Annotated in this window: 51 protein-coding genes (2 of these 51 running past the window's edge); 35 read left to right on the top strand and 16 right to left on the bottom strand. The window is 70.2% G+C overall.

Annotated elements, in window-relative coordinates:
- From hflX to galE, 4 genes are all read left to right on the top strand, one after another.
- Positions 1-1,129 carry the 3' portion of a GTPase HflX gene (gene hflX, locus ASD10_RS10155; RefSeq protein WP_056607884.1) on the top strand. Its footprint begins 284 nt before the window's first position, so only the last 1,129 of its 1,413 coding nucleotides appear in the window; its start codon lies off the left edge, out of view; the stop codon is at positions 1,127-1,129.
- Positions 1,130-1,228: 99 nt separating this feature from the next.
- Positions 1,229-1,978 (top strand): hypothetical protein, encoded by a 750-nt coding sequence (locus ASD10_RS10160; protein WP_056607886.1) that lies wholly within the window; start codon positions 1,229-1,231, stop codon positions 1,976-1,978.
- Positions 1,979-2,118: 140 nt separating this feature from the next.
- Positions 2,119-3,975, top strand: coding sequence for an ATP-dependent DNA helicase (locus ASD10_RS10165; RefSeq protein ID WP_082556294.1), 1,857 nt, complete (start codon positions 2,119-2,121; stop codon positions 3,973-3,975).
- Between the two features lie 21 nt (positions 3,976-3,996).
- The gene (gene galE, locus ASD10_RS10170; RefSeq protein ID WP_056607890.1) at positions 3,997-4,968 is read left to right on the top strand and encodes a UDP-glucose 4-epimerase GalE; all 972 of its coding nucleotides are present in this window, start codon (positions 3,997-3,999) and stop codon (positions 4,966-4,968) included.
- Between the two features lie 77 nt (positions 4,969-5,045).
- On the opposite strand, the gene lexA is transcribed toward galE, so the two are convergent.
- Positions 5,046-5,771, bottom strand: coding sequence for a transcriptional repressor LexA (gene lexA, locus ASD10_RS10175; RefSeq protein WP_056607892.1), 726 nt, complete (start codon positions 5,769-5,771; stop codon positions 5,046-5,048).
- Positions 5,772-5,854: 83 nt separating this feature from the next.
- Between lexA and ASD10_RS10180 the strand changes: the two genes are divergently transcribed.
- The gene (locus ASD10_RS10180) at positions 5,855-6,691 is read left to right on the top strand and encodes an SDR family oxidoreductase (RefSeq protein ID WP_056610114.1); all 837 of its coding nucleotides are present in this window, start codon (positions 5,855-5,857) and stop codon (positions 6,689-6,691) included.
- A gap of 9 nt (positions 6,692-6,700) precedes the next feature.
- Here the strand turns inward: ASD10_RS10180 and ASD10_RS19055 are convergent, their stop codons facing one another.
- Entirely contained in the window at positions 6,701-7,708 is a 1,008-nt protein-coding gene (locus ASD10_RS19055; protein ID WP_056607894.1) for a YihY/virulence factor BrkB family protein, read from the bottom strand.
- Positions 7,709-7,988: 280 nt separating this feature from the next.
- On the opposite strand from ASD10_RS19055, the gene ASD10_RS19060 reads away from it, so the two are divergent.
- The 6 genes from ASD10_RS19060 (at position 7,989) to ASD10_RS10215 (ending at position 14,218) form a co-directional block, all read left to right on the top strand.
- Positions 7,989-8,369, top strand: coding sequence for a LysM domain-containing protein (locus tag ASD10_RS19060; RefSeq protein ID WP_056607896.1), 381 nt, complete (start codon positions 7,989-7,991; stop codon positions 8,367-8,369).
- Positions 8,370-8,552: 183 nt separating this feature from the next.
- The gene (locus ASD10_RS10195; protein WP_200938215.1) at positions 8,553-10,451 is read left to right on the top strand and encodes a penicillin-binding transpeptidase domain-containing protein; all 1,899 of its coding nucleotides are present in this window, start codon (positions 8,553-8,555) and stop codon (positions 10,449-10,451) included.
- A gap of 65 nt (positions 10,452-10,516) precedes the next feature.
- Positions 10,517-11,518 (top strand): hypothetical protein, encoded by a 1,002-nt coding sequence (locus ASD10_RS10200; protein WP_157432541.1) that lies wholly within the window; start codon positions 10,517-10,519, stop codon positions 11,516-11,518.
- 68 nt (positions 11,519-11,586) lie between these two features.
- Positions 11,587-12,282: a type 1 glutamine amidotransferase gene (locus ASD10_RS10205; protein ID WP_082556137.1), complete on the top strand. Its 696-nt coding sequence runs from the start codon at positions 11,587-11,589 to the stop codon at positions 12,280-12,282.
- A gap of 36 nt (positions 12,283-12,318) precedes the next feature.
- Entirely contained in the window at positions 12,319-13,956 is a 1,638-nt protein-coding gene (locus tag ASD10_RS10210) for a hypothetical protein (RefSeq protein ID WP_056610121.1), read from the top strand.
- A gap of 34 nt (positions 13,957-13,990) precedes the next feature.
- Complete coding sequence (locus tag ASD10_RS10215) at positions 13,991-14,218, top strand: hypothetical protein (protein WP_056607901.1); 228 nt, start codon at positions 13,991-13,993, stop codon at positions 14,216-14,218.
- 76 nt (positions 14,219-14,294) lie between these two features.
- On the opposite strand, the gene ASD10_RS10220 is transcribed toward ASD10_RS10215, so the two are convergent.
- Positions 14,295-14,864 carry a Dps family protein gene (locus ASD10_RS10220; protein ID WP_056607903.1) on the bottom strand — a complete coding sequence of 190 codons (570 nt, stop codon included), beginning with the start codon at positions 14,862-14,864 and terminating at the stop codon, positions 14,295-14,297.
- Between the two features lie 142 nt (positions 14,865-15,006).
- Between ASD10_RS10220 and ASD10_RS10225 the strand changes: the two genes are divergently transcribed.
- Together ASD10_RS10225 and ASD10_RS10230 are read left to right on the top strand one after the other, a co-directional pair.
- Entirely contained in the window at positions 15,007-15,264 is a 258-nt protein-coding gene (locus ASD10_RS10225) for a GlsB/YeaQ/YmgE family stress response membrane protein (RefSeq protein ID WP_056607905.1), read from the top strand.
- An 89-nt stretch (positions 15,265-15,353) separates the two neighbouring features.
- The gene (locus tag ASD10_RS10230; protein ID WP_056607907.1) at positions 15,354-16,205 is read left to right on the top strand and encodes a hypothetical protein; all 852 of its coding nucleotides are present in this window, start codon (positions 15,354-15,356) and stop codon (positions 16,203-16,205) included.
- A 10-nt stretch (positions 16,206-16,215) separates the two neighbouring features.
- On the opposite strand, the gene ASD10_RS10235 is transcribed toward ASD10_RS10230, so the two are convergent.
- Positions 16,216-19,371, bottom strand: coding sequence for an EAL domain-containing protein (locus tag ASD10_RS10235; protein WP_082556139.1), 3,156 nt, complete (start codon positions 19,369-19,371; stop codon positions 16,216-16,218).
- A 474-nt stretch (positions 19,372-19,845) separates the two neighbouring features.
- Between ASD10_RS10235 and nrdR the strand changes: the two genes are divergently transcribed.
- Together nrdR and ASD10_RS10245 are read left to right on the top strand one after the other, a co-directional pair.
- The gene (gene nrdR / locus ASD10_RS10240; protein WP_056607911.1) at positions 19,846-20,346 is read left to right on the top strand and encodes a transcriptional regulator NrdR; all 501 of its coding nucleotides are present in this window, start codon (positions 19,846-19,848) and stop codon (positions 20,344-20,346) included.
- A gap of 94 nt (positions 20,347-20,440) precedes the next feature.
- Entirely contained in the window at positions 20,441-23,386 is a 2,946-nt protein-coding gene (locus ASD10_RS10245; RefSeq protein WP_056607913.1) for a vitamin B12-dependent ribonucleotide reductase, read from the top strand.
- 153 nt (positions 23,387-23,539) lie between these two features.
- On the opposite strand, the gene ASD10_RS10250 is transcribed toward ASD10_RS10245, so the two are convergent.
- Complete coding sequence (locus ASD10_RS10250) at positions 23,540-26,623, bottom strand: DUF3427 domain-containing protein (RefSeq protein ID WP_056607915.1); 3,084 nt, start codon at positions 26,621-26,623, stop codon at positions 23,540-23,542.
- A 395-nt stretch (positions 26,624-27,018) separates the two neighbouring features.
- Entirely contained in the window at positions 27,019-29,112 is a 2,094-nt protein-coding gene (locus ASD10_RS10255; protein WP_056607917.1) for a nuclease-related domain-containing DEAD/DEAH box helicase, read from the bottom strand.
- A 399-nt stretch (positions 29,113-29,511) separates the two neighbouring features.
- Here ASD10_RS10255 and ASD10_RS10260 point away from each other — a divergent pair, with 399 nt between their 5' ends.
- Positions 29,512-30,492 carry an LLM class flavin-dependent oxidoreductase gene (locus ASD10_RS10260; protein ID WP_056607918.1) on the top strand — a complete coding sequence of 327 codons (981 nt, stop codon included), beginning with the start codon at positions 29,512-29,514 and terminating at the stop codon, positions 30,490-30,492.
- On the opposite strand, the gene ASD10_RS10265 is transcribed toward ASD10_RS10260, so the two are convergent.
- The gene (locus tag ASD10_RS10265) at positions 30,480-30,686 is read right to left on the bottom strand and encodes a hypothetical protein (protein WP_157432542.1); all 207 of its coding nucleotides are present in this window, start codon (positions 30,684-30,686) and stop codon (positions 30,480-30,482) included. The two genes, ASD10_RS10260 and ASD10_RS10265, sit on opposite strands and share 13 nt — an antisense overlap.
- Before the next feature lie 100 nt (positions 30,687-30,786).
- On the opposite strand from ASD10_RS10265, the gene ASD10_RS10270 reads away from it, so the two are divergent.
- Both ASD10_RS10270 and ASD10_RS10275 read left to right on the top strand, forming a co-directional pair.
- Positions 30,787-32,106, top strand: a complete 1,320-nt coding sequence (locus tag ASD10_RS10270) for a M20/M25/M40 family metallo-hydrolase (protein WP_056607923.1) — start codon at positions 30,787-30,789, stop codon at positions 32,104-32,106.
- A complete protein-coding gene (locus ASD10_RS10275; RefSeq protein ID WP_056607924.1) occupies positions 32,103-33,563 on the top strand; it encodes an MFS transporter in 1,461 nt (486 codons plus the stop codon). Before ASD10_RS10270 ends, ASD10_RS10275 begins: the two co-directional genes overlap by 4 nt.
- Positions 33,564-33,581: 18 nt before the next feature.
- On the opposite strand, the gene ASD10_RS10280 is transcribed toward ASD10_RS10275, so the two are convergent.
- Positions 33,582-34,145, bottom strand: a complete 564-nt coding sequence (locus ASD10_RS10280) for a hypothetical protein (protein ID WP_056607926.1) — start codon at positions 34,143-34,145, stop codon at positions 33,582-33,584.
- A gap of 98 nt (positions 34,146-34,243) precedes the next feature.
- On the opposite strand from ASD10_RS10280, the gene ASD10_RS10285 reads away from it, so the two are divergent.
- Both ASD10_RS10285 and ASD10_RS10290 read left to right on the top strand, forming a co-directional pair.
- Positions 34,244-34,558, top strand: a complete 315-nt coding sequence (locus tag ASD10_RS10285; RefSeq protein WP_056607928.1) for a helix-turn-helix transcriptional regulator — start codon at positions 34,244-34,246, stop codon at positions 34,556-34,558.
- The gene (locus tag ASD10_RS10290; RefSeq protein WP_056607930.1) at positions 34,545-34,868 is read left to right on the top strand and encodes a hypothetical protein; all 324 of its coding nucleotides are present in this window, start codon (positions 34,545-34,547) and stop codon (positions 34,866-34,868) included. Before ASD10_RS10285 ends, ASD10_RS10290 begins: the two co-directional genes overlap by 14 nt.
- Before the next feature lie 60 nt (positions 34,869-34,928).
- On the opposite strand, the gene ASD10_RS10295 is transcribed toward ASD10_RS10290, so the two are convergent.
- Positions 34,929-35,678 (bottom strand): ZIP family metal transporter, encoded by a 750-nt coding sequence (locus ASD10_RS10295; RefSeq protein WP_056607933.1) that lies wholly within the window; start codon positions 35,676-35,678, stop codon positions 34,929-34,931.
- Between the two features lie 137 nt (positions 35,679-35,815).
- On the opposite strand from ASD10_RS10295, the gene ASD10_RS10300 reads away from it, so the two are divergent.
- The 4 genes from ASD10_RS10300 (at position 35,816) to ASD10_RS10315 (ending at position 38,183) form a co-directional block, all read left to right on the top strand.
- Positions 35,816-36,067, top strand: a complete 252-nt coding sequence (locus ASD10_RS10300) for a hypothetical protein (protein ID WP_197983492.1) — start codon at positions 35,816-35,818, stop codon at positions 36,065-36,067.
- Positions 36,064-36,483 carry a type II toxin-antitoxin system VapC family toxin gene (locus tag ASD10_RS10305; RefSeq protein ID WP_056607935.1) on the top strand — a complete coding sequence of 140 codons (420 nt, stop codon included), beginning with the start codon at positions 36,064-36,066 and terminating at the stop codon, positions 36,481-36,483. Before ASD10_RS10300 ends, ASD10_RS10305 begins: the two co-directional genes overlap by 4 nt.
- Before the next feature lie 62 nt (positions 36,484-36,545).
- Complete coding sequence (locus ASD10_RS10310; protein ID WP_056607937.1) at positions 36,546-37,856, top strand: alpha-hydroxy-acid oxidizing protein; 1,311 nt, start codon at positions 36,546-36,548, stop codon at positions 37,854-37,856.
- Between the two features lie 87 nt (positions 37,857-37,943).
- Positions 37,944-38,183: a hypothetical protein gene (locus ASD10_RS10315; protein WP_056607939.1), complete on the top strand. Its 240-nt coding sequence runs from the start codon at positions 37,944-37,946 to the stop codon at positions 38,181-38,183.
- A gap of 6 nt (positions 38,184-38,189) precedes the next feature.
- On the opposite strand, the gene ASD10_RS10320 is transcribed toward ASD10_RS10315, so the two are convergent.
- Together ASD10_RS10320 and ASD10_RS10325 are read right to left on the bottom strand one after the other, a co-directional pair.
- Positions 38,190-38,450, bottom strand: a complete 261-nt coding sequence (locus ASD10_RS10320; RefSeq protein WP_056607940.1) for a hypothetical protein — start codon at positions 38,448-38,450, stop codon at positions 38,190-38,192.
- A gap of 113 nt (positions 38,451-38,563) precedes the next feature.
- Positions 38,564-39,430: a helix-turn-helix domain-containing protein gene (locus ASD10_RS10325; RefSeq protein WP_056607942.1), complete on the bottom strand. Its 867-nt coding sequence runs from the start codon at positions 39,428-39,430 to the stop codon at positions 38,564-38,566.
- Positions 39,431-39,531: 101 nt separating this feature from the next.
- Here ASD10_RS10325 and ASD10_RS10330 point away from each other — a divergent pair, with 101 nt between their 5' ends.
- Entirely contained in the window at positions 39,532-40,230 is a 699-nt protein-coding gene (locus ASD10_RS10330) for an SDR family NAD(P)-dependent oxidoreductase (protein WP_056607944.1), read from the top strand.
- A 91-nt stretch (positions 40,231-40,321) separates the two neighbouring features.
- On the opposite strand, the gene ASD10_RS19505 is transcribed toward ASD10_RS10330, so the two are convergent.
- Positions 40,322-40,453, bottom strand: a complete 132-nt coding sequence (locus tag ASD10_RS19505; protein WP_255355131.1) for a hypothetical protein — start codon at positions 40,451-40,453, stop codon at positions 40,322-40,324.
- A 226-nt stretch (positions 40,454-40,679) separates the two neighbouring features.
- On the opposite strand from ASD10_RS19505, the gene ASD10_RS10335 reads away from it, so the two are divergent.
- The 6 genes from ASD10_RS10335 (at position 40,680) to ASD10_RS10360 (ending at position 49,543) form a co-directional block, all read left to right on the top strand.
- A complete protein-coding gene (locus tag ASD10_RS10335) occupies positions 40,680-43,982 on the top strand; it encodes a DEAD/DEAH box helicase (protein ID WP_162248844.1) in 3,303 nt (1,100 codons plus the stop codon).
- Between the two features lie 121 nt (positions 43,983-44,103).
- On the top strand, positions 44,104-45,822 hold the full coding sequence (locus ASD10_RS10340; protein WP_082556140.1) for an alkaline phosphatase: 1,719 nt from the start codon (positions 44,104-44,106) through the stop codon (positions 45,820-45,822).
- A gap of 97 nt (positions 45,823-45,919) precedes the next feature.
- Positions 45,920-46,582, top strand: a complete 663-nt coding sequence (locus ASD10_RS10345; RefSeq protein ID WP_056607949.1) for a YtxH domain-containing protein — start codon at positions 45,920-45,922, stop codon at positions 46,580-46,582.
- Between the two features lies 1 nt (position 46,583).
- Positions 46,584-47,507, top strand: a complete 924-nt coding sequence (locus ASD10_RS10350; protein WP_056607951.1) for an NADP-dependent oxidoreductase — start codon at positions 46,584-46,586, stop codon at positions 47,505-47,507.
- A gap of 102 nt (positions 47,508-47,609) precedes the next feature.
- Positions 47,610-48,824 (top strand): lipase family protein, encoded by a 1,215-nt coding sequence (locus ASD10_RS10355; protein ID WP_056607952.1) that lies wholly within the window; start codon positions 47,610-47,612, stop codon positions 48,822-48,824.
- A gap of 20 nt (positions 48,825-48,844) precedes the next feature.
- Positions 48,845-49,543 (top strand): hypothetical protein, encoded by a 699-nt coding sequence (locus ASD10_RS10360; protein ID WP_056607953.1) that lies wholly within the window; start codon positions 48,845-48,847, stop codon positions 49,541-49,543.
- On the opposite strand, the gene ASD10_RS10365 is transcribed toward ASD10_RS10360, so the two are convergent.
- The gene (locus ASD10_RS10365) at positions 49,534-50,100 is read right to left on the bottom strand and encodes a hypothetical protein (RefSeq protein WP_056607955.1); all 567 of its coding nucleotides are present in this window, start codon (positions 50,098-50,100) and stop codon (positions 49,534-49,536) included. The genes ASD10_RS10360 and ASD10_RS10365 overlap by 10 nt on opposite strands.
- A gap of 12 nt (positions 50,101-50,112) precedes the next feature.
- Positions 50,113-50,847: a hypothetical protein gene (locus tag ASD10_RS10370; protein ID WP_157432543.1), complete on the bottom strand. Its 735-nt coding sequence runs from the start codon at positions 50,845-50,847 to the stop codon at positions 50,113-50,115.
- Between the two features lie 77 nt (positions 50,848-50,924).
- Between ASD10_RS10370 and ASD10_RS10375 the strand changes: the two genes are divergently transcribed.
- The 3 genes from ASD10_RS10375 to ASD10_RS10385 all read left to right on the top strand — a co-directional run bounded on the left by ASD10_RS10375 (position 50,925) and on the right by ASD10_RS10385 (position 53,962).
- Positions 50,925-51,917: an FhaA domain-containing protein gene (locus ASD10_RS10375; RefSeq protein WP_056607957.1), complete on the top strand. Its 993-nt coding sequence runs from the start codon at positions 50,925-50,927 to the stop codon at positions 51,915-51,917.
- 67 nt (positions 51,918-51,984) lie between these two features.
- Positions 51,985-53,550 (top strand): serine/threonine-protein kinase, encoded by a 1,566-nt coding sequence (locus tag ASD10_RS10380; protein WP_056607959.1) that lies wholly within the window; start codon positions 51,985-51,987, stop codon positions 53,548-53,550.
- Between the two features lie 70 nt (positions 53,551-53,620).
- Positions 53,621-53,962: a hypothetical protein gene (locus ASD10_RS10385; protein ID WP_157432544.1), complete on the top strand. Its 342-nt coding sequence runs from the start codon at positions 53,621-53,623 to the stop codon at positions 53,960-53,962.
- 16 nt (positions 53,963-53,978) lie between these two features.
- Here ASD10_RS10385 and ASD10_RS10390 read toward each other — a convergent pair whose 3' ends face one another.
- Positions 53,979-54,545, bottom strand: coding sequence for a hypothetical protein (locus tag ASD10_RS10390; protein ID WP_056607964.1), 567 nt, complete (start codon positions 54,543-54,545; stop codon positions 53,979-53,981).
- Positions 54,546-54,547: 2 nt separating this feature from the next.
- Entirely contained in the window at positions 54,548-55,504 is a 957-nt protein-coding gene (locus ASD10_RS10395; protein ID WP_056607966.1) for a glycoside hydrolase family 6 protein, read from the bottom strand.
- 140 nt (positions 55,505-55,644) lie between these two features.
- On the opposite strand from ASD10_RS10395, the gene ASD10_RS10400 reads away from it, so the two are divergent.
- Positions 55,645-56,818: the 5' portion of a histidine-type phosphatase gene (locus tag ASD10_RS10400; RefSeq protein ID WP_056607969.1), read on the top strand. Its footprint extends 83 nt past the window's final position; only the first 1,174 of its 1,257 coding nucleotides appear in the window; the start codon lies at positions 55,645-55,647; the stop codon falls past the right edge of the window.

Raw genomic sequence — 56,818 nt, forward strand, 5'->3', positions numbered from 1 at the left:
GAAGCCCGATCCGTCGACGTACATCGGCTCGGGCAAGGTCGAGGACCTCCGCGCCACGGTCGAGGCCACGGGCGCCGACACGATCATCTGCGACGGCGCGCTGGCGCCCAGCCAGCTGCGCAACCTCGAGGACAAGTGCAAGGTGAAGGTCGTCGACCGCACGGCCCTGATCCTCGACATCTTCGCGCAGCACGCCAAGAGCAAGGAGGGCAAGGCGCAGGTCGAGCTCGCCCAGCTGCAGTACCAGACCCAGCGCCTGCGCGGCTGGGGTGGCAACCTCTCGCGCCAGGCCGGTGGACAGGCCGCGGGCGGCGAGGGCATCGGCGGACGCGGACCGGGTGAGACCAAGCTCGAGACCGACCGCCGTCGCATCCAGATGAAGATGACGAAGCTGCGTCGCGAGCTCAAGGAGCTCGGCAAGGCCCGCGAGACCAAGAAGGGCAACCGGCAGCGCCACGAGATCCCGTCGGTGTCGATCGCGGGCTACACCAACGCCGGCAAGTCGAGCCTGCTGAACCGGCTCACCGACGCCGGGGTGCTGGTCGAGAACGCGCTGTTCGCGACGCTCGACCCGACGACGCGCCGCACGCAGACGTCCGACGGTCGCGTGTACACGCTGTCCGACACCGTCGGCCTGGTGCGCAACCTGCCGCACCAGCTCGTCGAGGCGTTCCGGTCGACGCTCGAGGAGATCGCCGAGTCCGACCTGATCCTGCACGTCGTCGACGGCTCCGACCCCGACCCGGAGGGCCAGATCGCCGCGGTGCGCCAGGTCATCCTCGAGGCCGGTGCGGCCGAGGTGCCCGAGATCATCGTCATCAACAAGGCCGATGCGGCCGACCCGCTGGTCGTCAAGCAGCTGCTCGTGCGCGAGCCGCACGCCGTCGTCGTCAGCGCCCGCACGGGCGAGGGCGTCGACGAGCTGCTCAGCGCGATCGAGGCCGACCTGCCGCAGCCCGCGAGCCACGTCGACGTCCTGCTGCCCTACGCGCGCGGCGACCTGCTCAACCAGATCCACGTGCAGGGCGAGATCGAGTCGCTCGACCACGAGGCCGACGGCACGCACGTCGTCGCCCGGGTCAACGGCGCGCTGGCCAACGAGCTGGAGCCCTTCGCGGTCGAGGCCTGAGGGCTCGCAGATCTTCTGTCGACACCGACCCATCCACGGACGGGTCGGTGTCGAACCGTGGACAATCAGTGTTACCCACCTCACAGAAGGTCCACTCCCATGCGTCCTGGCATCAAGGTCACCCCCGCGTTCGTCGTCGCCTCCCTGGCCCTCGTGGTCGTCGCCTCTGGCGGCACGGCCTACGCGGCCACCAAGATCGGCTCCGCCGAGATCCGTGACAACTCCATCCGCGGCGTCGACATCCGCAGCAACGAGGTGCGCAGCTCCGACGTCAAGGACGGTGCGCTGCAGCCGCGCGACTTCGCGCCGGGCACCCTGACGTCGGGCTCCAAGGGCGACAAGGGCGACAAGGGCGACACGGGCGATGCCGGCGTCGGCCGCTGGCTGCTGGTCGACGCGAGCGGCGCGATCGTCGCCCAGTCGGGCGGCTTCAGCATCGCCTCGGCGTACGACCAGCCCGGCGCGCCGGCCGGTGCGGTCGGCAACGTGTACATCGACGCCAACGAGGACCTCAGCGACAACGGCATCGCCGTGACGGTCGCGCTGCAGAACGCGACCGACCAGAACGCCGACACCATCACGAACGGTCGGAGCCTCAACCCCGACGCCAACCCCGAGTTCTCCGGCGAGATCACGTCGACGATGTGCGGCATCGCGGGCGTCGTCACCTGCGCACCCACCGGCACCAACGACCGGACGCACCTGGTCGTCAGCCCGCGTCTGAGCGACGGTCAGGTGACGACGTCCACGAACCGCAAGCGGTTCTACGTGACGATCTCGGGCGACTCGACCGACCTGACGTCCGACATCCCCGCGGTCGCGCTGCCGGCGAACGCCCCGCAGGGCTGACGCCCCCGCCCGTCCCCTGTGGACGGGCCGCTCCCGTCGCGGGCACCCCCGGATAGCCTTCGGGGGTGCCTTCGATCCGTGACGTCCTCCACGCCGCGGTCGAGGCGGTCGGCGGCGACGACCGCCCCGGCCAGATCGAGATGGCCGAGGCCGTCGAGCACGCGCTCGACTCCGGCGAGCACCTGCTGGTGCAGGCCGGCACCGGCACCGGCAAGTCGCTCGGCTACCTCGTGCCGAGCCTGCTGCACGGCAAGCGCGTCGTCGTCGCGACGGCCACGCTCAACCTGCAGCACCAGCTCGTCGAGCGCGACATCCCCGCGCTGAAGGACGCCGCCCGCAAGACCCTCGAGAAGGTCCCGCACCACGCGGTCGTCAAGGGTCGCGGCAACTACGCGTGCCTGCACCGTGTCCGCGAGGGCGCCCCCGACGACCAGGGCACCCTCGTCGAGATCCCCGACGGCTCGCTGGGCGCCGAGGTGCTCGAGCTGCGCGAGTGGGCCGAGGAGCAGGCGAAGGGGGGTCACACCGGCGACCGCGACTCCGCGCCGTCCCACAACGACCGCGCCTGGCGCCAGGTCAGCGTCAACCACCGCGAGTGCCTGGGTGCGTCCCGCTGCGCGCACGCGCTCGAGTGCTTCGCCGAGCTGGCGCGCGAGGACGCCCAGACGGCACAGGTCGTCGTCACGAACCACGCTCTGCTGGCGATCGACGCCATCGACGGCGTGCCGATGCTGCCCGAGTACGACGCCGTCGTGGTCGACGAGGCGCACGAGCTTGCGGCGCGCGTGACGCAGGCGTCGACCGACGAGCTCGACCCCGTCATCGTCGAGCGGGCCGCCCGTCGTGCCCGGGCGCGCATCAGCTCGGGCGAGGGCGACGACCTCACCGACGCCTCCGACGCGCTCGCCGACATCCTGGCCCGCACCGAGGCCGGCCGCATCGACGAGCTGCCCCAGCCGCTGCACGCCGTCCTGTCGCTGGTCCGCGACAGTGCCCGGTCGTGCCTGTCGGCCTTCCCCAAGGAAGACAAGAGCGAGCCCGACGCGGCGTTGCAGCAGGCCCGCGGCATGGTCGACGACGTCCGCAAGATCGCCGAGCGCATGGCCGCCAAGATCGAGACCGACGTGCTCTGGACGAGCGACAACCGCGGCAACAAGCAGCTGCACATCGCGCCGATCGACGTGTCGGGCGCGCTGCGCGACAAGCTTTTCGCCGACAAGACCGTCGTCCTGACCAGCGCGACCCTCAAGCTTGGTGGCGGCTTCGAGCCCGTCGCCCGCTCGCTGGGCCTGTGGGGCGACGACCCGCCGTGGACGTCCCTCGACGTCGGCTCGCCGTTCGACTACGGCAAGCAGGGCATGCTCTACGTCGCCAAGCACCTCCCCGCGCCAGGCCGCGACGGTCTCGAGGAGGCGCAGCTCGCCGAGATCACCGATCTCATCGAGGCGGCCGGCGGACGCACGCTGGGCCTGTTCTCGTCGCGCCGTGGTGCCGAGAAGGCCGCCGAGGAGGTGCGCGAGCGTCTGCCCGACCTCGACATCTGGTGCCAGGGAGACGCGCAGCTGCCCGAGCTGGCCCGCCGGTTCGCCGAGTCGCCCAGCAGCTGCCTGTTCGGCACGCTGAGCCTGTGGCAGGGCGTCGACCTGCCGGGCGACACGTGCCAGCTCGTCATCATCGACCGCATCCCGTTCCCGCGGCCCGACGACCCCCTCATGAGTGCCCGACAGCGTCTCGTCGAGAAGCGGGGCGGCAACGGGTTCATGACGGTCGCCGCCCAGCACGCCGCGCTGCTGCTGGCGCAGGGCACGGGACGGCTGATCCGGCGCACGACCGACCGCGGCGTCGTCGCGATCCTCGACCCTCGCGTCGTGACGGCACGCTACGGCTCGTTCCTGACCGCGTCGATGCCCGACATGTGGCGCACGACCGATCGCGCGACGGCGCTGTCGGCGCTGCGCCGGCTCGACGAGTCCGCCCGCGGGCGCAGCGGCTCGTGACGGTCTGACAGGCTGGGACGCATGAGTGTCCTCGTCACCGGCGGAGCCGGCTACATCGGTTCGCACGTCGTCCGCGCCTTCGTCCAGGCGGGGCTCGAGTGCGTCGTGGTCGACGACCTGTCGAGCGGGCACCGGGCGTTCGTCCCGTCCGACGTGACGTTCGTCGACGCGACGATCCTCGACGCCGATGTCGTCGCCAAGGCGATGGTCGAGCACGAGGTCGAGGCCGTCGTGCACCTCGCCGGCTTCAAGTACGCCGGCGTCTCGGTGCAGCGTCCGCTCCACACGTACGAGCAGAACGTGCAGGGCACCGTCGCGCTGCTGCAGGCCATGGGCGAGGCAAGCGTCGACAAGATCGTCTTCTCGTCGAGCGCCGCGGTCTACGGCACGCCCGACGTCGACCTCGTGACCGAGCAGACCCCCACGTCGCCGGAGTCGCCGTACGGCGAGACCAAGCTGATCGGCGAGTGGCTGCTGCGCGACGCCGCGCGGGCGTTCGGCGTGCGTCACACGTCGCTGCGCTACTTCAATGTCGTCGGGTCGGCCGTCCCCGAGCTGTACGACACGAGCCCGCACAACCTGTTCCCGCTGGTCATCGAGGCGCTGCTCGAGGGACGCACGCCTCGCGTCAACGGTGCCGACTACCCGACGGCCGACGGCACGTGCGAGCGCGACTACATCCACGTCGCCGACCTCGCCGACGCCCACGTCGTCGCGGCGCGCACGCTGCTCGACGGTGGCACGCTCGAGCCGGTCTACAACCTCGGCAGCGGAGACGGCGTCTCGGTGCGCCAGATCATGACCGCCGTGGCCGAGGCGACCGGCATTGCCTTCGAGCCCGAGGTCGGCGAGCGGCGCGCGGGTGACCCGGCCCGCATCGTCGCCTCGGGCGATCTCGCCGCCCGCGACCTCGGCTGGACCATGCTCCACTCGATCGACGACATGGTCCGCAGCGCCTGGCAGGCGCGCAGGTCGAACGAGCGCAGCGAGTGACGTCGTAGCGCTCGAGGACGACCGGTACGCCCCACCGTCCGTCGGCTAGGGACGGACGGTGGGGCGGTCCGACGGGGTCAGACGCGGCGGATGACCGCCGTGACCTTGCCCAGGATCGTGGCGTGGGTGCCGTCGATGGGGGAGTAGTCGCCATTGTGCGGCAGCAGCCACACCTGACCGTTCTTGCGCTGGAACGTCTTGACCGTGGCCTCGCCGTCGAGCATCGCGGCGACGATCTCGCCGTTCTCGGCGTCGGGCTGCTGGCGGATGACGACGTAGTCGCCGCTGCAGATCGCGGCGTCGATCATCGAGTCGCCGGAGACCTCGAGCATGAACAACGTGCCGTCGCCGACCAGCGACTTGGGCATCGGGAAGATCTCCTCGACGCGCTGCTCGGCCAGGATCGGCCCGCCCGCGGCGATGCGGCCGACCATCGGGATGTTGACCGCCGACGGCGCCGCGTCGTTGATGCCGGTCTCGTCGAAGCCCTCGGCCTCGGGCGCCGCGCTCATCGACCGCCGGGCCGCCATGACGTCGGGCAGGAAGATCTCGAGCGCGCGGGGACGGTTGGGATCGCGTTTGACGTAGCCCAGCGCCTCGAGCGCACGCAGCTGGTGCGCGACCGACGACGTGCTCGTCAGACCGACCGCCGCGCCGATCTCGCGCATGCTGGGCGGGTAGCCGCGCTTCTCGATCTCGTCGCGCAGGAACTCCAGCACCTTGCGCTGCCGGGAGGTCAGCCCGGAGGAGTCGGCGGGTCCGTCGGGGAGCTCGGTGACGTCGGCGGTTCGCTCATCGGTCATGGGCTGACAGTAGCCCGGACGAGGGGGTCAGTTCAAACATATGTTCGATGGCGTGTCGCGGGCGTGTCGCCTACCGTGACGCGGTGCCCCAGACGCTCGTGAGCCCCGACCAGCCCCGTTCCGCCGTCGTGACGGGAGCCGCCCGCGGCATCGGCCGCGCGATCGCCGCCGAGCTCGTGGGCCGCGGCTACCTCGTCGTGGTGACCGACCTCGACGCGTCCGCCGCTGCGGCGACCGCCGACGAGATCGGCGCCCACTCGGGTGCGGCCCTTGACGTGACCGATCCGGCGGCGAACCGCGCCCTCGCCGCCCGGGCGCGCGAGATCGCACCCCTGGGCGCGTGGGTGTGCAACGCCGGCGTCGCCTTCGACGGCGACCTGGGCGACCTCACGGACGGTCAGGTGCGCCTCAGCGTCGAGGTCAACGTGCTCGGGGTGGCGTGGGGCGCCCGGGCGGCCGCCGACGCCTTCCGCGAGCAGGCGGCGATCGGCGTGACGGGTGGCGAGATCGGCATCGTGGCGTCGTTGAGCGCCCACGCGCCCGTGCCGAACCTGAGCGTCTACGCCGCGACGAAGGCCGCCGTGCTGTCGCTGGCCACCTCGATCGCGTCCGAGCTGCGGCGCGACGGCATCCGCGTGCACGCGGTGTGCCCCGACGGCGTGTCGACCGCGATGCTCGAGGGCTTCGACGCGAACGGCAGCACCCGCGAGATCCTGGCCGCGGGTGTGCTGCTGACACCCGACACGGTCGCGCGCGAGCTCGTCGCGATGTTCGGGACCGCCCGCGTCTACCGGACGCTCCCGGTGTGGCGCGGCGTGGTCGCCCGCTCGGCGTCGCTTGCCCCGACGCTCGCGATGCGGGTCGACCCGCTCATGCGTCGCCTCGGTGCCCGGCGGCTGCGTCGGGCCGGGCTGCGCTGACGCGCTCGGTCAGCGCCGGGCGGTCTTCTTCGCGAACGGGTTGCGCAGGCGCTTGAAGACGGGTGTCGGGCGGTCGTCGCGCGCCTGCTCCTCGAGGTCCTCGTCGTCCTCGGCGGCGTCGACGACCTCGACGTGCACCTCGTCCCCGTCGGCCTCGGTGCCGCGCAGGTCGGCGATCTCGGCGTCCTCGGCGACGGTGTCGGCCGTGACGATCTGCTCGCGGACCGCCTCGACCGTCGCGCCGAACAGGATCGCGTACATGCCGATCCAGAGCCACAGCAGCAGCACCACGACGCCCGCGAGCGCGCCGTACGTCTTGCCGTAGCTGCCGAAGTTGTCGACGTAGGTCGAGAACCCGACCGAGACCACGAGCCACAGCCCGCTCGCGACCAGCACACCCTTGGTCAGCAGGTGAGGGGCCTCCGAGCGGTCTGGCGCGACGCGGAACAGCACGCCCATTGCCACGACCAGGGCACCCAGCAGGACGACCCAGCGGCCGAGCTCGAGCAGGATGCGGGTGCCGGGCACGATGTCGATCGCGTCGAACACGGCGGGTGCGGCCGCGACCAGGCCGACCACGACGATCAGGAACACGAGCGCACCGGCGGTCAGCGCCAGGGCCACGAGCTTCTTCTGGAGGAAGTTGCGCTGGTCGCGGATGCCGTACATCGCGTTGATCGCCGTGACCAGGTTGCCGACGCCGCCGGACGCGCTGTAGACAGCGAGCGTCACCGCCAACAGCAGGCCGACGCCGAGCGAGCCGTTGTCGGTCGACACCAGCGAGTCGAGCTGGCCCGTCACCAGCGAGGCGGCATCGGCCGGCAGCGCGTCGGCGAGCTCGGCCGACTGGCGCTGCACGGTCTCGGGCGAGGCGACGAGTCCGTAGGTGAGCACGCCGGCGATCAGGGCGGGGAACAGCGACAGAAACGTGTAGAACGCGACGCCCGCTGCCAGGAGGGGCGCCTGCTGGGCCGACGCCTGCTTCCAGGCCGTGACGATCGTGCGTGGGGCGGGCATGGCACGACGGTAGTGCGCGCGTGCGACGGGTGCCTCCTCGGTGGCAGCGCCGCCGTGACGTGGAACAAGTGTTCGATTTCTTCTGTCCGGAATTGCAGTCATTTCGGAGCACTGCTCGAAATTCTGTTCGAGTGATGCTTCCTTTTGTCCGACCCGGCCCCTATCGTCGTACATGTGTTCGATCGAACGCCTGTTCGCACCATCGAATGACATCGAGAACGGCGATCGGTCGGCACACCACACGTCACGCACCAGTCTCACTTCCCCCTTGGAGGCACTCATGAGCACCATCACCTTCGGCCAGGCCCCGCAGCTCGTCCGCGCATCGCGCACCCCCAGCGCCGCCGGCGCCCCGAGCGCCGCCGTGCGGCTGACCCGCCGCGGCAAGATCGCGGTGCTGACGCTCGCGATCGTCGCGATCGGCATCCTGGCCGTCATGCTCGGCCCCTCGTCCACCGCGACCGACCAGGTGGGCACGCCCGAGCAGACCACGACGGTCGCGGTCATGCCGGGGCACACGCTGTGGCAGATCGCCGCGGCGGCCAACCCCGACGGCGACATCCGGGCGACGGTCGACGACATCATCGAGCTCAACTCGCTCCCCAGCGCCTCCGCCCTGCAGATGGGGTCGGAGATCGCGGTGCCGGTCTACGACAAGTAGCCGCTCCGCCGCATCGAGAGATGCACACGACGCGACCCGGTGAGGCCACAAGGGAAGGTGGCCCCGCCGGGTCTCGTCGCGTCCGGCGAGGCTCGTTGACCGCAGTCGGTGCACCTGTTTGACTGCACGCGCGCCCGGCCGACCATCTGGGGCGAGAACCTGACACCAACGGGGAGGTACCAGGTGAGGCTCATCGAGGTTCGAGGTCGCCGCGCCGCAGCCGGCGTCGCCGCCGTGGCCTGCGTCGCGGGTCTGCTGGCAGCGTGCACGTCAGGAGGACCCGATCCTCGCGACACCGCCGAGGCGCTGGCCAAGGGGCTCAGCCGTTCCGACGTCTCGAAGGTCCCGTCGACGGCGGGTGGTCCGACCTCGCAGGCCGACCTCGAGCGCATCGTCGCGAGCATGGACGGAGCGCAGGCCCAGGTCACGGTCGACGACGTCTCCGAGGACGACGACACCGCCACCGCGACGCTGAAGACGACGTGGGACCTGCAGGGCCGACCGTGGAGCTACACCACGACGGCGACGCTGTCGCTGGTCGACGAGGCGTGGAAGGTCGAGTGGAAGCCGTCGATCGTCGCCCCCGACCTGACGGTCGACGACCGCCTGCGCGTCCGCACGACCGCCGCCGACCGCGGCGACATCCTCGGCGCCGGCGACCAGCCGCTCGTCACCGAACGCGCGGTCCTGCGCATCGGTCTCGACAAGACCAAGGTCGACGCGGCGCAGGTCGACGCCTCCGCCCGCGCGCTGGCGGCAGTCGTCGACATCGACGCCGGCGAGTACGCGACGCGCGCGGCCGCGGCCGGGGCGCAGGCATTCGTCCCCGCCCTGGTGGTGCGTGCCGACGCGACCGACGCGCCGCGCCAGCAGGACGTCGACGCGATCGCCGGTGCCGTCGCGATCGACGACACCCTGCCGCTCGCACCGACCCGCAGCTTCGGGCAGCCGATGCTCGGCGCCGTCGGCGAGGCGACCGCCGAGATCGTCGAGAAGTCCAAGGGCGCGGTGCAGGCCGGCGACACCGTCGGGCTGTCCGGGCTGGCCCTGCGCTACGACCGTCAGCTGCGGGGCACCCCGGGCGTACGGGTCGAGTCGGTCTCGTCGGTCGAGGGCACCCAGCCCGTCGAGCTCTTCTCGGGCGAGGCCGTGGCCGGCAAACCCCTGCGCACGACGATCGACATCGGCCTGCAGGGCGAGGCCGACGCGATCCTCTCGGACGTCGGCCCGGCCAGCGCGATCGTGGCGGTGCGCCCCTCGACGGGCGAGGTCGTGGCCCTCTCGAGCGGCCCGGGCGGCGACGGTGCCGACACGGCGGCCGGTGGACGGTTCCCGCCCGGGTCGACGTTCAAGCTCGTCACGGCACTCGCCCTGCTGCGCTCGGGGCTCACGCCGTCGACCGAGGTGCCGTGCACCGAGTCGATCACGGTCGACGGTCGGCGGTTCACCAACTACTCCGACTACCCGAGCAGCGCGGTCGGCGACATCGCGCTGCGCACCGCGATCGCCAACTCGTGCAACACCGCGATGATCGCCGAGCGCGACAAGGCGCCGCAGGCCGATCTGTCCGGTGCCGCCGCGGCGCTCGGCCTCGGCCCCGACGTCGATCTCGGCTATCCCGCCTTCCTCGGCTCGGTGCCCGACACGGCCGAGGGCACCGAGCGGGCGGCGTCGATGATCGGTCAGGGACGCATCGAGGCCTCGCCGCTCGCGATGGCCACCGTCGCGGCGTCCATCGCGAAGGGCGAGCGGGTCACGCCGACGCTGCTGGCCGACACGCCCTCGAAGCCCGCGGCGGCGGCGTCGGCGCCGCTGACGTCGTCCGAGGCGGCCCAGCTGCAGGAGCTGTTCCGCGGCGTCGTCACCGACGGCAGCGGGCGCTTCCTGGCCGACGTGCCCGGAGGCCCGGTGTCGGCCAAGACCGGCACCGCCGAGTACGGCGACGACACGCCCCCGCGCACCCACGCCTGGATGATCGCGACGCAGGGCGACCTCGCGGTGGCGGTGTTCGTCGCCGACGGGGAGTCGGGCTCGCAGACCGCCGGACCGCTGCTGGAGGAGTTCCTGCGGAGCGCCTCGTGACGGTCGGGCTGACGCCCACCACGCCACTGACGCCCGCGACGGAGGACACCGTGCGGAGGCGGGGGGTGCCCGCACTCGCGCTGGCGCCGCTCGCGGCCTTCGTGTGGTGGGGCGCCGGCTTCCTGCCGTGGATCGTCGACCTCTTCGGTCGAGACATCCTGAGCACGAATGGCTTCTCGCCCGCGGCCCTGCCGCTGCTGTCGGGCAGCAGTGCAGGCGGTCTGGTCGTGAGCGCGGGCGTGGGCGGCGTCCTGGCGGGTCTGGTCGTCACCCTCCGCCGCGGGCGCGGGGTGCCCGCTGTCCTGTCGGTCGTGGCGGGCACGGTCGTCGCGCTGGTCGTCGCGATCGTGCAGGCGCGGGCAGCACTCGGCGACGGCTCCGGCGCGGCCGGTCCGGTCGACGTCCGCGTGCTCGACGGGCTCGGGGCACTCGTGGTCGTCGTGACGGTGGTCGGTCTGGCCGTCGGTCTCGGGGCGCTGCTGGGGCGTCCCGGGCTCGGCGTCGCGCTGGCCGCGGTCGCCGGACTCGCGCCGATGTGGGCGTACGCGCTGGCCGTCGCGGTGACGAGCGAGGTGATGACGTCCACGCACGCTGAGCCGGTCACCCGGTGGCTCGGAGCAGCCGTGCTGGTCGTCGCGCTCGTCGTCATCGGCGTCGCGCCGGTCGTCCGCCTGATCTGGTGGGTGCCGGCGCTCGTCCTGGCGTGGATCGCGGCGCCGACCGCGACCGCGGCGCTGTACCTGGGCACGTCGGTGTCGCGCGGTCCGCGCTCGGCCGACGCCGTCCGCGAGTACGTCTCGGCGTCGTGGCAGGTGTGGCGGCAGTCGGCCGAGCCCGAGGAGCGTCCGCTGGCCCCCTGGGTCACCGCGATCGTCCTCGCCCTCGTGGTGTCGGCGCTCCTCGCGCTGCGCACGCGGGCGCGCCCCGAGCACCCGGCGCCCGACCGACCGGTGCCTGACCGGATGGGGCCCGCTGACGAGGTGGCCGAGCACGCCGAGCCCCCGGCGTCCGACACCCAGGTCATCAGGCGTGACCCGCCACCGTCCGACGGCCCCGCCTGGCCGTAGCGGCACGCCCCCCGCCTGGCCGTAGCGGCACGCCCCCCGCGTTCGTCGCGGTAGGCGACAATGGGCGCATGCGGATTCACGTGGTCGCCGACGCGGCCGACAACGACGGCGGCTACGTCACCGAGCGTCTCGCCGAGCACGGGGCGGAGCTCGTCGAGGTCGACCGCGACGCCCTCCCGGCCTTCGACGCGCTGGGCGCGTCCGACCTGGTGCTGCTGCTCGGCTCCGACAAGTCGGCGCACGACGAGCGGTGGACCGACGCCGTGACGTCCGAGATCCGGCTGATCCGCGGTGCCCTCGCGGCGGGCACCCCCGTCATGGGCATCTGCTACGGGGTCCAGGTCATGGCCCGGGCGCTGGGCGGGACGTCGTGGAGGTCCGACCGGCCCGAGCTCGGGTGGCAGCGGGTCGACACGACCGACCCGGTGCTGTGCCCCGAGGGTCCGTGGGGCCAGATGCACAAGGACGTCTTCTCGCCCGGTCCGACGTCGCGCGTCATCGGCTCGTCGTGGCGGGGACCGCAGTGCATCGTCGACGACGCCTGGGGCGCCCGGGCGATCGGCTGGCAGTTCCACCCCGAGGTCACCCCCGAGACGTACGAGCGCTGGGTCGCCGAGGGCTACTACGGCGACACGGGGGAGGACCCCAAGGACCTCGTGCGGCAGGCCCGCGCGAACGCCCCGCGGGCCCGCAACCTCGCCCACACGTTGACCGACAGCGCGCTGCGCCACCTGGGCGTCACCGCCGCGAGCAGCGCGACGTGACCGACCCCCAGCGTGCCGCGGGCTGACGCGGCCGTCGTGACGTCGTCCGAACCGCGCCGCCGCAGGAGCCACGTGATCCGGGTGCTCGCGGTCGTCCTGCTGCTGGGCCTGGTGACCCTCGCGGCCACCGACACGGCGCGACGCGGCGGCACCGACGCGCGCGTCGTGCCCTACGCGGCGGCCGACGTCGTCAACCCGATGCGGGGTCAGTTCGACAACATCCTGACGGGCCTGTTCCCGCAGTCGAACGACGCGCAGGACGGCCTGCCGGCCTGGCCCGGCACCCGTGACGCCGCGATCCGTGTCACGTGGCGCTCGCTCCAGCCGGTCGATCCCGCGTCGCTGCCGGCCGGCGCTTCGGACGACGAGCGCTACGACTTCTCCCAGATCGACCGTGCGCTCGACCAGAACGGCGAGCGCGGCATGCGGCTGGGCCTGCGCATCACGACCTACGACTCGTGCTGCGACCCGTCGCCGCCCGGCGGCGTCAACCTCGCCGTGCCCGACTGGCTGGCCGCGACCGACGGGGCCGTCGAGCGGTACGAGCGCGACGGTGTCACGCAGGTCATCCCGGCCTGGAACAGCCCGGCCTATCTCGACCGCTTCGACCAGCTGCTGGGCGCGCTGGGGCGACGCTACGACGGCGACGAGCGGCTCGCGGTCTTCGAGATGTCGGGATACGGCGACTTCGGCGAGAACGTGCTGCCGGTGCTGCGCGACGAGCTCGGGCGCCCGGGGCCGTCGGGCGACGAGAGCGAGGCGGCGCTCGGCTACTACAGCCAGTACGAGGACCAGTTCATCACCGCCGGCTCGGCGACCCGGCTGGTCGCGGCGAACCTGCGGGCGTTCCCGCGCACGCAGATGGTCACGGCACCGGGCAACGCGTTCATCGTCAAGCAGCTGATGCGCGACAGCGCGGCGCTCGACGGCGTCCTGCACCCCGTCGGCGTCCGGTCCGACTGCCTGGGGGTCTTCGACACGCTGCCGACGTGGGCGACCGACGAGTCGTCTGAGTACGTCCGCCGCGGCGACCCCATCGTCGAGGTGCTCGCCCGGCGGCTGGTCGAGGCGCCGGTGCTGACCGAGTGGTGCCAGCTGCCCGAGGGCGAGTCGTCCGCCGACTACTACCGCAGGGGTCTCGCGTCGGTCGTCGAGCGGCACGTCTCCATGACGTCCAGCAGCGGCTTCCCCGACCAGCTCGCCGACCGTCCGATGGACCGTGGCGACTACGAGCTGTGGCGACGGGCCAACGTCTACGCGGGCTACCGGTACGACGCGGCGGCCGCGGTCGTCGCCGACGGCGGAGTCGTGCGCGCCGACGTCACGTGGACCAACCGCGGTGTCACGTCGACGCACGAGCGGTGGGACGTCACGTACCAGCTGCGGGACGGGTCGGGGCGCGTCGTCGCGACGGCCACCTCCGACCTCGACCTGCGCGACGTCGACACGTCGCAGCAGGGAGCCTCGTCCGTCCCGACGCCGGCGACCGCCCGTGACACCGCACGGTTCGACGTGCCGGACGAGGCCGGCCGGTACACCGTCACGGCACGCGTCGGGTGGGGCGAGCACAAGGCCGGTGCGACCACGACGTTCGAGGCCGGGCCGATGCGGTTGGCGATGACCGGTGGCGACGGCGACGGGACGTACGAGGTCGGCTCGGTCACGGTCCGGTGAGCGACGGGCCGGGCCGACGCGTCACTATGGACGCATGAAGCGTCCGAGCGGTTACGAGTGGGTCGTGCGCGACAAGGAGGTCGTGATCTCGCACCACGGCGCCGAGGCGTCGGTGCTGCGCGGCGAGCGGGCCCACCAGTTCGTCCGCGAGGTCGAGCGCGGCGACCCGCAGCTGCTGATGGCGCGCATCGTCAGCGGCACCTACAAGGCGCCCGACAAGCGCCGCACGGGCCCGAAGCCGAGACCGCGCGGACGGCGCTAGACCGCCTGGACCACCCCGTGCAGCACGAAGCCCCGATCCAGCGCATGGATCGGGGCTTCGAGATGGGGGACGGACGTCAGTCGGTGACGTCCGCGTTGTCGTGCGCGGCCTGGGCGGCCTTCTTCTCCGAGCTCGCGCCGTCGGTCGACAGCTTGCCGCCGGTGCTCTCGAGGTGGGCGCGGATGAACCAGTGGAACAGCTCGAGCTGACGCTGCTGGCCGATGATCATGTCCTCGGTGACGGGGTCGAGGTCGGACGTCGCCTCCTGCGCCTTGCGGTGGTCCTTCAGCAGGTTGACGTAGACCTCGTCGAGCGCTCCGAGGTGCTCGTTGGTCGTGGCGCGACCGAGGGAGTAGTCCTCCCACGAGCGGCCGTTAACGATGGCGCCGGGGGTGCCCAGCGGGGACACGCCCAGCGTCGCGATGCGCTCGGCGGTCTCGTCGACCATCGCGATGACCTCGTCGACGTGCGGGTCGATCATCTCGTGGACGGCGATGAAGTGCGGTCCGACGACGTTCCAGTGAACGTGCTTGAGGGTCAGGTGCAGGTCGTTCAGGGCGTTGAGACGCTCCTGGAGGATGCCCGCGAGCTTCTCGCCCTCTTCGGTGGTCAGGCCGGGAATGGTGAATTTCGGTGAAGTAGCCATGGGACGTGATTACCCCTTCCCGGCGGCTTCATGCGTGTCGGGCAAAAGTCGCTTCGGCGGGTCGGAACCGCTAGCGTCATGGGCTGCCGCCGCGCGCACACCTGCGCATCCGCGTCGGCTTCACCACCAAGGGAGGAACCCCATGGGCATCATCGGATTCATCATCGTCGGTCTCATCGCAGGCTTCGTCGCCCGCGCGCTCGTTCCGGGCAAGGACGACCTCGGCATCATCGGCACCATCATCCTCGGCATCGTGGGCTCGTTCATCGGTGGCTTCCTCGGATCGCTGATCCAGGACGGCCCCGCCGACATCACGGCCTCCGGCATCATCGGCTCGATCATCGGTGCGATCATCGCGCTGCTCATCTGGCGCAAGGTCGGCGGACGCTCGCGCGTCTGAGCCGCCCCGACGGACCTCCCCGCCGCCCCCTCCCGCCGTGTGCGGGAGGGGGCGGTGCTGCGTGCGGAGGGCCGCCGTAGATTTGACCCATGGCCTTGATCGTCTGTCCTCTGTGTGTCCGCGAGGACGACGTCCACCTCGTCCGCACCCTCGAGGACGGACGGAAGGAGGCCCGCTGCGACGACTGCGACTTCGCGTTCGTCTACGGCGCGCCGGTCGAGGCCAAGAAGGTCGCGGCGCCCCGCCGCCGGACGTCGACGCCCCGCGCAGCGGCCCCGTCGGTCGTCCCGATCGCGGTGGTGGCCAAGCGGTTCCCGACCGACGACGACGTCGAGCTCGTCGACCGTCAGCGCGCCGAGCTGCTGAAGCAGCAGTACCTCGCGACGGTGCCGTACGAGCCCGGCACTCTGGTCGGCCCGCACTGGACCAAGTACCGCTGGGTGTTCTCGGCCGACGGCCTCGAGAAGGTCGCGATCGCCGACCTCAAGTACTTCGCCGACGCGCCGATCGGCGGCTCGACGGGCGACCCGACGGCATTCGACAAGGCATGGGTGCTGCTCGGCGAGTTCGAGGGGGCGCGGCGCATCCGGGCCGTCACCAACCACCTGCTGCGCGGTCCCGGAGAGCTCGAGGACCGGCTGACGGCGCTGGTCGACGGATCGTTCGCCCAGTCGATGCCGGCGTGGGACGAGGCGCTGCTGACCAAGACCCTCGCCGTCGCCGACCCGTATCGCTTCGTCCCCGTCATGACGTACGCCGACAAGAAGGCGCTCGCGCAGTCGGTCTACGGCATCGAGCTGCCGATCGTCGACGAGACGTCGCTGACCATCGGCCGGCTCGCGGTGTGGAGCAACGACCTGCTGGTCTCGCTGGCCGGCGACGGGTTCGACGACCTGCACCACGTCGCCACGTTCCTGCGGTGGGCCGCGACGCAGGGGTAGCCCGGCGGGCTCAGGCCGGATCGGTCTCGACGACGTCGGCCGCGAAGCGGTCGGTCAGGATGCGCGACGAGCGCAGGCTCTCGACCGGCACCGCGGGGCTCCACAGCCAGCCCTGGGCGAGCCCGCAGCCGCGGACGCGCAGGGCGTCCAGGTGGGCCTGCGTCTCGACGCCCTCGGCGACGACCTTGAGGCCGAGCGAGCGGCCGAGCTCGATCAGCGAGCGGACGATCGCGAGGGAGTGCGCGTCCTCGGGGATGTCGGTGATGAAGCCGCGGTCGATCTTCAGGACGCTGATCGGCAGGTCGCGCAGGTAGGCCATCGAGCTGTAGCCGGTGCCGAAGTCGTCCAGGGCGATGTCGAAGCCGTGGTTGCGCAGCCGCTGCAGGATCGCGATCGCGAGGTCCTGGTCGGTCATGATCGCGCTCTCGGTGATCTCGAGCATGACGGTGCTGGGGTCGAGACCGGCTGCGGCGACGGAGTCGACGATGTAGTCGGCAAGGCTCTCGTCCGACAGGCTCTGGCCCGACAGGTTGATCGCGACGTACATGTCGTCGGGCATCGTGAGGTCGGCGCGCAGCTCGCTGACGTCGCGCAGGGCCCGGCGGATGGCCCACCGGTCGACGTCGGTCGAGCTGGCGCTGAGCTCGGCGAGGGCCACGAACCGCTCGGGCCGGATCTCGCCGAGCGTGGGATGGTGCCAGCGGGCCAGGGCCTCGACGCCGACGACCTCGCCGGTGCTGACGTCGATGACGGGTTGGTAATGCATGTCGAGGGCGTCGTTCTCGAGGGCGGCCAGCAGCTCGCTGCTCACGACGTGCCGCTCCTCGGTCTGAGCGGCGAGCTCGGAGTCGAAGACGCGCACGCGTCCGCGACCGCCGGTCTTGGCGGCGTACATCGCGGAGTCGGCGAAGCGCACCAGGTGCTCGCTGGACTCGGCGGGCGACAGGGCGACGCCGATCGTCGCGCCGACGCGGATCGTGTGGTGGCCGACGTGGTACGAGCCCGACAGCTCCTTGAGGATCGTGGAGGCCGCGTAGCGCGCGACCTGCTCGTCGACGTCGTGCATCACGACGATGAACTCGTCGCCGCCGAAGCGGGCGACCACGTCGTCCCCGTCGGTGCTGGCGAGCAGCCGCGCGGCGACCTCGACCAGCACGTCGTCGCCGGCGCTGTGGCCGCGTCCGTCGTTGACGTCCTTGAAGTGGTCGAGGTCGATGAACAGCACGGCCACGCGGGACGTCGACCTGAGGTCGATCGTGTCGAGGTGGTCCATCAGCGTCTTGCGGTTCGACAGCCCGGTCAGCGGGTCGTGCTGCGCGGCGTGACGCAGCTCGTCGACGGCGCGCAGGCTGTCGGTGATGTCGGAGATCATGGCGAGCGACCCCTGGCGGACCCCGTCGACGTCCGGCATGGGCGAGGCCGCGACGTGCAGGCGGCGGGGTGAGCCGTCGGGGTGGTCGAACGTCACCTGGTAGCGCTCGGATCCGCGGTCCTGGCGGGTGTGGACACGGTCCTCGACGAGGTCGCGGTGCTGGTCGCGCAGCAGCGTGTATACGGGTGTGCCGAGCATCGCGTCGACGTCGAGGCCGAGCATCGCCCCGATGCGGGCGTTGGCGTAGGTGATGAGGCCGTCGGGCGAGATGACGAGCATGCCCTCCTCGGCCGTCTCGGCCATCGCGCGGTAGCGGGCCTCCGACGTGCTGAGCGCCTTCTGGGCGGTCACCTCGGCCGTGACGTCGCGGACCGTCGACACGATGCCGCCGACCTCGGTGTCGAGCAGGTTGGTCGACGTCTGCTCGACCCACCGCCACGCGTCGTCGGCGTCGCGGACGCGGAAGCGCCACGTGTGCGACTCGGTGTGCGTCAGCACGCGCTGCCAGTGCGCCGCGGAGTCGGGGAAGTCGTCGGGGTGGATCGCCTGCATCTGCTCGTGGATCGGCCGGTCGTACCGCTGGCCGAACATGCGAAGGCCCGGGGGAGAGGCGTAGATCGTGCTGCCGGCGGCGTCGTGCATCACGACGAAGTCGCGCGAGCGGTCGGCGACGACGTCGAAGAACTGCTGCAGCTGCATGCGGGCCCGCTCGCTGTCCTGCAGCGGTCGCTGGTCGTGCAGCACGGCGGCGCACCCGCTCGGCTCGCCGTCGGCGTCGCGGAGAACCGTGATGTCGGCGCGCACGGCGATGGGGCTGCCGTCGGCGGCGCGCAGCACGCGGTCGCGCTGCAGGGTCTCGACGCCCTCGAGGCGTGCAGTCTCGATCGAGCCGAGCTCGGGGGTGACGTCGTCGGCGTGCATGATCCAGCTCATGGGCCGGCCGATGAGCTCGTTGCGGCTGCGGCCCACGAGGGTGCAGAAGGCGTCGTTGACGGCGACGAACGTCTCGTCGGGGGAGTGCATCGTCTGCGGCAGGCGCGACTGCTCGAACCGTGCCCTGAACCGGGCCTCCTCGCGACGCTGCTGCAGCTGCACGAGCTTCTGCTCGGTGATGTCCGTCGAGTTGCCGACGACGGCCCGCACGTCGGGGTCGTCGCGCAGGTCGCTGATCACGATGCGACTCCACGAGACCGTGCGATCGGCGTGGACGAGCCGCACCTCGAGGGTCTCCTGGGCGCTGCGCCGCGTCGCGACGGCCTGCCAGGCGGCCTGGGCGGCGGGGCGGTCGTCGGGGTGGACGAACTGCAGGCCGAGCACCCCGACGACGTCGTCGATCTCCCAGCCGAGCCGACGGGGGAGCGCGGACGTCACGGACGTCAGGGCGCCGTCGTCCTGGATCGTGAAGACGATGTCGGCCGCGTTGCGCACCAGCGACTGCCACCGGCGCTGCTCCGACGCCAGGTCGCGCTCCTCGTGCACCCGGTCGGTCTCGTCGATGACCGCGACGACGATCTCGTGGCCGACCGCCGTCGCGACGAGCTGCACGTAGAGCTCGTCGACGTCGTCGGACCGCAGGGCCACCTGCGCCTGGCCCGTGTCGCCCTGGGCGGCGGTCGTGACGCACTCGGCGATGTTCTCGGCGTCGGCCCGCGTGGCGCCGAACGTCTCGAGCCGGTGCCCGATGAGGTCGGCCGGGCGCAGACCCATCAGCACGACGAGGCCCGCGTCGGCGCGAAGGATCGTGCCGTCCTTCGCGCTGACGGTCACGGTGGTCGCCAGATGAGGGGAGTGCATGGTGCTGCGTCTCCGGTCTGTCGGCCTGTGTTCGGTCCCTCATCGTAGGACCGAGGCGGCCCGTTGTGGGGCAGTTCCGCAACGGATGGTCGCGCGGCGCGTCGGGACCTTGGTCATCATGGCGACTGCGACGGTTTCGACGGCTCCCCGCAGCGTCCCGGCAGCCCCCGGACACGCGTGTCGGCTGTGACGGGTGTGACTCGCACTACGCCTGACCTGCGCTTTCGCTGCGGCCCCGGCACATACCCCAGGAATGTCGGACGTGTCTGCGAAGGTCGTTGCACCGATCGTGCTCGACGCGTATGGTTACCACTACATCTAGTACTTACACCCATGTAGTTCTCCACATGTGGGTCCACAGGATGTCGCGGTCAGTGCACAGGTTTCGGCCCGAGTGCACAGCTTGATCCACAGATTCGTCCCCAGGCCCGCATGTCAGGTCCACGTCCCAGCCGCCCCGGAAGGAGCACCCTCATGCACTGTCCGTTCTGCAAGAACACCGACACGAAGGTGCTCGACAGCCGAGTGGCCGACGAGGGGGGCGCCATCCGGCGTCGTCGGGTGTGCGCCCAGTGCGAGAAGCGGTTCACGACGATCGAGCAGATGCAGCTCATGATCGCCAAACGGTCCGGTGCCACCGAGCCGTTCATCCGCGACAAGGCCGTCGCCGGCGTCGCCAAGGCGTGCAAGGGGCGTCCGGTCTCGGCCGACGACCTAGCGCGTCTGGGCCAGCAGGTCGAGGACGCACTGCGTGACCGCGGTGCGGCCGAGATCCCGGCGCACGAGGTCGGCATGGCCATCCTCGAGCCGCTCAAGGCGCTCGACGAGGTCGCCTACCTGCGGTTCGCCAGCGTCTACAAGGCGTTCGAGTGCGCCGACGACTTCGCGGCCGAGATCGCGACCCTCATGGTCGCGGCCGCCGACGGCGAGCTCGCCGAAGAGGCGCGCAGCAACAGCCCCAAGCACGGCGGCTGAGCACCACCAGAACTTCCCAGCAGCACCCGCACGTCCAGCACCACCCGTACGAACTTCACACACGTATGCACGGCAACCACACAGGAGCAGCACGATGACAGAGACGGTCAGCGGGTCCACCGGATCCCCGCGCAAGTCCAGCGCCAAGGCCAAGGCGGGTGCCGGTCTGACGATCGAGCGCGTCTACACGACCGAGGGCGTGCACCCGTACGACGCCGTCACGTGGGAGCGTCGCGACGTCGTCCAGACCAACTGGAAGACCGGCGAGACCGTCTTCGAGCAGCGCGGCGTCGAGTACCCCGACTTCTGGAGCGTCAACGCCTCCACGATCGTCACGACCAAGTACTTCCGCGGCGCCGTCGGCTCGCCCGAGCGTGAGCAGAGCCTCAAGCAGCTGCTCGACCGCGTCGTCCTGACCTACACGCAGGCCGGCCGCGACAACGGCTACTTCACGACCGAGGAGCAGGCCACGATCTTCGAGCACGAGCTGACGCACATGCTCCTGCACCAGGTCTTCAGCTTCAACAGCCCCGTGTGGTTCAACGTCGGCACGTCCAGCCCGCAGCAGGTCAGCGCCTGCTTCATCCTGGCCGTCGACGACTCGATGGACTCGATCCTCAACTGGTACAAGGAGGAGGGCCTGATCTTCAAGGGCGGCTCCGGTGCCGGCCTCAACCTGTCGCGCATCCGCTCGTCCAAGGAGCTGCTCCGCTCCTCGGGTGGCACCGCGTCCGGTCCCGTCTCGTTCATGCGCGGCGCCGACGCGTCCGCCGGCACCATCAAGTCGGGCGGCGCCACGCGTCGTGCGGCCAAGATGGTCGTCCTCGACGTCGACCACCCCGACATCGCCGAGTTCGTCGAGACCAAGGCCAAGGAAGAGGACAAGATCCGCGTCCTCCGCGACGCCGGTTACGACATGGACCTCGGCGGCGCCGACATCACGTCGGTGCAGTACCAGAACGCCAACAACTCCATCCGCGTCAACGACGAGTTCATGCGCGCGGTCGAGAACGGCACCGAGTTCGGTCTCCGCGCCCGCACCAACGGCGAGATCATCGAGACCGTCGACGCGCAGAAGCTGTGGCAGGACATCGCCCAGGCCGCGTGGGCGTGCGCCGACCCCGGCATCCAGTACGACGGCACGATCAACGACTGGCACACCTCGCCCGAGGCCGGACGCATCACGGCGTCCAACCCGTGCTCGGAGTACATGCACCTCGACAACTCGAGCTGCAACCTCGCGTCGCTGAACCTGCTGAAGTTCCTCAAGGACGACGGCTCGTTCGACACCCAGACGTTCGTCAAGGCCGTCGAGTTCATCATCACCGCGATGGACATCAGCATCTGCTTCGCCGACTTCCCGACCGAGGCGATCGGCGACACCACGCGCGCCTACCGCCAGCTCGGCATCGGTTTCGCCAACCTCGGCGCGCTGCTCATGGCGTCGGGCCTGGCGTACGACTCCGACGGTGGCCGCGCGCTGGCCGGCTCGATCACGTCGCTGATGACCGGCACGTCCTACCGCCGCTCGGCCGAGATCGCCGGCGTCGTCGGACCGTACGACGGCTTCGCGCAGAACTCCTCGGCGCACGAGCGCGTCATGCGCAAGCACCAGGCCGCCAACGACGAGATCCGCACGCTGCACTCGATGGACATCGACGTGCACCGTGAGGCCGCCAAGCAGTGGGCCGACAACCTGAAGATCGGTGCCAAGAACGGCTGGCGCAACAGCCAGGCGTCCGTCCTCGCGCCCACCGGCACCATCGGCTTCATGATGGACTGCGACACGACGGGCATCGAGCCCGACTTCTCGCTGGTCAAGTTCAAGAAGCTCGTCGGCGGCGGCTCGATGCAGATCGTCAACCAGACGATCCCCGCGGCGCTGCAGAAGCTCAAGTACAACGTCGAGACCATCGAGGCCATCGTCGAGTACATCGCCGAGAACGGTCACGTCGTCGACGCGCCCGGCCTCAAGACCGAGCACTACGAGATCTTCGACACCGCGATGGGCAAGCGCTCCATCAAGCCGATGGGTCACGTGCTGATGATGGCCGCGTGCCAGCCGTTCCTGTCGGGTGCCATCTCCAAGACGGTCAACCTGCCCGAGACGGCCACGGTCGACGAGATCAAGGACGTCTACTTCCAGGGCTGGAAGCTCGGCCTGAAGGCGCTCGCGGTCTACCGCGACAACTGCAAGGTCGGCCAGCCCCTGTCGGACGGCAAGGAGGCCAAGTCGTCCGGCTCGGTCGAGGTCAAGGAGGTCGTGCGCGAGGTCATCGTCGAGAAGCCGATCCGTCGTCGTCTCCCGAAGTCGCGCCAGGCCATCACGACGTCGTTCTCCGTGGGCGGCGCCGAGGGCTACATGACCTCGGGTGCGCACGAGGACGGCTCGCTGGGCGAGATCTTCATGAAGCTGGGCAAGCAGGGCTCGACCCTGGCCGGCATGATGGACGCCTTCTCGATCGCGATCAGCATCTCGCTGCAGTACGGCGTGCCGCTGGAGACGTTCGTCAGCAAGTTCACCAACATGAAGTTCGAGCCCGCCGGTCTGACCGACGACCCGGACGTCCGCATGAGCCAGTCGATCATGGACTACACGTTCCGTCGCCTGGCCCTGGACTACCTGGACTTCGACACCCGTTCGGCCCTCGGCATCCACTCGGCCGACGAGCGTCAGCGCTACCTCGACACCGGTTCGCACCAGGTGCCCGACAACGCCGGCACCACCGCCGCCGAGCTCGTCGACGACGCCCCCTCGCCGGCGCCCACCTCGCTCGCCAGCGAGGGAGCGCCAGCGACCGAGCGTGAGGGCGGAGCCCGAGGCGAGACCAACCTCGACGTCTCGGTCTCCGGCGACAGCCACGAGGCAGCCGCCTCGAAGCCCGCCCCGGCCACCGCCCACACGAGCGCCGAGCTCTTCGAGCAGATCACCGGATCTGCCGTCGACTCCCCGCTCTGCATGACCTGCGGAACCAAGATGCGTCCCGCCGGCTCCTGCCACGTGTGCGAGGGCTGCGGCAGCACCAGCGGCTGCAGCTGACCACGCAGTGACGTTGAACGGGCCTCGACCGATCTTGGTCGGGGCCCGTTCAACGTCTCGGAGTGAGAGCAATTAGCACCTGTGCACCAACCAGCCCGACGACGGTGTCGATTCAGTCCCTAATGGACCGGCGGCTAGCGGGTATCCGAACGGTCAACCAGCGACGACTGAGGACACCTTGAACAGGTCGATCGGCATTGGATGGCCAAGGTTCCACGTCACAGCGATAGGACGTTCGCCCACGTGCGAGCGATACGTCGCTGGTCCGAGGAAGACGTATGGTGCAGTCCCAAATTCGTTGCTCGGCTGCGCGCGCGCAAAAATCAAGACGGTGCTGGTGCCATTGATGTACCTCTGACCAGCTGGGGATTGGACGCTCGTGCGCGATTGGGATTCCCAGTGCAACAGCGTCGGACTGATCGGGTAGTCGCGGTACATCGTGGTCGGCGAGTAATCGGCCTCCGATTTTGTGAACGTCACGAAGAAGGCGTCGACGTTGAGGTCTGACTGGTACAGCACGCCTTCACGGAATGAGTCTGGCTTGCGGTTCATCGATACATAGTCAATGCCGGCCAGAACCTCTTCAAGTTGGTAGCTAGCGTGGATGCGCAGAGGTAGGTGAGAGAGCTCGCCACCAAGCTCGGTGGTCTGGTGTCTTGCGGCGTCAAATGATAAATCCACGACTGTGCTTAGTTCTTCGCGAACAGCCGGCTCCGTACGCAGCGCGTTGAGCCCCTCGTTAAAGGACCTGTGCCCGCCGCCGCCTCGCCATAGCGAGAAGAAGAGCATTCGCGCAAAGCGCTGCTCTGACTCGGGGAGTTCATCGTATGTAGGTGAGTCGTCCGCGAGAATCTGGCGATATGTGGCTGCCCGCTCGCGATCGTCGACGTGAGTGAAGGCTCGAACGCGCTTGAGCAGCTTCTCCTCAATCGCGGATCCGATCTGAGTTTGAAGCTGAGCATCCCTACGAAGTCGAGTCCATGAGCGGTCGCCTCGGCGAAGAATGTCTGAGAGCTCAAGGCCGGATTCTTCGAGGAAGGTTCTCAAGTCCTGGTCGCCGTACGATCTCAGCTCGGCGACGATTTGCGCCCACCTGTTTGCGACCTGCGACCTGATGTTGAGCAGGACGATGTCCTGCGACGTCTTGTCGAGCACGATCTGGCAACCGGATGGCAGGAATGGGAATCCGTGCTCGATGTCGTGTTCGAGCCCCCGACGTGTCTGCCCGGTGAGAGCCCTCAGTTTGAGGTCCCAACGGAACTCCTTTCGGTGGTAGCCGACGAAGTCCAGGACAGTCAGTACGGCTTTGTCGCGGGTTCGTCGAAGCCCCCTGCCCAGTTGCTGCAAGAAGATGGTCGCGCTCTCCGTGGGGCGAAGGAACAAGACCGTGTCGACATCGGGCAGATCCAAGCCTTCGTTGAAGAGGTCTGCTGCGAAGAGCACGTTGATCCGACGCTCGCGAAGGTCGGCCAGCGCCTGCTCGCGTTCGGCGGGCGAGGTTGACCCACTGACAGCGCGCGCCGGGATTCCTGCCGCCTCAAAGGTGTTTGCCATGAAGTGGGCGTGAGCGACGCTTACGCAGAACCCAAGGGCACGCATTGTGCCGGGGTCTAGGACTTTATCTTTGACCTGCGATAAGACGACTCGTGCTCGCTGGCCGTTCCCCGTGTACACGTTGTTCAGCTCGGCCTCGTCGTAACGCCCATGCTTCCAGGTAACCTGGCGCAAGTCGGTGTTGTCGGCCACGGCAAAATAGTGGAATGGGCATAACAGGTCAGCGCTGAGAGCTTCCCAGAGTCGAAGTTCTACAGCTGTCCGTCCCTCGAAGAACGAGCGAACGTCGGCGCCGTCTGCGCGCTCCGGTGTGGCCGTGAGACCTAACAGCTCGGCTGGGGTGAGGTGGCTAAGTATCTTCCGGTATGTCGACGCCTGGGCGTGATGGAACTCGTCGATGACAACGACCTTAAACGCGCCCACGGGGATGTTCTCGACGCCGTACGACGTCAAAGACTGGACGCTCGCGAAGACGTGACTCCATCGTTCTGGTCGAGCCCCACCGACGTACAGCTCGCCGAAGTTCGGGTCCGCGAGCACCTCGCGATACGTGCGGAGGGACTGTTCGAGGATCTCTCTACGGTGCGCGACAAATAGCAGTGACGGCTGAGTTCCTGACGCCGAGTCACACATAGATCGGTAGTCGAGAGCTGCGACAACAGTCTTTCCTGTGCCTGTTGCGGCAACAATCAGATTTCGATGGCGATCGTGAAGTGTGCGTTCGGCCTCAAGTGATTCGAGCATCTCGAGCTGGTACGGATAGCCGCGAACTTCCAGCCCAGACAGTGAGATCGTCACGCGGCTACGAGTGGTGCGCCCCGACGCCTCGGAGATCGCGTCGTCGAGGCGGTCGCGGTCAGTGTCTGGGTCGTATCGCTCGAAGGACGGATCGTTCCAGTAGGTCTCGAACGTTGCGCTGAACTTGTCCAAAAGAGTTGAGTTGGCGATACGCGAGAGCCGGACGTTCCACTCCACGCCATCGAGAAGGGCGGCGCGAGACAGGTTGGAAGAACCGACGTAGGCCGTGTCGAATCCCGTGTCGCGATGAAAGAGCCAAGCCTTGGCGTGAAGCCTCGTGCGTAGCGCGTCGTACTGAATGCTCACGTCGGCACCAAGTTCACGAATGAGACGATCTAGCGCTTCACGTTCGGTGGCCCCCATGTAGGTAGTAGTCACGATACGGAAAGGTTTCCCACGAGCGCGAAGAATCTTTAACTCTGGCTCGAGTAACCGAACCCCGTGCCATTTGACGAACGCACACAGTAGGTCGACTCGATCTGCAGTCTCGATCTCGGCACGGAGTTCCGCTCCGAGAGATGGTTCGCCATGCGCGTTAGTGAGGAGTGCTGCGTCGGAGAGCGGCGTGCGCGGGCGACGGCTCGAAAACGGGATAACGCCAGGCGCGTCCGGGTAGTTGAGGCGAAGCAGCTGCGTGATGCGAGGGTCTATAGGGTCTTTTTCGCCGGTCAGACTCTCCAAGAGTTCGTGCACAATCGCAAGACGCTTGTCGGAACTCGTCTCCAATTCGAGGCGCTTGAGCAGCGCCTGCGCCACGTGGCGGGTCAGCACGGCGGGCTGGTCCGCTGAATCGACGGTGGCGAGCTCACTCGCAAGCTGTGGTTCTAGTCCGATTGCCGTCCTCAACGAGGTGGTTACCAGCGATTCGTAGATCCCTTCGCGCATGCAAGTCAGCTTGTCATCTCAAAGGGTCGTTAGGTGCCAACAGGCAGCTCAAGTAGCCGATTTCTGAGCGTTCCTGACTCGGGAGACTGCCCGTGTTCAAGAACCTCGAACCAAGGTCGAAGCGGTCGTCTTTGACTCGCTCGCTGAAGCCGCACGCGTGATGGCTAGACGACGGATTGGCCGGGTTCCTCGTAGGTGAAGGGAATCTCCTAGCATCGAAGTTGAAGGCGAAGACTGCTGCAAAGGCAAGAAGATCGAACTTGAGTCGCGTGCCCATTATTCGCGACGCACGACTTCCGTTACTTAGTCTCGCAACCCTCGGCGCAGGCAGAGTCGATTTCGGGAGGGACTGGACGGCGATTGGCCGGCTTCGTCCTGTCGCGGTGCGTGCGCGGTTAGTCCAGATAGCCGAGCCATAGTGTGTCGCGAGCTCTCGTCATAGCGACATACCATTCGCGTCGCTCGATCTCGCAGCGCTCAGCGTAAGCACTGTCGGTCTCTGCATGAAAGCGCCTAGGGGGTTGATGCGACAGACCCGGAACGAAGACGACTTTGAACTCGAGACCCTTGGCTCGTTTCACCGTTCCGACCTTGACCTGGTCGGAAGCGACTCCGTCGTAATCGGTCAGGTCGCGGCAGGGGATCGACGCACGATGCATCACGGCGCGCAAGGCGTCGACGTCTGCGCGACGACGAGCCAGGACGACCATGTCACCCCAGGCGGTCCCTGCGCCATGGGTACGTCTGAGTGCCTCGACGAGCCTGTTGTGGAGGTCGACTCTGCCGGACGCAATGACCGCCGTGGGCACCGCTCCGACGCGCGACGGAAGCTCGTCGGCGACCGGAGCCTGAGCCTCGTCGTCGAGGTCGTTGAAGACGTCACCGTCGACGAGTCGGCGAGCCTCGGCGACAATTTCGCGTGTGTTCCGGTAGTTCAAGCGAAGGACGGTCGAGCGTCCCGTCACGTTGATCCCTGCCTCCGACAGGGTGAAGCCTCCTGGATATACCGACTGCTGACCATCGCCCATGATGAGGAACTGGTGCGTCGCGTGACCGGCCAACTCGTGCAAGAACTTCAGCGAGATTAGGTTGAGATCCTGCACCTCGTCGACGATGACACCTCCGTAGCGAAACAGGTCCGGGTACCGCTGCACCGCGAGCCGTGCGTCGAGAATGAGGTCGTTGAAGTCACGGACGCCGCGCAACTCCAGTTCGGCCTCGTACGTGGCGAATAGGTCCCACATGAACTTGCGATCTTCCAGCCGCATAGGCGTTTTCCGTCCAACCCGCGTCAGGTTTTCGTATTGACCGAACTCGGTAATCCCGCGCCCCTTGAGAACGTAGTTGATCTCGTCTTTCCAGTAGTTAGCGTTCTCATTGAGGCCGCGTAAGTGGCCTGCCGCACCCGAAGTGATCCAGGCCCTGCCGAAGGCGGCATCGGCCTTGTCGGCGCTGACCGACGACGCCATCCCAGCCTTCTCGAGACATTGCCGAGCCAGCTTGTGGACTCCGATGAACTCGATGTTCTGCGATGCGCTGGCCGACAGGCGGCGAGCCAGCGATGACAGGACGATGGGCAGCGTCTTGACGAAGCTCACGAACAGCACCGGGTCTCTCGAACGCTGAGCAAGATAGACGGCCCGGTGTAGCCCGACGACCGACTTGCCCGTCCCAGCCGGCCCGCGAAGCCGCGATGGTCCGTTGACCTGCTTGCATATCAGCTGGTTCTGTTCGGGGTGGAGGAATGTCATCCACGACTCGATCGGTTTGGCCAGGGCCGAATCCAGCAGTGCAGCAGTGAGGTCTCCGACTCCGGGCAGGGCATCCTGCGTGGGTGGTCTCTCGGTGGCAGCCGCGAGATGCCGGGGTTTCGGTCGGCGACGCGACAAGGACGGGAGTGGAAGGCCGATCTCGACCTCTGGGCATGCCGCGCCGATCAGGTCAGCGATCAGTAGGACCTGTTCGGACGTGAGCCGGACCGGCAGACGCAGCAACCACTGGACAACATTTCGGTCCCCCAAGATCGTCAGCGGTCCTGAGGCTTCTACAAGGTCACGGTCAGTAAACACCCAGACAGGCGAGATCGCGCTGACGGCCAAGCCGGTCGACGCCACAGTCTCGGCTATTACATCTATGAGGCGGCAGTAGCCTGTCACCTCGTCGTCGACGCATTCTTGCCCGCGGAACAATGACCCCTTGAGAAGGCCGAGCTCAGCCCAGTGCTTGGCATCCAGCAGCACGATGCCTCCGGGTCCGACGAGGATGAAGTCGATGTTGGCGCGCTTGGACCCCGGCCACCGACGATCCTCTAACACGACCCATCCGTGGTCCATTAGGGGGCGGATAAGTGCTGCAGTGCTCGATTCCGACAGCGCGGCTGTGAGGTAGTTGCGCGCCTCCTTCATCTTTAGCTCGCGAAGCTCGAAGAGCGCGTCGGCCTCTGCGATGAGGCGATCGCCGTTAAAGCGCGCAGAAGCTCCAGCAACCATCGTGGCTCTCTTCTCCCATAGAGGCTCGGACAGGTTGTCGAAATTGAATCACCTCAGGGAGGCATTCGTACAAGATTTGCGCAATTGGACGGCAACGACGTCGATCTACTCAAAGAGCAGTTCAGCGCGAGTAAACGTTGCCGGCGCCGTGAGCATCGAGCGTCCGATGGACGGCCACCGGGTCGACGAGCAGTATGAGTGGTTGCGCGAGAGCGTGCTCCAACACCTCGCGGACGACGATGAGACGGCGTGACCCGGCACGCTGACGCGGCGGAGGCTCTCCCGACGAGGTCCGGGTGGGATGGGACACCACGACGTCGGGATGAGATCGGGCGGCTGGCGGGTTGTCACTCAGTAGGCGGCGTCAGTTGGCGGCGCCGACGCGATGAAGGGTGTTCCATGTCTGTGCCGGTTTCCATCCTCGACCTCGCCACCGTCGGCAAGAACCAGACGATCGCCGAGTCCTTGGCCGGCAGCGTCGCCTTGGCGCAGACGGCGGAACGAGTGGGCTACCAGCGGGTCTGGTACGCCGAGCACCACAACATGGCGTCCATCGCCTCGTCCGCGACCTCGGTGCTGATCGCGCACGTCGCCGCTCACACCAGCACCATCCGGCTCGGCTCGGGAGGCGTGATGCTGCCGAACCACTCGCCGCTCACGATCGCCGAGCAGTTCGGCACGTTGGAGACGCTCCACCCCGGCCGGATCGACCTCGGCCTGGGTCGCGCGCCCGGTAGCGACCAGAACACGATGCACGCCCTGCGCCGCAACGCCGCGTCGTCCGACAGCTTCCCCGAGGACGTCCTCGAGCTGCAGGCCTACCTGCGCGGTCAGTCGCGCATCCCGGGCGTCTCCGCCTACCCGGGCGCCGGCACGGACGTCCCGCTCTACATCCTCGGCTCGTCGCTGTACGGCGCAGGACTGGCGGCGGCCCTCGGCCTGCCCTACGCCTTCGCCTCGCACTTCGCGCCGGCCGCCCTGCACGACGCGATCGCGCTGTACCGCAGCGAGTTCAAGCCGTCCGAGCAGCTCGACAAGCCCCACCTCATGGCTGCGTACAACGTCTTCGCCGCCGACGACCAGGCCTCTGCCGAGCGCCAGCAGCTCGAGGTCGCGCGCAGCCGCGTGGCACTGCTCGTGCGCCCCGGCACGAAGTACACCGACGAGCAGGCCGACGAGGTGCTCGCGTCCCCGCAGGGCCAGCACCTGCGCGAGATGATGACGTACAGCGCCGCCGGCACGCCCGACATCGTGGTCAAGCACGTCGAGCAGTTCGTCGACGAGACCGGCATTGATGAGCTCATCGTCACCCACCAGGGCTCGACCGTCGACCAGCGGCTGCGCTCGGCCGAGCTGTTCGCCGAGAGCTACGTGGCCTGAGCTTCGCCGGCCGAGTCGGAGTTCGCGCCCGGGCAGTCGGGGTTCGGGCAGACGTCGACGGCCAGCGTCGGCGTGGGTGCACCCTCGTCGAAGTCGTTGGTCACCCGTGAGTCGACGACCTCGGACTTCAGCTCGGTGCCGCAGCGAGGGCAATTGGTCGGCCAGTCCACGGGGACGTCAACGTCAGAAGTCATGTGACCACGCTACGCGTCCCAGCGCCGACCGCGAGGCGGCGAGGGCGGCGACCCGTCGCGGTCGAGACAGCCTGAGCCCGTCCGCCGTTAGTCTGCCGCCATGGATGACGACGCGGCAGTCGCAGCACTGCAGGCCTTGGTGCGGATCCCCACCGTCAGCGATCGCGACCCCGCGAACGTCGACGTGGCCGCGTTCGACGAGGCGGTGGACGAGCTCGAGCTGCGGTTCCCGCTCGTCCACCAACACCTCGAGCTGACGCGCGTCGACACGCACGGCCTGCTGTTCCGCTGGATCGGCAGGAGCGACGCCAAGCCGGTCGTCATGATGGCGCACCTGGACGTCGTCGCCGTAGAGGGCGAGTGGCAGCACCCGGCCTTCGGCGGCGACGTCGTCGACGGCACCATTTGGGGCCGCGGCACGCTGGACGACAAGGGCAGCCTCGTCGGCATCTGCGCCGCGGTCGAGCGTCTGCTCGCCGAGGGGTTCGTGCCCGCGCAGGACGTCTGGCTGTCGTTCGGCGGCAACGAGGAGGTCTCCGGCACGTCCGCCGTCCTCGCGGTCGAAGCACTGAGGGCCAGGGGAGTGCAGCCATGGTTCGTGATCGACGAGGGTGGCGCGATCGCGAGCGAGGCGTTCCCGGGCGTCGCCGCACCGATCGGCGTCATCGGCGTCACCGAGAAGGGCGTGACGTCGGTCGAGCTGCGGGTCGAGGGACGCGGCGGGCACGCGTCCACCCCCGCGAAGCTCGGCCCCACGGCCCGCATCGCGCGCGCGATCACCCGCCTCGACAACTCGCCGATGCCCGCCAGCGTCCCCGCCCCGACCGTCGAGCTGTTCCGCCGCATGGGCGCACACGCCCCGCTCGCACTGCGTCCGATCATGCAGAACGCCGGCCGCGCCAAGCCGCTGCTGACCCGCGCGCTCGTCCTCGCCGGCGCCGAGCCCGCCGCGATGACCCGCACGACCTTCGCCATCACGACCCTCTCGGGCGCGCCGGCGCTCAACGTCATCGCCGCCACCGCGAAGGCCGGCGTCAACATCCGCATCATGGTCGGCGACACCGTGGCCGGCGTGCTCGAGCACGTCCGCAAGGCCGTCGACGACGACCAGGTGCACATCGACGTCGTCGAGCAGAACGAGCCCAGCCCCGTCTCGCCGATGGACGAGGCGTTCGAGCTGATCGAGGGCACGATCACCGAGATCTTCCCGGACGCCGTCCCGTCGCCGTACGTCATGATGGCCGCCACCGACTCGCGCTTCTTCACCGCGATCTGCCCGCGGGTCTACCGCTTCGCGCCGTTCCGCATGACGAAGGCGCAGCGCGAGTCGATCCACTCCTTCGACGAGCACCTGGGCGTGGACGCCTTCCTGGACGGCGTCCGCTGGTACCGCCGACTGATCGAGAGGCTCCCCGCATGACGACGTCGACCGGCAGGGCCGCCGCGCAAGGGCTGGGCGCCGTCGTCGGCTTCCTCGTCGCCGTCGAGATCGCCAGCGGCGTGCTGCAGGGCTACTACACGCCGATCTACCCGCAGATCGCCGAGCACCTCGACATCTCCGAGGGCGACATCAACTGGTTCGAGGCGGCGCAGCTGATCGTCTCGGCGCTGGCGATCCCGCTGCTGGCGCGCCTCGGCGACCTCATCGGTCACAAGAAGGTGCTGGTGCTGGCCACCGCCGTCACGGCGCTGGGCTCGTGGATCACGGTCGTCGCGCCGTCCTTCACGACGTTCCTGATCGGCTGGGCACTGCAGGGTGCCGCGATCATCTGGCTGCCGCTCGAGATCGCGATCATCCACCGCCGCACCCGCGACTCCGGACGTCAGGGGCTGCTGACGCGCCGCGGTGCCGCGGTGCTCGTCGGCGCGCTCGAGCTGGCGGTCATCATCGGCGCGCTGACGAGCGGCGCGATCGTCGACAGCCTCGACATGAAAGTCGTCCTCGCGGTGCCGGCGATCGTCCTGACGGTCGTGCTGGTGGCGGTGTGGTTCGGCATCGAGGACGCGCCGGGGGAGTCGTCCGGTGGCATCGACTGGACGGGCCTGGCCCTCGTCACCCTCGCGCTGGGCCTCGTGATGGCCGGGCTGGTGCTGGTGCGGCTCGAGGGCGCGGGCAGCGTCCGCGCGTGGATCGTCATGCTGCTCGGCGTGCTCGCGCTGGTGCCGTTCGTGCGGCACGAGCGGTCGGTCGCCGACCCCATCGTGGACGTCGACCTGCTCGCGAGCCCGAGCCAGTGGCCGATCCAGCTGACGGCGTTCCTGTTCGGCATCCCGGTGCTGGGAGGTCAGATCCCCTTGTCAACCTTCGCCCAGGCCGATCCGGACGTCCGCGGGTACGGCCTCGGCGCCGACTCCGGCTTCGTCTCGACGCTGATCGGTGTCTACGTCATCACGCTGGCGATCGGAGCGTTCACGCTGCCGGTGACGACGCGGCTGTTCGGCGTCCGGCGCACCCTGATCATCGCGTGCCTGTTCGTCGCGGTCGGTTACGCGCTGTGGCTGCCGTTCCACGACACGACGCTGCAGGCGATCATCAACATGGCGGTCGCCGGTCTCGGCTCGGGCGCGCTCGTCGCGTCGTTGCCAGCCGCCGCTGCGGCCGCGGCGCCACCGGAGCGGACGGGTATCGCGACCGGCATGACCAATGGCACCAAGGTCATCGGCGGCGCGATCGCGTCCTCGATCTTCGCGATCGCGCTGGCCTCCACCGGCTCGATCGACAAGCTCGGCGAGGAGGCCGCCAACGCTCCGCTCTCGGGCTACCTCGTGGTCTGGAGCGTCTGCTCGGGCGCCGCCCTGCTCGCCGCGATCGCACTCATGCTGGCGCCGAAGGTCGCCTTCGCCCGCCAGGACGAGCCGGCTGCGCCGACGGCGTGACAGGTGCTGGCTCGGACGTCAAGCGTCCCCCTCAAGGGCGACCCACTCGTCGCGCGCCAGGTCGTAGCCGTCGAGTGGCATGCCCAGCGCGCGACGTACGCGGTAGCGACCGTTGAGGGCGCGCATGTCGACGTCCTCGACGTCGTCGGGGTGGACGTCGAGCAGCGGGAGCGTGAACCATCGCAGGGCCTGTCGCAGGCGTCCGGCCTCCTCCAGCGTGCTGGCGATCCACTCGCACTCCACGCCGCCGATCAGTCCTGAGCGCACACGCACGAGCATCTCGGCGAGCAGCGCGTCGGCCCGGTCGTCCTCGCCGGCCTCCAGCTCTGACATGAGCAGCCCGCAGCGAGGGTCGAGCTCGGTCGGTCCGCCGTCCTCGATCGCGGCCAGGCTCGCCTCGCGTGCCCCGGCGAAGTCGCCGACGAGGTGGAGCTCGCCGGCCAGCGCGGTCAGGAACTCCGCGCGTCCGTCCTCGCCGTGCTCGAAGTCGTCGAGGCGTCGGCGCAGGACTGCGACGCGCTTGGCGGGTGTCCCGGCGGTCCCGATGCGGGCGAGCTCGGCGTCGACGTCCTTCATGTCCATGGGGCCAATCGTCGCAGTCGGCATGCTCCCCGGACCCACCCCGCCATGGGAGTCGTTGTCGCGTTGACATAGCGATATGCGCATATAAGGATGTCTGCATGAGTGACAGCCGGGACATCCTCGCGGAGTACAGCAGCGTGAGCGACGTCTTCGGTGCGTTGTCGTCGCCGGTCAGGGCCGCCATCGTGCACCGCCTGACCGACGGCGAGCAGACCGTCAGCTCTCTCGTCGACGCCCTCGGCCTGTCCCAGCCGCTCGTCTCGCAGCACCTCCGGGTGCTGCGCAGCGCGCGACTGGTCGCAACCGAGCGGCACGGCCGGGAGATCGCCTACTCGCTGGCGGACGACCACGTCGCTCACGTCTTCCTCGACGCCTTCCACCACACCCAGGAGAACCACGATGACGATCACTGACCACCGCGAGGCCGAGAGCCACGCCCACACCCACGGACCGGCCTGCGGACACGAGGCCGTCGTCCACGAGGACCACGTCGACTACCTGCACGACGGTCACGTCCACCACGAGCACGAGGGCCACTACGACGAGTGCACCGTGTGCTCGTGCGCCAACTGCTCCGACAGCTGCGCCAAGTGCGAGTGCTCCGACTGCACCTGCGCGACGTGCAACCACAACGTCTGCTCGTGCAGCAACTGCGGCGGCGACACGTGCGGCAACTGCGTCTGCTCCGACTGCTCCTGCGCGACCTGCAAGCACGCCGCCTGAGCGAACGACCTGCGCGACACCGGTGCCCCCGTCACGTCATGGCGGGGGCGCCGGTGCGTCTCAGACGTGTCCGATCGCGAACGCCGTGAGGAAGCCGATCGTCGCGAGCAGCCCGGCGTAGAGATGGGTCTTCTCGAACGCCTCGGGGATCATCGTGTCGGCCACCATCGTGAGGATGGCTCCGGCGGCGACGGCCGTGATCGCCGCGATCGTCTCGTCAGCCGCCCCCTCGAGCAGCAGGCTGCCGACCATCGCCGCGATGCCGGAGGCCACCGCGATGCCGACCCAGACGCCGAAGACGTAGCGCGCGCTGCGGCCGTTGCGCTTCATGCCGGCCGCGCTCGAGAGGCCCTCCGGCAGGTTGGAGATGAAGATCGCGGCGAGCACGGGCACGCCCACGCCACCACCGCCGAGCAGCGAGACGCCGAGCACGACCGATTCGGGGATGCCGTCGAGCAGGGCTCCGACCGCGATGGCCGCGCCACTGCCGGCCTGCTCGTCCTCGGACGGCTGCTGCTCCTGCGACCGCTTGCGGTGCTGCGCCCCGCGGCGGGCCAGGAAGACGTTGGCCGCGACGTAGACGATCGCCCCGCCCAGCGCGCCGAGCAGCGTCGGCAGCAGCCCGCCGGTCGTCTCGGCCTCGTCGATCAGGTCGAACGACAGCGCCGAGATCAGCACGCCCGAGCCGAACGCCATGACGGACGCGACGACGGCCCGCGGCACCTTGACGAACCAGGCGATGAGCGCGCCGATGACGAGGGCGCCGCCCGCGAGCAGACCCCACGCGCCGGCTTCGAGCCAGATGGGCATGTGACCTCCAGGGTGGGCGAGCGGGCGGTGACGCCCCGACTGGGTTACCCGATCGTTGTGCCCTCACTCAGGTGGTGGAGCGATGGCGCGCGATCACTGCAGCATTGATATCATCAGCCGTAGATTTGATATCACACGTGGAGGTCGTCATGGCGGCGGTGACGGTACGAGGGATCCCTGACGAGGTGCACCGTGCCCTGAAGGGGCAGGCGGTCGCACATGGACGCAGTACGGAGGCCGAGATCCGCGAGATCCTGAGACGTGCGGTGTCTGGTCCCGAAGACGCTCGCATGGGAGATCGACTCTCGGCGATCGGCGAGCGGCACGGCGGGCTGGATCTCGACGTCGTCCGTGACGACTCACCTCCGGAGCCGGCCGAGTTCTCGTGATCGTCCTCGACACCAACGTCATCTCAGAGGCGCTTCGCCGCGACCCCGACGCTGTCGTGCTCGACTGGCTCAATCGGCAGGTCGCGTCGACGTTGCACGTGTCGACCGTGACAGTCGCAGAACTTCTGCTCGGTGTGGAGCTGCTGGACCCGGGGCGACGCAAGGACGCTCTGCGTGCGGCGGTCTCAGAGGCAATCGCTCTGTTCGACGGCCGAGTTCTGCCGTTCGACGGTCCCGCGGCGGCCGTGTTCGCCGAACGCATGGCGGTCGCGCGCTCGCAAGGGCGGGCGGTGTCGCTGGCCGACGGCCAGATCGCCGCGACGGCCATGAGCTGCGGATTCGAGGTGGCCACGCGCGACACGGGCCCGTTCGTCGCAGTGGGAGCCGATGTCGTCGACCCGTGGACGGTCGACTGACCCAGCCGACATACCCTCGACGCCAGCGACCCGAGCGGGGGCGTGGACGACGGGAGCACGACATGGCGGAGCAGACGACGGCCGGACCGGGCCGCGAGCGGCAGAACGCGATCTACCGCGCCGGGGTCGTCGGCACGAAGCCGCTGGTGCCGACGTCGTTCGCCGACCTCGAGCGCGCCGCGCACCGGGTGGCGTCCGCGAAGGGCTGGGCGTACGTCGCGGGAGGAGCCGGCGAGGGCCGCACGATGCGCAACAACCGCGCCGCCTTCGACCGCTGGGCCATCGTGCCGCGCATGGCGCACGGGGGAGCGACCCGCAACCTCTCGGTCGACGTGCTCGGGACGCGGCTCGCGTCGCCGCTGCTGCTCGCGCCCGTCGGCGCCGGCCAGCTGATCGACCCGGACGCCGACCTGCACACCGCCAGGGCCGCGGCCAGCACGGGCGTCCCGTACGTCTTCACCAACCAGGGCGGCACCCCGATGGAGGAGGCCGCCGCCGAGATGGGCTCGACACCTCACTGGGTGCAGCTCTACTGGAGCACCGACGAGGACCTCGTCGACAGCCTCATCGGGCGCGCCGAGGCCAGTGGCGCCACGGCGCTCGTCGTCACGCTCGACACGACGACGCTCGGCTGGCGTCCGCAGGACCTGACGCTCGGCTCGCTGCCGTTCGCGCAGGGCCTCGGCATCGGCCAGTACACGTCCGACCCGCGCTTCCGCGACATCGTCGCCCAGCGGGTCGCAGCGGCGAAGGCGGCGGGTGCGGCGTCGGACGTCAAGGTGACGCTGCAGGCCATCCGGTCGCTGATCTCGATCACGAGGAACCACCCCGGACGCTTCCTCGACAACCTCCGCTCGCCGATGCCGCGGGCGTCCGTCGAGACGTTCCTCGACATCTACTCCAACCCCGGCCTGAGCTGGGACCACATCGCCACGCTGCGCGACCGCACCCGGCTGCCCGTCGTGCTGAAGGGGATCCTGCACCCGGACGACGCCCGGCGGGCCTTCGACCTCGGCGTCGACGGCATCGTCGTCTCCAACCACGGCGGACGCCAGGTCGACGGCTCGATCGCGTCGCTGGACGCCCTCATCGCCGTCCGCGAGGCCGTGGGGCCCGAGCCGACCGTGCTGCTCGACAGCGGCATCCGCACGGGCGCCGACGTGTTCGTGGCGCTGGCGCACGGCGCGGACGCGTGCCTGCTCGGCCGCCCCTACATGTACGGCATGGCGATCGCGGGGCAGCAGGGCGTCGAGGAGGTCGTCGCCAACGTCGTCGCCGAGCTCGACCTGACGATGGCGCTGACGGGCGCCACGGACGTCACGGACGTCCCGCGCGACGTCGTGGTGCCGAATCCGTCGTGGACGGGCGCGTAGTCAGGCGTGATCCGTCGACGTAGTCACTTGTGACAGTCTTTCTGCGAATCTGGGACACGCGTACGAATCCAGACCTACTGTCGCGCCATGAAGATCCGCAGCGCCATCGTCGCGTTCGTCCTGACGACCTCCGCCATCTCGGGCGCGGGTGTCGCGATCACCGCCAAGTCGGCCTCCGCCGCCACCTGCACCAAGACCTCCACGGGCAAGTGCATCAAGGGCGGCCAGTTCTGCCCGAAGGCCAAGTACAAGAAGACCGGCATCGACGCCAAGGGCCGCAAGTACGTCTGCAAGGGCGACAAGAACCACCCGCACTGGATGAAGTAGACCGCCTCAGAACCAGGCGTCCCGCTGGGGGTTCGGGTCGGGGTGGCACGGCGTGAGCCGGTCGGCGGGCAGCCAGCGCTGCACGACCGGCGCACCGTCCTGCGTCTCGTCGACGAACACGACGAGCGCCGTCCACGTGCGTCCGTCGCGTCTCCAGTCGACGACGAACCCCTGCCACGGGCGGGCGTAGCGGTGGTCGGTCCGCCGCACGAGGACGTGGCGGGTGGGCTCGTACGGGGGCCAGGCGTCGCGCCTCGTCCGGTTCATCCCCACCCGCACAGACTAGAACATGTGTTCGACCGAGGTCGATGATGATGCAACGCCGCCTGCACGCGGTCGCGACGCATCAGGTTCGGTCACGCGCGACGCGGTGCTGAAGGTCAGCGGGACGCGACGGACCCCCGCACGCCCGACATGACGGCGAGCTTGAACTTGGTCTCGTCCTCGGTGCCCGGGGTCGCCGAGAGGATGACGATCTTGAGCTCGGCGTCGCCGTCGGTCAGCACGTCGCAGTCGACCATGAGCGGCCCGACCGCGGGATGCTCGACGATCTTGCGTCCCTCCCGGTGCGCGCCCACCTCGCCGGCTGCCCACAGCTCGGCGAACCGCTCGTTGCCGGCGGTGAGCCGGGCGATCAGGTCGGCGAGACGTCGGTTGCCCGGAAACCGTCCGGTCGCGCGCCGCAGGTCGGACACGACCGCGGCGGGCACGGTGTCGTCCGTGAACGCCACGATCGGCCACTGCGCCAGCCGCGGAGCGCCGCCGTCGACGGGGAAGGTGTCGAGGGCGAAGTTGCGCTGCGCCGGCGGGGTCGCGGACGGGTCGCCGACGAGTGCCGCCCACCCACGGTTCCACTGGATCATCTGCCAGTCGGCCGCGAAGACCGCCGTCGCGGAGTCGTCGTTGCGGTGCAGGATGCGCTGGATGCCCGGCGGGATGTGCTCGGAGATCTCACCGCCGCCGGGGGGAGCCAGGCCCGCCAGCAGGTGCAGGTGGTCGCGCTCGTCGACGGTCAGCTGCAGCGCCCGGGCCAGTGCCGCGACGACCTGCGCAGACGGCGTGCTCGCGCGTCCCTGCTCGAGACGCACGACGTAGTCGACCGAGACGCCGGCGAGCTCGGCCAGCTCCTCGCGGCGCAGCCCCTGCGTCCGGCGCCCGTGCCGCATCGGCAGCCCGGCGGTGGCGGGGGAGAGCCGGTCGCGCCACGCCCGCAGCGTCGCTCCGAACGTGGTCTGGTCGAGGGTCATGGGTCCAGTGTCGCCTGTCGTCGGACGTCGTGACTGGTACTGCTCGTCCTACCGTCGAGCCGTCCCTGTTGCCGCAGGCACGGCAGGCGCACGCTGGACCCATGACCATCACCTTCATCACCGGAGCCAACAAGGGTCTCGGCCTCGAGACCGCCCGCCGCCTCGCCGAGCACGGACACACCGTGCTGGTCGGGGCCAGGGACGAGCAGGCAGGACGCGCCGCAGCCGACTCGGTCGGCGGTCGGTTCGTGCACATCGACGTGACCGACGACGAGTCGGTGGCCCGTGCGGCCGCCGACGTCCAGCAGCACGAGGGCGCGCTCGACGTCCTCGTCAACAACGCCGGCGTCGCCGGGCCGATGGGCGACCCCGCCGACCTCACGGCCACCGACGTGCTGGGCGTGCTGGACGTCAACGTGCTCGGCGTCGTCCGCACCACCCGCGCCTTCCTGCCCCTGCTGCGGGCGTCGGCCGATCCCGTCGTCGTGAACGTCAGCAGCGGCATGGGGTCGCTCGAGCTGACGCACGACCCGTCGCGGGCCGAGTCGCACGCGATCGCCCCCGCCTACACCGCGTCGAAGGCCGCTCTGACGATGCTGACGACCCAGCACGCGAAGGTCTGGCCCGACATCCGCATCAATGCCGCCGACCCCGGCTACACGGCCACCGACCTGAACGCCCACAGCGGCCCGCAGACCGTCACCGAGGGGACGGACGCCGTCGTGCAGCTCGCCACTGAGGGCCCCGGCCACGGTTCGGGCCGACTCGTCGACCGGCACGGCGAGACCACCTGGGGGTAGTCGCTCGACGGTTGTGCACGGCCGTGAGTGCGCGACGAGAACCCTGTCAGACCTGTTCTCCAGGTTGGAGAAGAGACCGCAACGACAGGAGTTACTGGTGCTGGTCGACCGGGCGCGCGTCACGGGCGAGGCCGGCGGCGGCGCCGCGCAGGGACGTCTCCGTGCCGCTGTCGTCGCTGATGGGGTTCAGCGACGCGCCCACCACCTCAAGACCGAGGGCCACCTGAGGGTGCGACAACCCGCGCCCGGGATGTTCGAGTGGACCACCGGCACCGGCACCGGGCACACCCACACGAGCACACCCGAGCCCCTGCCGATCGCCGGTCGGGACGCCGAGAGCCCTGTCGAGCCCCGGAGGACCGATGGACGAGAACACCTGGCTGGGGTGGGACGACCCCCGCCGCCTGCTGCGCGAGCTGGTGTCGGCAGCGCCGACTAGCCTCGAAAACGTGACACCGACGATCGCCTCCCTCACCGACACCGAGCTGCGTCGAGCCTTCGACTCCGGCTCGCTGTCGCGGGGCAAGCTCTACGCGCACGCCGGGAGGGTCAGCGTCAGCAGCGTCGACCCCGACGGCGACGCCGCGAGCGGCGAGGTGCGCGGCACCGACCCGCAGGTCTACTCCACGACGGTGCAGCTGCGCGAGACCAAGGCCGGCGGCACCCACGTCGTCGCCACCTGCAGCTGCCCCGTCGGCTACGGCTGCAAGCACGCCGTCGCGCTGATCATCGCGGTCCGCAGCTCGATCGAGACCGAGCCGGACGAGCCCGTCGACGCCAGGAAGGCCTCGATGGACGCGGCGATCGCGTCCGTCGACGCCTACGCCCGCAAGGTCGCCCGACCGTCCGAGCCGCAGTGGCGCTCGGCCCTCGCCCCGCTCGTCGGCGCGCCAGGGCGTGGGCGCACCGACTGGGCCCTGCGCATCGACCTCGCACCGTCCTACTACCGCGGCGAGGCGCTGCTGTCGGCCCGGCCGTTGAAGCGCGGCGCCAAGGGCACCTGGATCAAGACCGGCGCCACGTGGCCCGACGTCGAGGCCACGACCCGCGGCTTCAGCGGGGGACACCCGCAGGTCGACGCCCTCGCCGAGCTGCAGGTCGCGGTGCGCAGCCACTACTCGCACGTCCGTCGCTCCGATGGCACGATCGACCTCGGCGGCCTGACGCGCGACGCGTGGCGGGTGTTCGACCTGATGGCTGATGCCGGCGTGACGCTGCTGGGTCCCGGCAACGCCGAGGTCACGGTCGTCCGCGATCCCGTCGTGGTCAGCGTCGACATCGCGCCGGTCGGCGAGGCGGGCGACCTGTCGGTCACGGCCAGCCTGTCGCACGCCGACGTCGACGACGCACAGGCCGACGACCGCGTCCTGCTGATCGGACAGCCCGCCCACGGCATCGCCGCGTGGGACCACGACAGCCCCCGTCGGCTCTGGCTCGCGCCGTTCGCCGAGCCGCTCGACCAGCCGCTGCGCATGCTGGTGCAGAACCAGCAGGGCGTGCAGATCCCCGCCCGCGACGCCGCCGAGTTCCTGCGCGACTTCTACCCGCGGATGCAGCGGACGCTCGGCTCGGTGCGGGTCGACCCCCGCATCGAGGTGCCCGAGATCGTCCCGCCGCGCCTGTCGATGAAGGTCACGCACGACGGGCTGTCGGCCGCCGTCGAGTGGGGCTTCGTCTACGAGGTCGACGGTCGGACCCTGCGGGCCGCCTGGGGTTCCGGGCTCGAGCCGTTCCGCGACCGCGCCGCCGAGCTGGACCTCGTCAACGACTTCGTGCCCCCACCCGGGCTGCCCGTCGTGACCGACAGGACCGGCCGGGTCAAGGTCGTGCCCAGGGCCACGGTCGACGGCTACCCGGCCGCGGTGCTCAGCGAGGACGTCGTGCCGGCCCTCGAGGCGGCGGGCGTCGACGTGCAGACCGTCGGCGACCGGCCGAACTACCGGCTCGCCGGCACGGCGCCCGTCGTGCACATCTCGCTCGAGGACGGCAAGGATCCGCGCAGCGACTGGTACGACCTCGCGGTCACGGTGACGATCGAGGGCGAGCGGGTGCACTTCGGTCCGCTGTTCGCGGCGCTCGCGGCGGGGGAGTCGCACGTCGTGCTGCTGAGCGGCACCTACCTCTCGATCGACCGTCCCGAGCTCGTGCAGCTGCGCGAGCTCATCCAGGAGGCGCGCGAGCTCACCGACAAGCACGCCGACGGCGACCAGCTGCGCGTCAGCCGGTTCCAGGCCGGGCTGTGGGACGAGCTCGTGGCGCTCGGCACGATCGACCGGCAGGCCAGCTCGTGGAAGGAGTCGATCAGCGCCATCCGCTCGCTCGACGAGGTGCCCGTCCCCGAGCTGCCCGCAGGCCTCGACGCCGAGCTGCGTCCGTACCAGCGCGACGGGTACGCCTGGCTCAGCTTCCTCGCCGACCACTCGCTGGGCGGCATCCTGGCCGACGACATGGGCCTGGGCAAGACCGTCCAGGCACTCGCGATGATCGTCCGCCAGGTCGAGCGTGGCAGCGGGCCGTTCCTGGTGGTCGCGCCCACCAGCGTCGTCGGCAACTGGGCGCGCGAGGCGCAGCGCTTCGCACCCGGCCTGAAGGTCGCGACGATCCAGGGCACCCGCTCGCGACGCCGCACCGAGCTCGTCGACGAGGTGGCGGGCGCCGACCTCGTCGTCACCTCGTACGCGCTGTTCCGCCTCGAGAACGACGCCTACCGCGAGCAGACGTGGGCGGGCCTGCTCCTCGACGAGGCGCAGTTCGTCAAGAACCACCAGGGCAAGACCTACCAGTGCGCGCGCCGGCTCGACGCCCCCTTCAAGCTCGCCATCACCGGCACCCCGCTCGAGAACTCGCTCATGGACCTGTGGTCGATGCTGTCGATCGTCGCGCCCGGCCTCTATCCCGACCCGCAGCGCTTCGCCGCGAGCTACCAGAAGCCGATCGAGACGGGACACGGCAACGACAAGCTCGCGCTGCTGCTCAAGCGCGTGCGCCCCCTCATGCGCCGGCGCACCAAGGAGGAGGTCGCCTCCGACCTGCCGCCCAAGACCGAGCAGGTGCTCGAGGTCGCGATGAGCCCCCGGCACGCCCGCATCTACCAGACCCACCTGCAGCGCGAGCGCCAGAAGGTCATGGGACTGCTGGCCGACGACGCGTCCGACCACCGGTTCGAGGTGCTGGCGTCGCTGACCAAGCTGCGCCTGCTGAGCCTCGATCCGGCGCTGGTCGACGAGGAGCACGACGGTGTCGGCTCGGCCAAGATCGACGTCCTGCTCGAGCACCTGCACGAGGTCACCGCCGAGGGCCACCGGGTGCTGGTCTTCAGCCAGTTCACGAGCTACCTCGCGCGCGTGCGGGCCCGGCTCGACGACGACGGCATCGCCTACTCCTACCTCGACGGCCGCACCAGCAACCGGCAGGCCGCCGTCGACTCGTTCACGGCCGGGCAGACCTCGGTGTTCCTCATCAGCCTCAAGGCCGGTGGGGTCGGGCTCAACCTGGTCGAGGCCGACTACGTGTACGTGCTCGACCCGTGGTGGAACCCGGCGGCCGAGGCGCAGGCCGTCGACCGGGCGCACCGCATCGGGCAGACGCGTCCGGTCATGGTCTACCGGCTGGTGTCCGCCGAGACGATCGAGCAGAAGGTCATGGAGCTCAAGGCCCGCAAGTCAGCGCTCTTCGACGCGGTGATGGACGACGGCGCCGCGCTGTCGGGCGCGTTGACGTCCGACGACATCCGCGGCCTGCTCGGCGCCTGAACCGCTGAAGGTCGTTGCGGGGGTCAACTGTTCACCTGGCGGGCGTCCGGCGTTGTCCGTGCGGTCGGCTGCTGCCGACAGGGTCACACCATCCCCTGACCTGAGAAAAGGACTAGAACCGATGGTGCGTAGAACAACCATGGTCGCCGCCGCGAGTGCCCTGGCGCTCGGCGGTCTCGCGATCGGCAGCGCTGTGCAGGCTGTCTCGCCCGGCTTCACCGACGACCGCTCGGCGAAGCTCTCGTCCGCGATCGACCCCGCCAAGCCCCGCAACGTGATCCTGCTGATCGGCGACGGCACCGACGACTCCATCATCACCGCGGCCCGCAACTACGAGCTGGGCGCGAAGGGACGCTTCGCCCTCGACGAGCTGCCGTTCACCGGTGCCATGACGACGTTCGGCCTCAAGACGGGTCCGAACCCCGACGACTACCCGATCAACTACGTCTCCGACTCGGCCCCCACGGCCAGCGGCTGGTCGACCGGCAAGAAGACCGTCGACAGCCGCATCTCGCAGGGGCCGAGCGTGTCCGACACGACGCCCGGCACCGACTACGAGACCGTGCTGGAGAAGTACAAGAAGGAGGGCAAGCGCACCGGCAACGTCTCGACCGCCGAGATCACCGACGCGACGCCTGCCGCGGCCGCCTCGCACATCAACCTGCGCGCGTGCCAGGGTCCGACGGACATGGCCAACTGCACGGCCGCCAAGAAGTCCAACGGCGGCAAGGGCTCGATCGCCGAGCAGCTCGTCGACAACAAGATCGACGTCCTGCTGGGCGGCGGCAAGAGCCGTTACCTGCAGGCCACCGACGCCGGCCCGACCGCGCTGGCCTACGCCCAGAGCGCCCAGAAGTACCAGCTCGTCGAGAACAAGAGCGCCCTCGCGGGCGTCACGACGCTCGACAACGGCCCGATCCTCGGCCTGTTCACGACCGGCAACATGACGCCCCGCTACCAGGCGCTCACGGCCACGCCCGCCGGTGCCGGTGGGTCCGACACCACGTGCCAGACCGCCGATCGGGGCACGCAGCCCACGCTGGCCGACATGACCGACAAGGCCATCAACCTGCTCGACAACGACAAGGGCTTCTTCCTGCAGGTCGAGAGCGCGATGGTCGACAAGCAGGAGCACTCGTCCGACATCTGCGGTGCGATCGGTGACGTCCTCGAGCTCGACAACGCGCTCAAGGTCGCCCAGACCTACCAGGCCAAGCACCCCGACACGCTGATCATCGTCACGGGCGACCACGCCCACTCGACGCAGATCGTCGGCAACGGGGGCTCCACCACCGGCGCGACGGGCGCGACGGGCGGCAAGGCGACCGCGACGGTCAAGACGGCCGACGGCGACCCGATGACGGTCGCGTACTCGACGGCCAACCCGGGCAGCTCGCAGTCGCACACCGGCAGCCAGATCCGCGTCGCGGCCTCCGGACCGCAGGCGGCCAACGTCACCGGCACGATCGACCAGACCGATCTGTTCGCGACGATGCTGGGCCGCACGCCCAGCACGATCTCGACGCCCGCCACGCCCCCGACCCCGTCGGCCCCGGCCGCCCGTCCGGCCGTCGCGGCGGTCGCCGACAAGAAGATCTCGGCCAAGGCGCTGAAGACCAAGGGTCTGCGCGTCTCGACGAGCGCATCGGCTGCGACCTCGGTCAAGGTCACGCTGCTGAAGGGCAGCAAGGTGCTCGCGACCAAGCGCCTCGGTGCAGCGGGCGGCACGACGTACCTGCGCACGAAGAGCAGCGTCAAGGGTGCCGTGAAGATCGTCGTCACGGCGACCGGCCCCGGCGGCACGGCCAGCAAGACCAGGTCCAGCACCGTCACGCGCTGACCTGTCGATCGACCCGCGGGTGCGTCCGGTTCGCCGGGCGCACCCGTCCGTCGTCGGTGGACCTGCGAAGGCGTGCCGGATGCGTCAGACTCGTCGCATGAGCCTCTTCAGCCACCCCATCAAGAAGCTGACCCTCGCCGCCGTGTTCGGCATCGGCTACACGCTCGGTGCCAAGGCCGGCCGTGAGCGGTACGAGCAGATCAAGAACACTGCGCAGCAGGTCAAGGACGACCCGCGGGTGCAGGACGCCGCCGCCAAGGCCGAGGGCGTCGTGCGCGACGCCGCGCAGCAGGTCAAGGAGGACCCGCGCGTGCAGGACGTCGTCCAGCGCGCCGAGAGCCTGATCGGCGACGCCGCCGACGCCGTCAAGGACGACGACCTGGTCGACAAGGCCAAGGACGTCGCCTCGGACGCCAAGGACAAGGCCCAGGACGTCGCCGCCGACGTCAAGCACAAGGCCGACGACGTGGCCTCGGACGTCAAGGCCAAGGACGTCGCGAGCGACGTGAAGGACACGGCCGACGAGGCCGCGACGAAGGCCAAGCACGTCGCGAACGACGCGAAGGACGCAGCGAAGGACAAGGCCGACGACGCGGCCCAGATCGCCGACGACAACACGCCGACCAACGACGAGAAGATCGACGCCCTGCTCGACGACCAGCACGTCGTCTCCGAGGAGCGTCTGGCGTACAGCACCGGCCCCGACATCGAGGAGTCGATCGACGACCTGGCCCCGAACGACGACAAGGACCGGATCTGACGTGCGCGCGGTCGTCTTCACCCAGTACGGAGCACCTCTCGAGGTCGCCGAGCTCGACGAGCCGAAGGTCGGGCCCGATTGGGTGAAGGTCTCCGTGCGCGCGACGTCGGTCAACCCGGTCGACTGGAAGATCGCCGCCGGCGGCCTCGACGCCGTGCTCGACGTGCACCTGCCGGCCGTGCCGGGCTGGGACGTGTCGGGCGTCGTCGAGGAGGTCGGACCGTCCGTCACGAACCTCGCGGTGGGTGACGAGGTGTTCGGCTACGTCCGCAAGGACGCCGTTCAGGGGGGCACGTACGCCGAGAAGGTCGCCGCGCCCATCCGCACCGTCACCAAGAAGCCCGCCACGGCGACGTTCGAGCAGGCGGCCGCGATCCCGCTGGCCGGCCTGACGGCGTTCCAGGCGCTGGTGCACCACCTCGACGTGAAGGCCGACGACATCGTCCTCGTGCACGGGGCGTCGGGCGGTGTGGGGTCGTTCGCGGTGCAGATCGCCAGGTCGTTGGGCGCCCGCGTCATCGGCACGGCGTCCGAGGGCAACCACGACTACCTGCGCGGGCTGGGCGCCGAGCCCGTCACCTACGGCGAGGGACTCGTCGACCGTGTCCGCGAGCTGGCTCCCGACGGCGTGACCGCGGTGCTCGACCTCAGCGGGTCCGACCTCGACACCACCCCGCAGGTGCTGGCCGGGGGCGACCACGGGCGCGTGGCCTCGATCGTCGACGGCGAGACCGTCAAGCAGCTGGGCGGCCACTACGTGTTCGTGCGTCCCGACGCCGACGACCTCGACGAGCTGGCGAGCCTGTTCGACGACGGCACGCTGACGGTCGAGATCGCCGCGACGTTCCCGCTGGACGAGGCCCAGAAGGCGTGGGAGCTGAACCAGGACGGTCACACCCGCGGCAAGATCGTCATCACGGTCTGACCGACCGGACGCGGGCGGGCCGGCACTGCGGTGCAGGCCCGCCCATTGACGTGTGACCTGTCTCACTGAGATGGTAACCCCGGGTTACACCGAGGGGGACTCATGCGCATCCGACACGTCATCACCGGCGCCATCGCCGCGGCACTCACGAGCATCACGCTCACATCGACTCCGGCCACGGCCGCCGACGGCGACTTCTACACGCCGCCGTCCGACGTCACCGGTCAGCCCGGCGACGTCATCCGGTCCGAGCCGTCGGTGTTCTACCTCGACCCCCTGAAGGCCATCAAGGCCGACGCTCGCGTGCAGCGGCTCATGTACGTCAGCACCACCGCCCGCGGTCGGAAGGACGCCGTCACCGGCACCATGATCACGCCGCGCGCTCCATGGGTGGGCAAGGGCGAGCGCCCGCTGATCTCGTTCGCGGTCGGTACCCAGGGCATGGCCGACACGTGCGCCCCGAGCCGGCAGCTGGCGGCCGGGTCCGAGTACGAGGGCCTGTTCATCAAGGGGCTGCTGCTGCGCGGCTACGCCGTCGTCGTCACCGACTACGAGGGGCTCGGCACGCCGGGAACCCACGCGTACGTCAACAGCACGGCGCTGGGACGCAACGTGCTGGACGCCGCCCGGGCCGCCACCCGGTTGGGCACCGACCGGGTCAGCGCGACCGCGCCGGTCTTCATCGCGGGCTACTCCGAGGGCGGCAACGCGTCGGCGGGGGCGCTCGAGCAGCACCGTGCCTACGCGCCGGACGTCAACGTCACGGCCGGCTACGCCGGCGCCGTGCCCGCCGATCTCACGAAGGTCGCCCCCAACCTCGACGGCTCGCTCTACGCGGCCTTCCTGCTCTACTCGGTCACGGCGCTCGACGCGACCTACCCCGAGCTCGGCATCCCGTCGCTGCTCAACGCCGCCGGCAAGGCCGCCCTGGCCCGGGCCGACACGACGTGCACGTTCGACGGCGTCGCGGCGTTCCCCTTCACGCGGTCGTCGACCCTCACGGCGGACGGGTCGTCGATCTCGAGCTTCCTGTCGCGTCCCGACATCGCCGCGACGCTGGAGTCGCTGCGGCTCGGCAAGGGCAGGCCCGACGTCCCGGTGCTCGTGGCCCACACGACGCTCGACGACGTGGTGCCGTACGCGCAGGGCCGTGACTTCGCGCGCTCGTGGTGCCGCAACGGTGCGAAGGTCAGCTTCCAGCCGAGCCTGGCACCGACGCACATCGGCGGCGCGGTGTCGTCGTTCCCGAAGGCCTTCGCCTTCTTCGAGGCGCGGGTCGCAGGCCTGCCGGCCGTGTCGAACTGCGGACTGTTCTAGGCGCTGACACGATGGCGTCCATGAACGACGCCCGTCGACGCGACCGCCTGATCACCTCGCCCCTGGGCGTCCTCGCAGCGGGTCTCCTGCTGCTGTCCGTCGCTCTCAACTCGTTCGTCGGGGGAGGGCCCGACTGGTTCACGGTCGACGGCGAGCCCCTCTACCGGTCTGACCTGCGCACGATCGGGCTGAGCACGGACGAGGGGACGATGCCCTCGCTGGCCGCGCCGTTCGTCGACGTCTTCCCGGGGGCCGTCGCCTTCTCGGTCTGGTTCCTCGCCCTGGCCGCGTGGCCGGTGCGCCTGTGGGCGCGGATCGCCATGGCGACGGTGCTGGTGCTCACGGCGGTGCTCATCGTCATGCAGGCGCGGGACGAGGCGCCGGGCGCCGGGGCGTCGACGACCGACGCCTACCTGGTGATCGGCACGGGTCTGGTGCTGGCAGCGGTCCTGGCCGGCACCGCCACGGGGATGCTGACCCGTTCGCGGTGGGTGCGGTGCGCCGCCGGCGCGGTCGTCGTCCTGGTGCTGGCCGCAGCGACGACAGCGGGCCTCGTGCAGCTGCTCGGGGCGCGCGACGGGCTGGCCCTGACGATCGAGCCGATCGGCTTCGTGCTCGCGCTGCTGGCCGCCGCGGCGTCGCTGGTCGTGATGGCCGTCGCGACCCGGCGGCACGACCGCGTCATGCGTGCGGACGCCGGCGGCGTCGATCAGGCCTGAGCCGCGTTGACCTCGTGCCACACGTCGTGCGCCTCGTCGTAGGCGTCGACCGGCAGGTCGAGGGCGCGGCGGACGCGCCACCGTCCGTCGAGGCACAGCGGCGGCATGAGGTCGAGGTCGCCGGGCTGGATGTCGCGCAGGGGGATCGTGAACCAGCGCAGCGCCGCGCGCAGCCGTCCGGCGTCCTCCAGCGACTCCGCGATCCACTCGTAGTCGCCGATCACGAGTCGCTCGGCACGGCTCAGGACGATCAGCTGGGCGAGCAGCTCGTCGACCTCGGCGTCGTCGCCGCGGGCCAGGGCGACGGCCAGCAGGCCGGCCCGCGGCTCGAGCACCGTCCGCCCGCCGTCGTCGATCGCCGCCCGGTACGCGGCCTCGGCGTCGTCGAGGCGTCCGTCGTCGACGAGGTCGTCGGCCAGGCAGGTCAGCACCTCGGCGCGGCCCTCCTGGCCCGGCGCGAACGTCGCGAGCAGTCGCTCGTACGCCGCGAGGCGGGCCGGACGCCCGGGGGTCGCGCTGATCTCGTCGATGGTCTCGCCCAGCTCGTCCCAGTCCATGCGTCGATCCTCTCAGCCGTCGTGGCGCGGCGCGGCGAGGTGCCCCCGGACGTCGTCGAGCACCCGCGACGGGAACTCCGCCGTGCGACGGCAGCGCTCCACGAGCAGGACGATCTTGTTCATCCGCGGCCCCGCTTCGAGGCCACGGGCCGTCAGCGCGGGCCGCAGCACGTTGCGGTCGAAGGCGCCGTCGCTGTGCTCCTCGGTGCCGCGCCACCGGGCGAAGGCCTGCTTCAGGTCGCCGTGCGCCACGACGCCGTGGTCGGGCGACAGGGCCACGGCGATCGCGCCGATCAGCCAGATGTCGTCGTGCTGCAGCGATTCGACGCCGAGCTGGACGGTGCCCGACCCGCCGGGGAGGTCCGGCAGGTCGAACGTGACGAGCGCCGAGAACGTCAGGTCGGGGAAGCGCAGCTCGATGCGGGTGCCGCTGTCGATCAGCGAGATCTTCTGCCCGGGTGCCGGCGTGGTGGAGCCGCCCTGCGGTGTCGTCAGCTCGACGATCGCTCCGTTGTCGCGCTGGCCGCGGTGGACGACCGGTTGTGCGGCCGTCGCCGTGACGACGAGGGCGGGGTCGCTGACGTAGGGCAGACGAACGAACACGTACGCCGAGCCGTCGATCGTCTCGGCCACGACGGGCTGCCGCTCGGGCAGGTTCATGCGCCGCGCCAGGATGAACGTCGCGCCCTGCTCGAGGGTCGTCTCACCGGAGGTGTCGTCGCCGGCCGACCACGCGATGTGCAGCACCGGCACTCCCTCGGACGTCGTGGAACATGTTCCGTCGTGGCTCGACGCCAGGTGCGCCGAACCCTGACGATGATGCCATGGGCACCCTCTCGTCTCTCACGATGAACCTCCTGATCCTCGTCGTCTTCGTGGCGGTCGTGTGGATCGCGCTGCGCGTGGCCCAGAGCATCTTCGGCACCGCCACCAAGAAGGCCGCCGCGACCGAGGTCGCCGCGAAGCTCGTGTCGTACCCGACGGGCTCGTCGGCGGTGCTGCGCCGGCGGTTCGTCCGGGCCCTCACGGGGCAGCACGTCATCATGCCCAGCGGCGAGCGCCTCGCGTTCGGCGAGCTCGTCGTGAGGGTCGCTCCGGAGGACCTGCACCGCCTCGAGCCCGAGGGCGACCTCGACCGTCTCGGCGAGGACGCCGCACGGTTGTACGCCGACCACGCCGAGCGCGCCGGCTGGGGCGTGCCCGCGAACGTCCGGGTGACGGTCGAGGTCGACCCGGGCCTGCGATCGGGCTGGGTGCCGCCGGCCCGGGGCAGCGGACGCGCCGAGGCCGCCCGCCCTCCGGCCGAGCGGCAGCCGCACCCCATGTCGGTGGGGTGGGACGTCGTCGCCGACACGGCCGCCACCCGCGCGCCGCGAGAGGCCACCCCGCCGCGTGCCGTGCCTCACCCGTCCACGATCGACCCCGACGCGACGATGAACTTCCCGGCGTTGGTGCCCGACCTGGTCGACAGCTCGCCGACCATGAACGTGGCGGGTCTGCTGCGCCTCGAGCGCAACGGCCAGTCGGTCGCGATCGGCCCGGACGGCGCGGTGCTCGGACGTCTGGCCGAGAGCCCCGTGACGTTCGCCGAGCCCGAGGTCTCGCACCGGCACGCGGCGATCCGCCGCAGCGGCATGCAGTGGCAGATCAAGGACCTCGGCAGCACCAACGGCACGACGGTCGACGGCCACCGCATCGACGGCGACGACTGGACCACGCTCCACGGCGGCGCCGTCGTCAAGCTCGCCGGGGTCACCGTCGTGGCGGCGTTCGACACGGCCGGGACGGTGCATCTGCAGGGGATCACCAGTCGCTAGGGAGAATGGACCCGGACGCCGTACCGTCGAGGTGTCCCGATCGTCGAGCCGGAGCAGGAGGAAGCGCATGACGCCCGACCCCCTGGCGACCCAGCCGGTCATGCAGCCGGCCACCGGCCCCGCGACGGTCCCCGTCGAGCAGCGGTTCGAGCTGCTCGGACGGATCGGGGCCGGCAACCACGGGGTGGTGTTCCGGGCCCGGGACGGTCAGCTGCACCGCGAGGTCGCGATCAAGCGGTTCTCGCACTTCCTGGCCGACGACCCGCGCGCGATGCGGCGCATCACCCGCGAGGTCGCGACGCTGGCTCGCGTGTCGCACCCGCACGTCGTGACGGTGCACGACCTGGTGCACATGGCCGACGGCGACGGCGAGATCACCCCGCACCTCGTGATGGAGCTCGTCGAGGGCACGTCGCTGAAGGACCTGCTGTCGCTGCGCGGGCCGAGCCTGCGGTCGGTCATCGTCGTGCGCGGCGTGCTCGAGGGGCTCGCCGCGTGCCACCAGGCCGGCATCCTGCACCTCGACATCAAGCCGGCGAACGTGCTGGTGACCAACGACGGAGCCGTCAAGATCGTCGACTTCGGCATCGCGCGGGCGGCGTCCGACGCCACCGCGACGGTCGCCGGCACCCCGCACTACATGGCGCCCGAGCAGTTCGACGGTCGCGCCGACGAGCGCAGCGACATCTACTCCGTCGGGTGCCTGCTGTACGAGTGCCTGACGGGCAGGCCGCCCTTCGAGGGGACGATGGCCGCCCAGCTGCTGGCGCACCGCAACCACCCGCGGCCCGACCCGAGGGCGCTCAACCCCGACGTCCCCGCCGGGCTGGCCGCCGTGGTCGCGAAGGCCATGGCGGTCGAGCCCGCGGAGCGCTACCAGACGGTGCACGAGATGCACGCCGCGCTGGCCGACGTCGGGGGAGAGCCTGACGTCATGGCACGCCCGGTGGTGCCGGGCACCGAGGTGCACCGCGAGCCGTCGTTCCCCCGTCCGCTGTCGGTCGACTCGACCGGTCACGCGCCCCACGCGCCGCGCGAGCCGGCGGCCGACCTGGTCACCCGGGTCAGCAAGCTGCAGACGTTCGCGACGGGCCTGGCGCTCAGCGCGTTCGTCGTCGCGCTGGTGCCGGGGCTGGTGTGGCTGACGACCTCGTTCGTGCCGTTCGACTACCGGCCGCCCGCGATGCAGGACTCCGACGCCGCGGCGTGGTGGATGCTGGCGGTCATCATCGCGACGGTGCTGCTGCTCCTGCGGCGGGGCACGTTCTTCGGCCTGGTCAACGGGCCGCCCGTCGGTCAGCCGCGGGCGGGACGACTGGTCGACGCCGACATGCGACGCGGTCTGCGGCGGGCCGCCGGCGCCGCCCTGCGCGGATCGCTGCCGATGCTGTTCCCGCTGTACGTCACGCTCGTGGCCGCGGTCGCGGCCGCCGGCGGCATCGAGTGGCCCGACGACGTCTTCGACGCCTGGGGCTTCTGCTGGCTGCTGATGCCGCTGGCGTGCGTCTTCCTCGGCCTGCAGAGCATCACGAAGCTGCGTCCGCGCTTCGGTGCGGTGCTGAAGTCGACGACGTACGCCATCGGCGCGGCGGGCGCGGCCGCCCTGTTCGTCGCCTATCCGCTGGTCTCCTGACGCCCGCGGACGTGCGGTCGCGCCGGTACGGCCCTAGCGTCGAGTCATGACGCCGAGCTACAGCCACATCATGTCCGCAGCGACCGCCGGATACGCGGTGTTCGCGCTCGCCAAGCCGCGCCACCTCGGCACCGCGCTGACCAAGAGCCCGCTCAAGCAGCCCGAGTACGACCTGGTGGCCCGCATGTTCGGCCCCCGCGACCTCGCGCTCAGCGCGCTGGCGCTGCTCGCCCCGTCGCCGCTGGCCCGTGACCACGCGATGATCGCCCGCGTCGTGCTCGACCTCTCCGACGCGGCCCTGCTGACCCCCGAGGCGCGCACCAAGACCGCCAAGGCCAAGGTGCTGGGCGCGACCCTGACGTGGGCGAGCCTCAACGTCGCCGCGATCGTGGCCGACCGCAAGGACCGCTGACCCCGCGCCCCCCGGGTCACGAGCGGCGCGTCGTGCGCTCGACGATCATCGCCGCGACGAACGCGCCGAGTGTGCCGAGCAGCTCGTCGCTGAGGGTGTCCTCGTACGCTCCGTCGAGCTCGGTGCCGCGGCGGATGAACGTGTACCACTCGCCGAGCTCCCAGCCGATCGCGAGGACCGCGCCGAGACCCGTGATCGCGACGACGAGCAGCCACCTCGGACGCACGTCGGCGCGGGCGAGCAGCAGGCCGCTGCCCCACAGCAGCAGGAGCCAGTTGGCGAAGTGGTTGACGTTGTCCCACGCCTCGATCGAGTCGTAGAGATCGAGGGTGTTACCGGTGACGTCGACCAGGAACGGCGCCATCACCAGCGCGAACGCGCCCCAGGGCAGCGCCGACGCGTCACGCGTCCGCCACCACCAGACGGCCGGCAGCAGGAGCATCAGCACGGGGTAGACCGCGAGACGGTAGCCGAAGCCCTTGCCGTCGTACTGCTCGAGACCCGCGAGGGCCCCGACGGCCAGCTGGGCGACGGTCAGCGCGAGGACGACGACCGCGGCGAGCAGCGCGCGACGCTGCCGCACGACTAGCGTCCGAGCAGCGCGAGCGCGCCCGCGGCCCACCACGACCCGGCGTTGGGTCCGCCGTTGCAGGGGCCGTCCGACTCGCCGGGGTGCTTGACCCACAGGTAGGCGTCGAGACTGCCCTGTCGCACCATGCGCGGCTTGCTGCCGACGCGGGCCCCGACGGGGTTGCAGAAGTCGCCGGCCGCGGTGGCGGCACCGTTGCGCGCGGTCTCGACGACGAACTTCTTGCCCCGGACGCCCTGGGCGGTGAGCTGCGCGACGACCTCGTTGCCGTACGCGACCTCGTCGGCCGTGCTGCGGAAGTTGGCGACGTTGGTCGAGAAGCCTCGGGCCGACGTGATGCCGGACGCCCGCAGTCGTTCGGCCATCACCGCCGGTGCCGTCCAGCTGGAGTGGCCGGCGTCGATGTAGACCCACACGCCGGCCCGCTTGAGCTTCGTGGTGGCATAGCGCAGCAGACCCGTCCGGTCGCCCTGCGCGTCGCACTGGCCGAGCATCGCGAGGGCGTCGGGCTCGAGCACCGCGATCGCCTTGGTGCCCTTGAGGCCGGCGGCGAGCCGGCTCACCCAACGGCGGTACGTCGGGGCGTCGAACGACCCGGCCGAGTGCTGGCCGCAGTCGCGGGCCGGGATCGCGTACACCGCGACGACGGGGGTGCGCTTCTTCCTGACGGCCCGCTGGGCGTACGAGCGGACGGCCTTCTTGACCTTCGAGACCGGCAGGTGGTCGGTCGCCCAGTACGCCTGCGGCGTCCGCGCGAGCGTCGAGAAGCGCCGGTCGCCCTTGGCGGCGACCGCCGCGGACGACGCCGAGTCGGCGTAGAACGCGCGGGTCAGCCGGGGGTCGGACTTCGCCGAGGCGGGGGACGGCACGAACGCGAAGGCGACGACGCAGGCGACGAGCAGCGTCAGCGCGCGGGGGACGGCCGTGCGGCCGCGAGCGGGGGGTCGGAGCACCGGCCAAGACTACGGGCTCGCGGGGTCAGGCGGGGCCGGTTCAGGAGGGTCGGGAAGGGCTCGTGAACCGTCGGTGAACTCTGCCGGCGCGGGCGTCGATCGCACGGGGTGGCCGGGCGGGGCGTCGTACGCTGACGTCGATGATTGGCTCGTTCCTCACCCAGCTCATCGCGATCCTCGCGACCGTCACCGCGACCGCGCAGGCCGAGACGACGATCGACGCCGACCACTACGCCAACCAGACGCCCTACGGCAACGCCGCCAGCTCGGCGATCCGGCAGGCCCCCGACGGCTACCGGCTCACGTTCGTCGAGACCGTCGGCCGTCACGGGGCTCGCACCCTCACGAGCTCGGCGCGCGAGCGACGGTCGCTCGCGATCTGGACCCGCGCGAAGGAGGCGGGGCAGGTCACCGACACGGGCGAGGGGTTCGCCGCCGACGTCGCGGCGTTCCAGAAGCCCGAGCAGCGCATCGGCTACGGCAACCTCAGCGAGATCGGCGCCCTCGAGTGGCAGGGCATCGGCCGCCGCACCGCGACGGTGTACCGGGACCTGCTCGCCGGTGCCGCCGCCACGGGCGACGGCGTCGTGTTCAAGACGTCACCGGTGCAGCGGACGGTCGAGAGCGCCGATGCGATGCGCGAGGGCCTCGACTCCGTCGTGCCGGGTCTCGACGTCGGCGAGTACGTCACCGACGCGCCGCGCCTGCTGATCGGCAACGGCGCCTCGTCGTCCGGCAACCGCGCGACGGAGCGGGCCATGACCCGCCCCGACGTCGTGGCCGCGGCGACCGACCTGCTCGAGGTCATGTACGCGCCCGGGTTCGTCGCCACGATCGACGACCCCGTCGCCGCGGCCCTCGACGTCTACCTGCTGTACTCGACCGCCCCGGGGCTGGCGGCCGAGACGCCCGTGACGTTCGCGCCGTACGTCCCGCTCGACGACGCGGCCGTGCTGGGGTCGGCCGTCGACGCCGAGAACTTCTACCAGTTCGGGCCGGGCGTCGAGGGCGAGGACAGCTCGTACGCCGCGGCCCGTCCGCTGCTGGAGGACTTCCTGTCGTCGCTCGAGGAGCGCCTGGCGGGCGGGTCGACCGCCGCGGTGTTCCGGCTGGCGCACGGCGAGACGACGATGCCGTTCGCGGCGCTGCTGGGGCTGCCCGGCAGCGACGTCCAGGTGCCCGCCGACCGGACGTTCTCGTACGCCGACAACCCGTGGCGCGGCTACGTCGCCGGACGCCTGGGCGGCACCATCGAGTGGGCCGCCTACCAGGACGGCGGTGGGCGGGCCCTGGTGACGGTGCGGCACAACGAGC

Origin of the sequence: Aeromicrobium sp. Root472D3, from assembly GCF_001426485.1 — a bacterium.
GTDB lineage: Bacteria > Actinomycetota > Actinomycetes > Propionibacteriales > Nocardioidaceae > Aeromicrobium.

Bases quoted from the DNA above. Each gene is read 5' to 3' on its own strand.
- ASD10_RS10160 (WP_056607886.1), top strand. From the start codon at position 1,229: ATGCGTCCTGGCATCAAGGTCACCCCCGCGTTCGTCGTCGCCTCCCTG.
- ASD10_RS10165 (WP_082556294.1), top strand. From the start codon at position 2,119: ATGGCCGAGGCCGTCGAGCACGCGCTCGACTCCGGCGAGCACCTGCTG.
- galE (WP_056607890.1), top strand. From the start codon at position 3,997: ATGAGTGTCCTCGTCACCGGCGGAGCCGGCTACATCGGTTCGCACGTC.
- lexA (WP_056607892.1), bottom strand. From the start codon at position 5,771: ATGACCGATGAGCGAACCGCCGACGTCACCGAGCTCCCCGACGGACCC.
- ASD10_RS19055 (WP_056607894.1), bottom strand. From the start codon at position 7,708: ATGCCCGCCCCACGCACGATCGTCACGGCCTGGAAGCAGGCGTCGGCC.
- ASD10_RS19060 (WP_056607896.1), top strand. From the start codon at position 7,989: ATGAGCACCATCACCTTCGGCCAGGCCCCGCAGCTCGTCCGCGCATCG.
- ASD10_RS10205 (WP_082556137.1), top strand. From the start codon at position 11,587: ATGCGGATTCACGTGGTCGCCGACGCGGCCGACAACGACGGCGGCTAC.
- ASD10_RS10215 (WP_056607901.1), top strand. From the start codon at position 13,991: ATGAAGCGTCCGAGCGGTTACGAGTGGGTCGTGCGCGACAAGGAGGTC.
- ASD10_RS10220 (WP_056607903.1), bottom strand. From the start codon at position 14,864: ATGGCTACTTCACCGAAATTCACCATTCCCGGCCTGACCACCGAAGAG.
- ASD10_RS10225 (WP_056607905.1), top strand. From the start codon at position 15,007: ATGGGCATCATCGGATTCATCATCGTCGGTCTCATCGCAGGCTTCGTC.
- ASD10_RS10230 (WP_056607907.1), top strand. From the start codon at position 15,354: ATGGCCTTGATCGTCTGTCCTCTGTGTGTCCGCGAGGACGACGTCCAC.
- ASD10_RS10235 (WP_082556139.1), bottom strand. From the start codon at position 19,371: ATGCACTCCCCTCATCTGGCGACCACCGTGACCGTCAGCGCGAAGGAC.
- nrdR (WP_056607911.1), top strand. From the start codon at position 19,846: ATGCACTGTCCGTTCTGCAAGAACACCGACACGAAGGTGCTCGACAGC.
- ASD10_RS10245 (WP_056607913.1), top strand. From the start codon at position 20,441: ATGACAGAGACGGTCAGCGGGTCCACCGGATCCCCGCGCAAGTCCAGC.
- ASD10_RS10250 (WP_056607915.1), bottom strand. From the start codon at position 26,623: ATGCGCGAAGGGATCTACGAATCGCTGGTAACCACCTCGTTGAGGACG.
- ASD10_RS10255 (WP_056607917.1), bottom strand. From the start codon at position 29,112: ATGGTTGCTGGAGCTTCTGCGCGCTTTAACGGCGATCGCCTCATCGCA.
- ASD10_RS10260 (WP_056607918.1), top strand. From the start codon at position 29,512: ATGTCTGTGCCGGTTTCCATCCTCGACCTCGCCACCGTCGGCAAGAAC.
- ASD10_RS10265 (WP_157432542.1), bottom strand. From the start codon at position 30,686: ATGACTTCTGACGTTGACGTCCCCGTGGACTGGCCGACCAATTGCCCT.
- ASD10_RS10270 (WP_056607923.1), top strand. From the start codon at position 30,787: ATGGATGACGACGCGGCAGTCGCAGCACTGCAGGCCTTGGTGCGGATC.
- ASD10_RS10275 (WP_056607924.1), top strand. From the start codon at position 32,103: ATGACGACGTCGACCGGCAGGGCCGCCGCGCAAGGGCTGGGCGCCGTC.
- ASD10_RS10280 (WP_056607926.1), bottom strand. From the start codon at position 34,145: ATGGACATGAAGGACGTCGACGCCGAGCTCGCCCGCATCGGGACCGCC.
- ASD10_RS10285 (WP_056607928.1), top strand. From the start codon at position 34,244: ATGAGTGACAGCCGGGACATCCTCGCGGAGTACAGCAGCGTGAGCGAC.
- ASD10_RS10290 (WP_056607930.1), top strand. From the start codon at position 34,545: ATGACGATCACTGACCACCGCGAGGCCGAGAGCCACGCCCACACCCAC.
- ASD10_RS10295 (WP_056607933.1), bottom strand. From the start codon at position 35,678: ATGCCCATCTGGCTCGAAGCCGGCGCGTGGGGTCTGCTCGCGGGCGGC.
- ASD10_RS10310 (WP_056607937.1), top strand. From the start codon at position 36,546: ATGGCGGAGCAGACGACGGCCGGACCGGGCCGCGAGCGGCAGAACGCG.
- ASD10_RS10315 (WP_056607939.1), top strand. From the start codon at position 37,944: ATGAAGATCCGCAGCGCCATCGTCGCGTTCGTCCTGACGACCTCCGCC.
- ASD10_RS10320 (WP_056607940.1), bottom strand. From the start codon at position 38,450: ATGAACCGGACGAGGCGCGACGCCTGGCCCCCGTACGAGCCCACCCGC.
- ASD10_RS10325 (WP_056607942.1), bottom strand. From the start codon at position 39,430: ATGACCCTCGACCAGACCACGTTCGGAGCGACGCTGCGGGCGTGGCGC.
- ASD10_RS10330 (WP_056607944.1), top strand. From the start codon at position 39,532: ATGACCATCACCTTCATCACCGGAGCCAACAAGGGTCTCGGCCTCGAG.
- ASD10_RS10340 (WP_082556140.1), top strand. From the start codon at position 44,104: ATGGTGCGTAGAACAACCATGGTCGCCGCCGCGAGTGCCCTGGCGCTC.
- ASD10_RS10345 (WP_056607949.1), top strand. From the start codon at position 45,920: ATGAGCCTCTTCAGCCACCCCATCAAGAAGCTGACCCTCGCCGCCGTG.
- ASD10_RS10355 (WP_056607952.1), top strand. From the start codon at position 47,610: ATGCGCATCCGACACGTCATCACCGGCGCCATCGCCGCGGCACTCACG.
- ASD10_RS10360 (WP_056607953.1), top strand. From the start codon at position 48,845: ATGAACGACGCCCGTCGACGCGACCGCCTGATCACCTCGCCCCTGGGC.
- ASD10_RS10365 (WP_056607955.1), bottom strand. From the start codon at position 50,100: ATGGACTGGGACGAGCTGGGCGAGACCATCGACGAGATCAGCGCGACC.
- ASD10_RS10375 (WP_056607957.1), top strand. From the start codon at position 50,925: ATGGGCACCCTCTCGTCTCTCACGATGAACCTCCTGATCCTCGTCGTC.
- ASD10_RS10380 (WP_056607959.1), top strand. From the start codon at position 51,985: ATGACGCCCGACCCCCTGGCGACCCAGCCGGTCATGCAGCCGGCCACC.
- ASD10_RS10385 (WP_157432544.1), top strand. From the start codon at position 53,621: ATGTCCGCAGCGACCGCCGGATACGCGGTGTTCGCGCTCGCCAAGCCG.